Source organism: Streptomyces sp. NPDC050315 (genome assembly GCF_040655775.1).
In the GTDB taxonomy this organism is placed as follows: domain Bacteria; phylum Actinomycetota; class Actinomycetes; order Streptomycetales; family Streptomycetaceae; genus Streptomyces.
Map to the genome: position 1 here is coordinate 281903 of NZ_JBFAKN010000003.1, position 55095 is coordinate 336997.

Genomic DNA, 55095 nt, shown 5'->3' on the forward strand with positions numbered 1-55095 from the left:
CCTCCAGCCCCACCGACAGCCGCAGCAGCTGTTCGGAGATACCGCCGGCCGTGCGGTCGGCGGCGTCGACGACGCGGTGGCTGATCGAGGCCGGGTGCTGGATGAGCGTGTCCACACTGCCGAGGCTGACCGCCGGGGTGATCAGACGCACCCCGGCGGTCACCTCGTGCGGGTCCCCGCACACCTCGAAGGCGACCATCGCGCCGCCGAGCTTCGGGTAGTACACCCGGGACACCTGCGGGTGGCCGGCGAGCCGCCGGGCCAGCTCCGCCGCGGTGGCGGACGCGGCCCGCATCCGTACGGGAAGGGTCGCCAGCCCGCGCAGCAGCAGGTAGCCGGCGAGCGGATGCAGCACGCCGCCCGTGGTGAACCGCACCTGCCGCAGCCGCCGCGCGAACTCCTCGTCGCAGGCCACCACGCCGCCCAGCACGTCGCCGTGACCGCCGAGGTACTTCGTCGCACTGTGCAGCACCAGCCGCGCACCGGCCTCGGCGGGGCGCTGCAGTACGGGGGTGGCGAAGGTGTTGTCGGCCAGCAGCGGCACGGAGCCGCAGGCGTGCGCGACGGCCGCCAGGTCGGTCTCGGCGAGGGTGGGGTTGGCCGGGCTCTCGACCATGACCAGGCCGGTGTCGGGCCGGATCGCGTCGGCGATGCCGGCCGGGTCGGTCCAGGTCACCTCCGTACCGAGCAGTCCGCCGGTCAGCAGGTGGTCGCTGCAGCCGTACAGGGGACGTACGGCGACGACGTGCCGCAGTCCTTCGGCGTGCCGGACGAGGAGGCAGGCGGCGAGGGCCGCCATGCCGCTGGCGAAGGCGACGGCGGACTCGGTGCCTTCGAGGCGGGCGAGCGCCTGCTCGAAGCGGGCGACGGTGGGGTTGCCGAGTCGGCCGTAGACGGGCGGGCCCTCGAACTCGGCGCCGGTGGCGGCGAATTCGTCGAGCCGGGCGGCCTCGGCGCGGCTGTCCGCCGACGGATACGTGGTGGACAGGTCCAGCGGGGCCGCGTGCAGGCCCTGCGCGGCGAGATCCTCGCGGCCCGCGTGCACGGCTTCGGTGGCCAGGGCGCGGTGCGGAGTGTCGGGGGTAGTGACAGCGGCGGTGGCGCGGTCCGGCCGCGCGGCTGATCGGGTCATGCTCCGATGCTGGTCGGGGCCCCTGACCGGATGGTCAACTTCCGTGTTACGTTCGGTACATGGCCGACTCTGCGCGTCTCGATCCGGTGGACCTGGAGATATTACGCCTGCTGCAGAACGACGCCCGGACCACGTACCGCGACCTGGCCGCGGCGGTCGGCGTCGCGCCGTCGACCTGTCTGGACCGGGTGACCCGACTGCGCCGCAGCGGCGTGATCCTGGGACACGAACTGCGCCTGGACCCCGCGAAACTGGGCCGCGGGCTGCAGGCGCTGCTCTCGGTGCAGGTGCGGCCGCACCGCCGCGAACTGGTCGGCCCCTTCGTCGAGCGCATCCGCTCGCTGCCCGAGGCGCTCTCCCTCTTCCACCTCACCGGGCCCGAGGACTACCTCGTCCATGTCGCCGTGCCGGACGCGGCGGCCCTGCAGCGGCTGGTGCTGGACGAGTTCACCGCGCGGCGCGAGGTGGCCAGGGTCGAGACCCGGCTGGTCTTCCAGCGCTGGGCATGCGGCCCGCTGCTGCCGCCGGCGGACGCGGTCGGCTGAGGCTCCAGAAGGTGGCTACATCAGCGAGCCAGGCGGCGCGATGACCAGCCGCAGATGCAGGCGGGCGGCCCTGAGGCCGGCGTGCACGGAGATGCTGGGGCGGAGCAGTACCAGGCTGCCGCCCATGGAGCGCAGCGCGCTCTGCACGCCGAGGAGGGTGTAGAGGCCGGCGGTGTCGCAGGACGTGACGCCGGAGAGGTCCAGCCGGAGATGCCGCTTGCCGCCCGCCATGACCGCCGCGGTGGCGTCGCACAGCCGTGACACGCTGTCACCGTCGAGGACGCCCACCACGGCCAGCTTCGCCAGGGTGGGCGAGCCGGCCGGTACCGGCCACCGCTCGATCCGTACGCGCCTGTCGGTCGGGGTCTTCACGAGCATCCCGGCCGCCTCCCTTCAACCGACTCACCGGTCCGCACCGGCTCACGGCCCCCATGATGGCGCGGTGAGGCCCCCGTCAGGCCGTCTCGATCGAAACCGACCGAAGAATTCCGTCACAGACCGTGACCGTGGCCGTGGCATGTGCCGGAGCCACGGCCACGGGGCGGATGCCGTGCTGTCAGCCTCTGAGCCGCGCGTTGAACGCCTCGAAGATCTTGTACAGGTCGAGGGCGCGTCGGCCGTATTCGACGGCGTCCAGGTTCGTGCCGTTGTACCTGGCGAGGATGTTCCAGATGTCGGCCTCGTTGTACAGGAGCGGTTCGGGCCGGCGGATGTTGAGGTCCTCGGCGCTCTTGAGGTGCACCAGCGGCACGGTACCGACGTTGTGGTTCTCGAAATGGTGCAGCCGTTGCCACTCCGCCCACACGTCGTGCCAGTCGTTCTCGTCCAGCTTCGGGTCGGGCAGCAGCCCCTTGGAGTGGGCGAAGTTACGGGCCCGGATGGAGGTCCTTGAGAAGATCTGGGCGATGCCGGTGGAGGCGTCGTCCTTGGGGTAGGGGACGGTGGGCTCCCGGCCCGACGGGTGCTCCTGCCATTCCTTGTAGTGGTAGTAGGACATGACCATGCCGTCCGCGATCCAGTCCGCGCCGTCCGCGCGGTACTCCCAGAAGACGGGGGCCTGGATGAGCGCCTTGCGCATCCGGTACCGGTGGCTCAGTGACGTGATGAGCGGGTCCAGGGCGAGGACCTTCTCCAGCGACGCCTCGCTGCGGCGGCGGCCGAAGGGGTCCGGTACCCAGCCGGGCAGCGCGAAGTCGTGCCCGTTGGTCACCATGTAGAGCTGCAGGCCGGCGAAGAGCTCGTCACGCAGCTTCATGTCGAACAGCACGTCCTGCCGCGGCTGCTCCGGAGCCGGCGGCAGCGGCGGCGGGCCCGGCGGCGGTGGCGCGGCCTCGTTCAGCGCCTCGCGCGTCGTCTCGATGAGCTGCCGGGCCTCGCCCTCCCGCTGGTCGTACCGTTCCGGATACGCGGACACCTGCACCTTCTGGGCCAGTTGGCCCGCGGTGAAGTCCGGGTTGTCGCGGTCGGCCACGACCGCCCGCTCGAAGAACTTGTGCGCCGCGTAGTTGACGTTCATGCACTGCGCCGGGGTGCCCCAGTCCTGGCTGGGCCGCTGCTGGAACACGCCGACCGAGTCCCGGTCGCCGTAGTTCAGGTTCTCCATGCCCGACTCGACGAGAGCCGCTTCGAAGGCGGCGAGCATGGCCTTGTCCGAGGCGGTCAGCTCCTTGCCGACCAGGTAGACCACCTTGGCCACCTCGGGATCGGGGCGCCCCTTGGCGGGGCCGGGCGGCGGTCCTTGCGGTGCCGGCTGTGGCACGTTCCCCTCCTGCCGTTGCTGTGGTGCCTTCTTGCCGGGCGCCTTGGCGCCGTCGTTCTCGTCGTCGAATACATCGCGCACGTTGTCGGCGATGCGCTGCATGAAGCCCTCACGTTCGGGCATCGTGGCGTCCCCCAGTTCAGCCTCGGGCCGCGGAGGGTCCGGGGCAAGACGTCACGGGGTTCGGTAGTGGGCTGCCGGCGCCCGGTCGGCACGGGCCCGGCTCGGCCAACGCGACGGCCCCGTTCCGGCGCGTTGGCGCTGATCACGACGCTACCGGCTCAACTGTCGCAGGAGAGACGTCGGTTGATTCGATTTGGGCGTTGGTCGATAGGGGTTTGCTTATGGCCCTGGGCAGGGCCCCTCCCTCTCCCCCGACCAGAGTGAGTGGGACCCCCTCCCCCGCCACCACCGCACACCCCCAAACTAGCCCCGCCCACCCCCACTCCCCCGGTTATCCACAGCCCCCCTCCCCCTCCCACCCGCCCCGGTTATCCACAACCCCACCCACCTGACCGCCGCCGCTCACCACCTGACCCCCGCCGCTCACCCACGTGACCAACACCGCTTATGCAACATGTTGCAAAAGAGCCTCCGCTCACCTACAAAAGAAGCTCGTCGGCACTGTGCGCGCGAGGAGACTTCGGATGAGCCCGTACCCCCACCTGCTGAGCCCGCTCGACCTGGGGTTCACCACCCTGCCCAACCGGGTCCTGATGGGCTCGATGCACCTCGGCCTGGAGGAGGCGCCCGGCGGCTTCGCGCGGATGGCCGCCTTCTACGCGGAGCGGGCGCGCGGCGGTGTCGGCCTCATCGTGACCGGCGGCGTCTCCCCCAATGAGGCGGGCTGCACGATGGACGGCGGCGCCAAGCTCACCACCGAAGCGGAGGCCGCCGAGCACGCGCAGGTGACCGAGGCGGTGCACCGCGAAGGCGGGAAGATCGCCATGCAGATCCTGCACACCGGGCGGTACGCCTTCAGCGAGAAGCTGGTGGCGCCCAGCGCGATACAGGCGCCCATCAACCCCTTCACCCCGCACGAGCTCACCGACGACGAGGTCGAGCAGACCATCGAGGACTACGTACGGGCTGCCGCGCTCGCCCAGCAGGCCGGGTACGACGGCGTGGAGATCATGGGCTCGGAGGGCTACCTCATCAACGAGTTCATCGCCGCGCCGACCAACCAGCGCACCGACCGCTGGGGCGGCAGTTACGAGAACCGCATCCGCTTCCCCGTCGAGATCGTGCGGCGCACGCGCGAGCGGGTCGGCCCGGACTTCATCCTCATCTACCGGCTGTCGATGCTCGACCTGGTGCCCGGCGGCTCGACCTACGACGAGGTCGTACAGCTCGCCAAGGAGATCGAGGCGGCCGGCGCCACGCTCCTCAACACCGGCATCGGCTGGCACGAGGCCCGCATCCCGACCATCGCGACCTCGGTACCGCGCGGCGCGTTCTCCTGGGTGACCGAGAAGGTCATGGGCGCGGTGAAGATCCCGCTGATCACCACCAACCGCATCAACACCCCGGAGGTGGCCGAGCGGCTGCTCGCCGAGGGGCGGGCCGACATGGTGTCGATGGCCCGGCCGTTCCTCGCCGACCCCGGCTTCGTCGCCAAGGCCCGCGAGGGCCGCGCCGACGCGATCAACACCTGCATCGGCTGCAACCAGGCGTGCCTGGACCACATCTTCTCCGGGCAGCTCACCTCCTGCCTGGTCAACCCGCGGGCCTGCCACGAGACCGAGCTGAGCCTCTCCCCCACCCGACGCCGCAAGGAACTGGCCGTGGTCGGCGCGGGCCCGGCGGGCCTGGCGTTCGCGGTCTCCGCCGCCGAGCGCGGGCACGGCGTGACGCTGTTCGACGCCGCCGCCGAGATCGGCGGGCAGCTGAACGTCGCCCGCCGGATCCCCGGCAAGGAGGAGTTCAACGAGACGTTGCGGTACTTCCGTACGCGGCTGGAGGAGCTGAAGGTCGACGTACGGCTGGGGACCGCCGTGACCGCCGAGGACCTGGGCGCGGGCGGGTACGACGAGATCGTGATCGCGGCCGGCGTCACCCCGCGCACCCCGGACATCCCCGGCATCGACCACCCCAGCGTCGTCAGCTACCTCGACGTGCTGACCGGCCGGGTCGAGGCCGGGCGGACGGTGGCGGTCATCGGCGCGGGCGGCATCGGCTTCGACGTGGCGGAGTTCCTGACCGACGGCGGGGAGCAGGCGAGCCTGGACCCGGCGGCGTTCTTCGCACAGTGGGGCGTGGACACCTCGTACGGGGACCGCGGCGGCCTCAAGGCGCCGGTGCGGGCGCCCGCGGCGCGCGCGGTCCATCTCCTGCAGCGCAAGACCGGCAAGGTCGGCGCGGGGCTGGGCAAGACGACCGGCTGGATCCACCGTACGGAGCTGCGGCACCGCGGCGTGACGATGACGCCGGGCGCCACGTACGAGCGCATCGACGACGAGGGGCTGCACGTCACCGTCGACGGCGAGAAGTCCGTCCTCGCGGCCGACACGATCGTGCTGTGCGCGGGCCAGGAGCCGCGCCGCGAGCTGTACGACGCGCTGGTGGCGGCCGGGCACACCGCGCATGTCATCGGCGGCGCCGACGTGGCCGCGGAGCTGGACGCCAAGCGCGCGATTCTGCAGGGCACGCGACTGGCTGCGGACATCTGAGGGCGGCCTAGGATGCGTGGGTACCGGTAGTAGTGCCCGCCATCGGTACCCACGCATCCGCCGCACACCACCGCACTCTGGAAGGCTCCCATGTCCCTCCCGCACGCGATCCTCACGGCCCTGCTGGAGAAGCCGTCGTCGGGGCTGGAGCTGACGCGGCGGTTCGACCGGTCCATCCGGTACTTCTGGTCCGCCACCCACCAGCAGATCTACCGGGAGCTGCGCAAGCTGGAGGAGTCGGGGCTGATCCACGCCCTGCCGCAGGCGCAGCCCTCGCGCGGCCAGAAGCGGGAGTACGAGGTGCTGCCGGCCGGCCGGGAGGCGCTCACCGCGTGGGTGGCGGAGCGGCAGGACCCCCGGGCCATGCGCGATCCGCTGCTGCTGCGGCTGCGGGCCGCGGCCGTGGTCGGCGCGACCGGTCTGACAGCGGAGTTCCGCCGTCATCTCGCGCTGCACGAGGGGCAGTTGGCGGAGTACCACGAGATCGAGGCGCGCGACTTTCCGCCGGAGAAGACGGCGGAGGCGGACCGGCTGCAGCATCTCGTGCTGCGTGCCGGCATCGCCCAGGAGAGTTTCTGGGTCCAGTGGCTGACCGAGTCGCTCACCGAACTGGAAGCGCTGGAGAGCCGGCCCGAAACACCTGATCAGTCCTGATCAGTCCAGTCCGCCGCGCTTGACGAGCTGTGCCGCGATGACGTTCCGCTGGATCTCGTTGGTGCCCTCGCCGACGATCATCAGCGGTGCGTCACGGAAGTACCGCTCGACGTCGTACTCCGTGGAGTAGCCGTAACCGCCGTGAATCCGTACGGCGTTGAGGGCGATCTCCATCGCCGTCTCGGAGGCGAAGAGCTTGGCCATGCCGGCTTCCATGTCGACCCGGCGGTCCGCGTCCGCCTCGCGCGCGGCGTGCAGGGTGAGCTGGCGGGCCGCGGTCAGCTTGGTGGCCATGTCGGCGAGGTAGTTGCCGACGGACTGGTGCTTCCAGATCGGTTTGCCGAAGGATTCGCGCTCCTGGGCGTAGGCGAGGGAGTCCTCGAGCGCGGCCCGGCCGACGCCCAGCGCGCGGGCGGCCACCTGGAGGCGGCCGGTCTCCAGGCCCTTCATCATCTGGGCGAAGCCCTTGCCCTCGACGCCGCCGAGGACGGCGTCGGGCGCGGCACGGTAGTTGTCGAAGGACAGTTCGCAGCTCTCGACGCCCTTGTAGCCGAGCTTGGGGAGGTCGCGGGAGACGGTGAGGCCCGGGCCGTGCTCGACGAGGAGGATGGAGATGCCCTGGTGGGCGGGGGTGGCGTCCGGGTCGGTCTTGCAGAGCAGGGCGATCAGCCCGGAGCGGCGGGAGTTGGTGATCCAGGTCTTGGCGCCGTTGACGAGGTACCCCTCGGCGTCCTTGCGTGCGGTGGTGCGCATGGCCTGGAGGTCGGAGCCGCCGCCGGGTTCGGTGAGCGCCATGGTGGCGCGGAGTTCGCCGGTGGCCATCTTCGGGAGGTACCGCTGCTTCTGTTCCTCCGTGCCGAAGTGCAGCAGCAGCTTGGCGACGACGGTGTGGCCGCCCATCGCGCCGGCCAGGCTCATCCAGCCGCGCGCCAGCTCCTCGGTGATCAGGACGTAGCAGGGTGTGGAGACCTTGGTACCGCCGTACTCCTCGGGGATGGCGAGCCCGTAGATGCCGAGCTCCTTCATCTTCTCGATGAGGGCTTCGGGGTAGGTGTTGGCGTGCTCCAGTTCCTGGACGACGGGCTTGACGTCCTTGTTGACGAAGTCGTGCACGGTCTCGACGACGAACCGCTCGTCCTCGGGGAGGGTGTCCAGGGTGCTCATGAGGAATTCCTTCGTCTGAGAGCCTGTGTCCGGTCAGATCACGGAGTCGGCGCGGAGGGCCGCGAGGTCGGCGGGCGTGCGGCCGAGTGCGGTGAGGATGGCGTCGGTGTGTTCGCCGACGGCCGGCACGGGGTCCATTCGGGCGGTGAGTCCGGCGAGGTCGGCGGGTGGGAGGAGGGCCTGTACGGTGGCGCCGGGGACGGCGACCTCGCGCCAGCGGTCGCGGCCTTCGAGGACCGGGTGGTCCAGGAACTCGGCGACGGAGTTGACTCCGGCGTTGGCGACGCCGATCTCCTCCAGGACCTTCATGATGTCCGCGGCATCGGAGCGGGCGAAGCGCTCGGTGACGATCGCGTTGAGCGCGTCGCGGTGCGCGACCCGGTCCGAACCGGTCGCGAAGCGCGGGTCGTCGATCAGCTCGGGCCGGCCGAGGAACTCCTGGCACAGCGCGGCCCATTCGCGCTCGTTCTGGATGGAGAAGAGCACGTCCTTGCCGTCTGATGCGGTGTAGGCGCCGTACGGGGCGATGGTGGCGTGCTGGGTGCCGACGCGCGGCGGCTGGCTGCCGCTGTGTTGGGTGTAGTACGCGGGCTGGCTCATCCACTCCGCGAGCGCCTCGAAGAGGGAGACCTCCACGGGCCGGGCGACACCGGTCGTGGCGCGCGCGAAGAGCGCCGTCAGAATGCCGCTGTAGGCGTACATCCCCGCCGAGATGTCGGCGACGGAGACACCGACCCGGGCGGCCTCGTCCGCGCTGCCGGTGAGCGAGACCAGCCCGGTCTGGCACTGGACGAGCAGGTCGTACGCCTTGCGGTCGGCCCACGGGCCGCTGGTGCCGTAGCCGGAGACCGTGCAGGGGATCAGCCGCGGGTAGCGGGCGGTGAGCGCGTCGGCGCCGAGACCGAGGCGGTCGGCGGCGCCGGGGGCGAGATTCTGTACGAACACGTCGGCGTCGGCGAGGAGTTGGTGCAGTATCTCCTGCCCTCGTTCGTCTTTGAGGTCCAGGGTGAGGCTTTCCTTGGAGCGGTTGAGCCAGACGAAATAGCTGGAGTGGCCGTGCACGGTGGTGTCGTAGCGGCGGGCGAAGTCGCCGTCGCCGGGGCGCTCGATCTTGATGACGCGGGCGCCGAGGTCGGCGAGCTGACGGGTGGCGAAGGGGGCCGCGACCGCCTGCTCGATGCTGACGACGGTGATGCCTTCGAGGGGGCGCTGCTGATGTTCGCGTTGCTGATGCTGCATCAGGACTCCTTGTCCGTACGGCCGGTGGCGGCGGGGAACGCCGTCCGCATCAGCTGCGCCGCTCCCTCCCACGTGATGCCCGCGAGCAGGTCCGGTACGTCGGCGCCACACGCGGTGAACTTGGCGCGCAGTTCGTCGTCCGTGGGCGGGCGCTGCGGTGAGCCGGGCGGCAGGGCCAGCGCGGAGTGCAGGGCCGTGCCGTCGGCGAAGTCGAGGCGGAGGGCGACCTCGCCGTCGAGGAGGGTGGTGGTCTCGCCGGGCCGCCGGTCGACGGTGACCCGGTCGACGATCTGCTGGGCCTCGGGGCGGTTGACGGCCTCGTCGGTGAAGCTGTCGAAGCCGGGGTAGGCGTCGAGGAGCGCGGTGGCGACCGCGTACGGCATGGAGAACTTGCCCTCCAGTCCGGTGGCGGGCCGGTCGTGGAGCAGGGGGTGGACGGTGCCCGCCGGGGTGGTGACGGTGACGCCCGTGGGCTCGCCGGCCACCTTGTCGCGGATCTCCCGGAGCGCGGCGATCGGCCGCTGCATGGCGTAGCAGCAGGGGTACATCTTGATCGCGAGGCCGCCGGGGACGGCCGGGGCCGCGGGGAATTCGGTGGCCGGGGTGCCGCCGACGCGCTCCAGCCAGGCGTCCAGGGCGCGCGGGTCGGCGGTGGCGCCCGCCTGCGCGAGCCGCGCGGCCCGTACGCCGGCGTCCGCGGCGAAGCCCACCTGCAGGGATTTGCTGTGCGTACCGAACGCCTCCTGGACGCCGCCGGCCGCGGGCACGGCGAGCGCCATGGCGGTGGCGAGCCGCTCGGGGCCGAGCCCGAGGGCGATGCCGGCCGCGACGGCGGCGGCCGGGGCGCCCGCGGTGCAGGTCGCGTGCCAGCCGCTCGCGTAGTGGCCCCAGCCGAGCAGCGCGCCGAGCCGGGCCATGACGCCGGCGCCCGCGAGGTAGGCGCGCGCGTCGCCGCCGACGGCGAGCACGGCCGGGACGGTGACCACGGAGATGTGCGTGGTCGTCCCGATGTGCAGATCGTCAAAGTCCAGTACGTGTGCCATGGCCGCCCAGCGGGCCGCGTCCGGGAGCGGCGCCGCGATCGGCTGCAGCGGGTGCGCGCGGGCGGCCAGCGCGACGGCGACGGTGTCGGCCAGCGCGCGGTCGGCGAGCGCCAGGTCGTCGGGGTCTGCACGGTGGTCGTGGGCCCACTGGGCGAGGGCTCGGGCGGCGGTCATGCGGTCCCCTCCGGTGAGACGGCGGCCGCCGGCGGTCCGGCAGGCGGCTCCTCTGCCGCAGATTTGTACGGCCAAATGATCGCCGTGTCAACGGTGCCGGACGCGGGCCCCAGGTCCTCTGAAAGCAGGCCCTTGACGCCTCCGTGAGCCCGGCCACAGAATGCCGACGCCGTGCGTTGAAGCTGATTTGTACATAGCGATTACGTAGCGATGCTGTACATGACCGCGCTAAATGGCCGCCCGTTCTGTGACGACAGGAGCCCCCATGACCGGCGCCCCCGCCGACTTCAGCGTCCTCGAAGAGACCGCCCGCGGCTGGCACCCGGCCGACACCAGCGCCACCGACCCCCTCGGCCCGGCCCCGGTCGCCGCGCTCTCCGCCGTACTGGACCTGCCGGAGCCGGTGGCCGCCGCCGGACAGCCGCTGCCGCCGCTCTGGCACTGGCTGCACTTCCTGACCTGGCCCCGGCAGAGCGAGCTGGGCCCGGACGGACACCTGCGAGACGGCCACTTCCTGCCGCCGCTGCCCGAGCGGCGCCGGATGTTCGCGGGCGGCCGCCTGGAGGTCCGTACGCCGCTGACCGTCGGCCGCCCCGCCGAGCAGACCAGCCGGGTCGCGAAGGTGGAGGCCAAGCGGGGCCGTACCGGCGGGCTGCTGTTCGTCACCGTACGCAGCGAGTTCCGGCAGGACGGCGAGGTGCGGGTGGCCGAGGAGCAGGACATCGTCTACCGCAGCGGCGGCGACGCGCCCGTACCGGACCGGATCGCTCTCGACCCCGGCGCCGAGCCGCGCAGCGACGCGCCCTGGCAGCTGCCGTGGACCACCGACCCGGCCGTCCTCTTCCGCGTCAGCGCGCTGACCGCCAACGCGCACCGCATCCACTACGACGAGCCGTATGTCACCGGCGTCGAGGGCTACCCGGGCCTGGTCGTGCACGGCCCGCTGCTCGTCCTGCACATGCTGGAGCTGGTCCGCCGCCGCGCCCCCGAGCGCACCGTCCGCACCCTCTCCTACCGGCTGCGCACCCCGGCGTTCTGCGGCGAGCGGCTGCTGTCCTGCGGCACGCCCTACGAGGCGGACAACGGGGAGGGCGTGCGCCTGTCGGTCGCCGGGCCGCGCGCGGCGGAGCACGCCACGGCGGAGGTGACCTTCGCATGACGGGCACCGAGGCGGCCTCGTACGCGCCGACGACCGAGGCACCGTCGTACGCGCAGGCGCTCGCCGCGGCGCGCAGCCTGCTCTTCGTCCCCGGTCACCGCGCCGACCGGTTCGCGAAGGCGGCTGCCGCGGGTGCGGACGGGGTGATCGTGGATCTGGAGGACGCCGTCGCGCCGGACGCCAAGGACGCCGCACGCGACGACGTGGCCATGTGGCTGGCGGGCGGAGCGCGGGCGGTGGTACGGGTGAACGCCCCCGGCACCGAGTGGTTCGAGGCCGATCTGGCGATGGCGGCGGCACACGGCGCGCCCGTCATGCTGCCGAAGGCCGAGGACCCGGCCGTACTGGAAGCGGTCACCGGCGCGGCGGGCGGCCGCAGCCCGGTACTGGCACTGATCGAGACCGCGGCCGGGGTGGAGAACGCCGCCGCACTGTGCCGCGTACCGGGCGTCGTACGGGCCGCCTTCGGCAGTATCGACCTCGCGGCGCAGCTCGGGGTGGACCCCGACGACCACCTGGCACTGGCGTACGCGCGCTCGCGGCTGGTCTGCGCCTCGGCGGCGGCCGGGCTCGCGCCGCCGCTGGACGGTGTCACCACGGATCTCACGGCCGACGGGCCGCTGCCCTCGGACGTGGCGCACGCCCGCCGGCTGGGCTTCGGCGGCAAGCTGTGCATCCACCCGCGTCAACTCGCCGCCGTACACGAAGGGTTCACTCCGTCACCGGCCGAACAAAAGTGGGCGCGACGCGTACTCGCGGCGGGCGAGGCGGTCACCGTCGTCGACGGGCGGATGGTGGACCGCCCGGTCCTGGAGCGGGCGCGCCGCATCCTGCGCGCGGGCGGCGACTGAGAGCCGGTGCCCCATCCCTGGCTCCCAGCGGCCGTCCCCGCAGCTGCCCCGCCCGTTCCACGGCCGATAAGCTGGCCGTTCCCTTACTGACCCGACGGCGACGAGGATGTGATGGCGGCCAACAAGCCGGCCCGTGGGCGGTCCGCGTATCAGCAGCTCGCGGACGACCTGCGCACGGATCTCGCGGGCGACCGGTACCCCAAGGGGGTGCGGCTGCCGACGGAGGCCGAGCTGGCCGAGACGTACCAGGTCAGCCGCCAGACGGTGCGCCGCGCCTTCCACGATCTGGTCGCCGAGGGCCTGGTGTACCGCGTCCCCGGGCGCGGCACGTTCGCGGCGCCGCGCGACGGCCGGTACCTCCGCAGGTTCGGCTCGGTGGACGACCTGATGGGGCTGTCCCTGGACACCACCATGCAGCTGTCCAGCCCGCTGCGGCGGCGGGTGGACATCGACGCGGCCGGGCGGCTGCGGCTGGACAGCGACATGGTGCACACCCTCGCCTTCCGCCGGTTCCACGACGACGTGCCGTTCTGCCACACCACGGTGTGGCTGCCGCCGGACGTCGGCGAGACGCTGACCGGCGTGGCGCAGCTCACCGAGACCGGCGCGCGGTCCACGTTCACCATCATCGGGCTGCTGGACGACCGGCTGGATTCGCCGATCACCGAGGCCGAGCAGTCCATCACGGTCGCGCCGGCCCCGGTCGCCGTCGCGGAGGAGCTGGCGTGCGAGCCGCACCATCCGCTGCTGCGCATCGACCGCCTCTACACGACCTCCGAGGGCCGCCGCGTCGAGCTGGCCATCAGCTACTTCCTGCCCGAGCAGTACTCCTACCGGGTGCGGCTGCGCCGCTGATCCGCCTGCCGCCGGCGGTCAAGTCCCGGCGGGCGGGCGGTCGTTGAGGATCCGCTGGAAGAGCCGGATGTCCTGCCACTCGCCGTTGATGTGGAGGTACCGCGGCGCGACGCCGTACGGCTCGAAGCCGCACTTCTCCAGGACGCGCTGCGAGCCGATGTTGTGCAGCAGCGTGCCCGCTTCGAGGCGGTGCAGCCCGGCCGCCTCGTCGGCGTACCGGGCGACCGCCTCGACGGCCGCGCTCGCCAGCCCCTTCCCGAGGTGGTCGACGTCGATCCAGTAACCCAATTTCCCGCTGCAGGAGGGGCCGTGGCTGATGCCGGACAGGGTGATCACGCCGACGATCACCTGACCATTGGTCGTGGTCGTCGGGGAGCCGTCCGTCAGCACCCACAGCAGCAGCCGGCCCGCGTCCCGCTCCGCCAACTGGTCCAGCAGCCGGTCGCGTTGGCCCTCGAAGGTGTAGAAGTCCGGGTCCCGCCGCGGGTCCCAGGGGCGCAGGTGCTCGCGGTTGTGCAGATACGCCGCGAGCAGTGCCTCGGCATCGGCGGCGTCGGCCGGCCGCAGCACGACGCCACCCGGCAGCACACTCGTCTCAGTGACCATGCCGGTCACAGTAGCCCCGCTGTCCGTCATGCGGGATCGTGCGGTGCAGGACCGCCGAGGACCCTGGCGGTGAACCCCGCCAGTTGCGACCGCATCGCCTCGCGCGGCACTCGCTCGCCGCGGGCCAGGTGCTCGACGAGGTCGGCCCGGGTGGCGGCGAGCAGCGCGTGGGCAGTGAAATCGCTGTCGGGCAGGCCGGGCAGCTCCTCCAGCATGGTCCGCAGCAGGGTGTGCCAGCGCTCGTAGTGCGCTGCCTGGTATGGGCTGTCGCTACCGGATCCCTCCAGGGCCAGAGCGAGGTGGCGGTTGTCGAGCTTGAAGCAGAGGAGGGCGTCGAGCAGGGCGGGTACGCGCTGGAGCGGCGGGGTGCCGGGCCCCAGCGGCAGCGGGCCCGCTGCGACGGCCTCCTCGACCGGTTCGAGCCGTGCCGCGTACAGCGCTCTGATCAGGCCCGCACGGTCGCCGTAGGCCCGGAAGAGCGTGCCCTTGCCGACGCCGGCCGCTGCCGCGATATCGGCCATGGTGACCTCGTCGGGGCTCGCGCAGTCGGTGAACAGGGTGTCGGCGGCGGCGAAGACGGCCGCCCGGTTGCGGACGGCGTCCTTACGGGCTCTGCGCTCGGGCACGCGGTTCCTCCTTTACAAAGCGGACCGCGGGTCCGTATCTTACAGAAGCGGACCCGGAGTCCGCATTCTAGGGGACGAGGGACAGGACGAGAGGACACCCATGCCCGCACACACCTCACCGACCGAGCTGTACCGCCACAGCCTGCGCCTACTGCTCGACAAGAACATCCCCGCCTGGACCGGTCTGTGGGCCGAGGACGGCGTCATGGAATTCCCCTTCGCTCCCGAGGGCCGGCCCCGGCGCCTGGAGGGGAAGGCGGCCGTCGCCGACTACATGCGCCACTACCCCGACCACATCGATCTGCACGACTTCCCCGACCTGCGGATCCACCGGACCGAGGCCCCGGAGACCATCGTGGTCGAAATGCGCGGCGTGGGCCGCCTGGTGGAGACCGGCAGGCCCTTCGACATGACGTACATCGCCGTCGTGACGGTGCGGGAGGGACGCATCACCTTCTACCGCGACTACTGGAACCCGCTCGCCATGCTCGAACCCGGCACCGAATTCGCCGGGAGCGCCCGATGACCGCCACCGGCACCACCCTGGCCATCGGCACCACCCTGGACACCGGCGCCACCCTGGTAACCGGCGCCACCGGCACCACCGGCGGCCGCACCGCCGCGCAGCTGATCGCCGCGGGCCACCGTGTCAAGGCCGCGAGCCGTCGTGGCACCCCGGTCCTGGGCGCGGCGCCGGCGCGCTTCGACTGGTACGACCCCGCCACACACGGTGCGGCGCTCGACGGCGTCGACCGCCTCTACCTCGTACCGCCCGTGGGCGACTCCGACCCGGCCGCGGTCATGCTGCCCTTTCTCCAGCAGGCCCGTGCCGCCGGCGTTCGCCGCGCGGTGCTGCTCAGCTCCTCGGCGATCCCGGAGGGCGGCCCGGCGGTGGGCGTCGTCCACCAGGCGTTGCCCGGCCTGTTCGACGAGTGGGCAGTGCTGCGGCCCTCGTGGTTCATGCAGAACTTCACCGGCTCGCACGCTCACGCCGTCAGCATCCGGGAGAGCGGCACCCTCCTGACCGCCACTGGGAACGGCCGGGTCGGCTTCGTCGACGCCGACGACATCGCCGCCGTCGCCGTACGCGCCCTGACCGACGACCGCGCGCCCGACACCGACCTGATCCTCACCGGGCCGGAGGCGCTCAGCTATGACGACATCTCCGCGATCATGACCGAGGTCAGCGGCCGGCAGGTGGTCCACCGCGCGCTGACCTACGACCAAATGTGCGCTCACCTCGCGGCGCAGGTGCCGCCGGAGTTCGCCGCGATGCTGGCCGGCATGGACCGCGCCATCGCGCAGGGCACGGAGGACCGCACCACCGACGCCGTCCAGCGCCTCACCGGCCGCCCGCCCCACAGCTTCCGCCTGGTCGCCGAGCGGGAGCGGACATCCGCCCAGTGACGCACCGTCAGACCAGCGGTACGTCCAGCATCGCCTTCCGGTGGCTGAACGTGGCGATGGAGTGCGGGCCGTGGTACGCGCCCATGCCGCTCTCGCCGACGCCGCCGAAGGGCAGGTCGGGGACGCGGAGGTGGGCCATGGGCATGCCGAAGCCGAGGCCGCCCGAGGAGGTTTCCGTGGCGAGCCGGCGGCGGGTGATCTCGTTCTCGGTGAAGCCGTAGAGGGCCAGCGGCTTGTCGCGGTCGTTGATGAACGCGATCGCCTCGTCCAGGTCCGCGACCTCGACGATCGGCAGGATCGGGCCGAAGATCTCCTCCTGCATGACCGGGGATTGCGGGCTCACGTCGGCCAGTACGGTCGGCGCGATGTATTTCTGTGCCCGGTCGTGGGCGCCGCCGGTGACGGTACGGCCGGAGTCGAGCAGGCCGGTCAGGCGGTCGAAGTGGCGGTGGTTGATGATCCGGCCGTACGCGGGCGAGGCAGCCGGGTCGGTGCCGTACAGCTCCTCGACGGCCTCGGCGAGCGCGGCCTGGAGGGCCTTGGAGGTCTCCGGGTCGGTCAGGACGTAGTCGGGCGCGACGCAGGTCTGGCCGGCGTTCTGGAACTTGGCGCGGGCCAGCCGCTGTGCCGTGCGCGTCACGTCCGCGTCCCGGTCCACGAACGCCGGTGACTTGCCGCCCAGTTCGAGCGTCACGGGTGTGAGGTGCTCGGCGGCGGCGCGCATGACGATCCGGCCGACCGTGCCGTTGCCGGTGTAGAAGATGTGGTCGAAGCGCTGGGCGAGGAGTGCGGTGGTCTCCGGTACGCCGCCCTCGACGACGGCGACCGCGTCGGTGTCCAGGTACTCCGGCAGCAGCCGGGCGAGCAGCGCCGAGGTGGCCGGGGCCAGCTCGCTGGGCTTGGCGACGACGGTGTTGCCCGCCGCTAGCGCGCCCGCGAGGGGCACGAGCAGCAGCTGCGCGGGGTAGTTCCAGGGCGCGATGACCAGGACGACGCCGAGCGGGTCGTACCGGGTGCCTGCCGTGCTGCCGGCCGGGAATCCCTCGGCGGACAGGGCGACCGGCGTGGGCCGCAGCCACTCCTCCAGGTGCTCCAGCGTGTGGTCGATCTCCCGGATCGGGAAGTCGACCTCGGCGCCGAACGCCTCCGCCTCGCTCTTGCCCAGGTCCGCGTGGAGGGCGGCGGCGAGGTCCGCGCGGTGTTCGGTGAGCAGCGTACGGAGCTTCCAGAGCTGCTGCGCGCGCCAGTCCAGGGAACGGGTGCGGCCGCTGCGGAAGGTGGCACGCAGCCGGGCGACGAGGTCGGCGGGGGCCTCGGCGGTCCCGGCGGCGGCCGCGGGGGCTTCGGCGGAGGTGACGGGTGAGCCGGTCATGCGGTGCTCGATTCGTTCAGGGTGATGCGTGCGAGCGGCAGTGCACAGCGTCTGCCGACAGTGCACAGCGTCTGCGCGGAACGATTCATTCCGCGCTCGTGGCGGCCGATGGTCGATCAGCCCAGCGCGTTGAGCATCTCCGCGGCGAGCGGGCCGGAGGAGGCCGGGTTCTGGCCGGTGAAGAGGTTGCGGTCGGTACGGAGGTACGGCGCCCACGGCTCGCCCTCGTCGAAGTCCGTACCGAGCTCCACCAACCGGTCCTGGAGCAGCCACGGCGCCTTGTCGGCGAAGCCGGCCTGCGCCTCCTCGGCGTTGGTGAAGGCGGTGAGGCGGTATCCGGCGAACGGCGAGGTGCCGTCGGGGCCGCGGGTGGCCAGCAGCGCGGCCGGGCCGTGGCAGACGAGGCCCAGCGGCCGGCCCGAGGCCAGCGCGTCGGTCAGCACCCGGCCCGAGTCCTCGTTCGTCGCGAGGTCCTCCATCGGGCCGTGACCGCCGGGGTAGAAGACGGCCGCGTAACCGGCCGTGTCGACCTGTTCCAGCTTGACCGGGCGGCGCAGCGGGTCCATCGACTGGAGCGTGGCGGCGACCGCGTCCGCGCCTTCCTGGCCGCCGTTGACCTCCGGGGCCAGGCTGGCCGGGTCCAGGGTGGGCAGCACGCCGCCGGGCGTGGCGACCACGACCTCGTGGCCGGCCTCGGTGAACACTTCGTAGGGGGCCGTCACCTCTTCGCCCCAGAAGCCGGTGGGGTGCCGGGTGCCGTCGGCCAGTGTCCAGTGGTCGGCGCCGGTCAGCACGAAAAGGATCTTCGCCATGTCGGTCCTCCGGGTCGTTCGGTACGGCGGGGTTCACGTGGTGCCCCGAACGTAACGGCTGTACGCGTCCGAGGCCGCCTACCGCGCCGGGTGCGGCACGGGTGGACCGTCCGGACAGGGCGCGGGCGGCCCGGCCGGGGGTTCGTGAGGCGGCGGCCCGGTCCCCGTCTCCCGGTCCAGCTCCCGCCACTCGTGGCGCAGCGCCGCCAGGTTGGTGGCGAGGAAGTACGCCGCGCCGCTCACCGCGAGGACCGGTACCAGGCCCGCCCAGACCACCGCCGCGCCGGCCAGCAGGCCGCCGAGCGGGATGCCCGCCCAGGCCAGCGAGTCGCCCAGCGCGCCGACCCGGCCGAGGAGGCGGCGCGGTATCCGCTCCCAGATGACCGCGCCCAGGATCGGGTTGAGGAAGCCGGAGCCGAAGCCGGAGAGCGCGTACACCGCCACGACCGCCCACACCGGTACGTCCACCGCGAGGATCAGGAACTGGGGCGCGCCGGCGATCAGGAAGCCGGCGAAGAAGACCGGGCGGCGGCGCAGCCGGTGGGCGACGACCGCGGCGACCAGGCTGCCGGCCACCGCGGTGAGGCCCGCCGCGCTCGCCATCAGGCCGATCGCGGACGGCCCGTGGCCGGATTCCCTGGCCCAGATCGGCATCAGTACCGAGGTGCGGGCCGCGTCGAGGAAGTTGGTGAAGCCGACGGTGCAGATGATGGCGAGCAGCAGCGGCTGGCCGCGCAGGTAGCTGAAGCCCTCGGCGAACCGTTGCCAGTAGCCCGCTTCGGGCCCGGCGGTCACGGCTCCGGGGGCGGCCGGGTCCGCGCCGTACGCCGTCCCCGTACCGTCGTCCGTACCGTCGTCCGCGCCGCCCATCCCGCGCGGCAGGGCGAGGCCGACGAGGACCGAGCCGAGGGCGAAGGTCGCCGCGTTGACGAGCAGGCCGGCCAGTGGGCCGAGTACGGCGACGAGTACTCCGCCCAGGCCGGGGCCCACCGTGGCGGCGAGCCGTTCGACCACGCCGAGCAGGCCGGTGGCCCGCTCGATGGGCATCGCGGAGCGTGCGGCGGCCTCCGGGATCATGACCTCTTTGGCCAGGTCACCGGGGCCGCGGGCGCCGCCGGTCACGGCGACCAGGACGAGCAGCAGCCAGAAGTCCAGCAGGCCCAGGGCGTGCAGGGCCGGTACCGCGGCGACCACCGCCGCGCTGACCACGTCCGCCGTCCAGGAGATCACCCGGGCGCCCGCCCGGTCGACCAGCGGCCCGGTCAGCGCCTTGATCAGGACGTACGGCGCCATCTCGCAGAAGGCGACCAGGCCGGTCTGTGCCGCGCTGCCCGTGGTGACCAGGACGAACCAGGGCAGCGCGATCGCCGACACCCGGGTGCCGGCCTGCGAGACGGCCGCGGCCGCCAGCAGCCCGGCCAGCGGCCGCAGCCGCGTCCAGCCGCCCGACCGTCTGCCGCCCCGGCCGCCCCCGGTCGGTCTGCTCCCGTCGGCCTGCTCGCCCATGGGTCTGCTCACGCCGTCCGCCCCCGATCCGTTCCGTTCCGCGCGCCGTCGCGCGCGCCCGCGCCAGTTACTGGATGTATGTCGTTCCTATACCGCCCGTTGTGCTCGCGCGGCAGTGCTCGCTCCCCGCGTAATCCCTCGCGCGGGCCGGTACGGCAGACTCGCCCCATGACCGAGACCACACCGCCCGCCCCCACCGCCCTGCCGGCCCCGCTGCTCGTCCGCACCGGCGGCGAACGCGAGGTCCTGGAGGCCTTCCTGGACTTCCACCGCTCGACGCTCCGGGGGAAGGTGCGGGGCCTTGCCGACGACGCGGCGCGCCGCCGCCTCGTCCCTTCGGAGACCACCCTCGCGGGGCTGGTCAAGCACCTGACCCTGGTGGAGCGGTCCTGGTTCCCCGGCCTGCTGACCGGTGCGGAGGCGCCCGAAAAGGACGCGGACGGGCACGACGGCGGCTGGGAGGTGGGGCCCGAGGAGTCGCTCGACGGGCTGCTGGCGGCGTACGAGGAGGCGTGCGCGCGGTCGCGTGCGGTGGCCGCCCCGCTCCCCCTGGACCACGTCGTGCCGCATCCGGAGATCGGTGAGATGTCGTTGCGCTGGATCTATGTCCACGTCATCGAGGAGACCGCCCGGCACGTCGGCCACGCCGACATCCTCCGCGAGCAGACGGACGGCGCGACGGGCGTCACCGCTTGAGCGCGGGCCTGGCTCGGCGCCGGCCGGCCGCCGTCCGGTAGCCTGAAATTGCTTGCATAACCCATATACGTACGTGCCGTACGGGCGGCGCGCCGGTACGGACACGTGCCGTGCGGGGCGGCGCCCGTGTCCCGACCGGAAGTTCTCCCATGCGCCTGCTGCTGATCCGTCACGGTCAGACCCCGTCCAACGTCGGCCGCCTGCTGGACACCACCGCGCCGGGGCCCGGCCTGACCGAGCTGGGCGAGCAGCAGGCGGCCGCGCTCCCGGAGCGGCTGGCCGACGAGAAGATCGGCGCGCTCTACGTCTCCACTCTCGTGCGCACGCAGCTGACCGCGGCGCCGCTCGCCGAGGCCCGCGGCCTGGACGTGGTGATCCGCGACGGCGTCCGCGAGATCGCCGCGGGCGACCTGGAGATGCGCGGCGACGCGGCCTCGAACGACCAGTACCAGCGCGTGGCGTTCTCCTGGCCGGCCGGGAAGCCGGAGCTGCGGATGCCCGGCGGCGAGAACGGCGTGGAGATGCTGGCGCGTTACGACGCGGTGATCGAGGAGATCGCCGCTTCCGGCGTCGAGGCGGCCGCTGTGGTGAGCCACGGCGCGGCGATCCGCACCTGGTCCGCGGCGCGCGCCCACAACCTGGACGCCGACTTCGCCATCGCCCACCCCCTCCCGAACACCGCGGTCGTCGTCCTGGAGGGCACCCCGGCCACCGGCTGGACGGCCGTGTCCTGGTCGGACATCGACATCCCGGCGACGGGCCTGTCCGTCAGCTGAAGAGGCTGCTGAACAGCCACATCACCAGCGCCCAGCCGCCGATGACGGCCGCGGCGAAGAGAATGAAGGCGACCCACACGGAGGCGGGCAGGGGCTTCGGGACGGTCGGCTTCGGGGGCACGACCGGGCAGCACTTCGAGCAGTGCGGAGGCGCGAGGACGGCCATGGCGCCCACATTCCTGCGCGCCGAAGTGCCGCACAAGGGGCGCGACCGGCATCTACGGCGCTTGTAGGCACACTCCGGGGCAGATTGCGCTACGACAGGGCCCGATTGGGCGGTTTCAACGATAAATCACCCATTTGCGGCTTTGCCGGGCTTGATACGGGCTGTGAGGCTGGAAGAACTCATGGTGACCGTCCCCGTCCCACCACCCAGGAGAGAACCCCCATGGTCCTGTCCATCTCCGGCGTTGTCCTGCTCGGCGTCATCATGTTCCTGTTCTTCCGCAAGGACGGACTGAAGGTCTCCCACGCCATCGTCTGCGCGCTGTTCGGCTTCTACCTCGCGGGCACCGCCATCGCCCCGGGCATCAAGGCCGGCGGCGCGAGCCTCGCGGGTCTGCTCAAGGGGCTCTCGCTCTGAGAGTCCTGCCGAGTCGTCACGCACCCCCAGGAGACCTTCCGTGCCCCGGCGTCCACTGCCCAGCATCCTGAGCAACAGCGCTCCCCTCACCCGCGGCCGCGACTTCGCGCGGACCGCGGCCGACAGCGCCTCCGACGTGTTCCACCCGCTGCTCGTCATCGGCCGCGGCCTGGGCCGGCTGTGCGCGGCCGGCCGGCAGCGGTGGTCGGCGACGCCACGGGAGCGCCGCGGCCCGCTGCTGGCCACGACGGCCGTCTGCCTGGTGTCCCTGGCGCTCGTGCCGTACGGACCACTGCTCGGCCTCATCTCGGTGATGGCGGCGGCCGCTTGGGCGGGCCGGGAGCGGACGCCCGCCGACGCCGGGCCGACCGAGGCCGAGACCGGCCGGCTGCGCGCCCTGTACGAGGCGCTGGTGCCGTACTTGAGCTTCGAGGGCGACCCGAACCCGCTGTATGTGCACGACGGCGACTGGACCGCGGCCTTCCCCGAGTACGAATTCGACGAGGACGGGCGGCTCGCGCGGCTGCGCCTGAAGTACCCGGTGTACTTCACCGATGCCGAGCCCCAGTCCCGGGCCCGCATCGAACAGGTGCTGCTCGCCAAGTCGGGGCGCGGCCGGGAGTACCACTTCGCGTGGGACCAGGAGGGCAACCAGCTCGTCCTGACCGTACTGCCCGCGCTGCCGACCGACATCGCGGCCCAGCGGTTCGTGACCACGCCGGGCGAGACCGTGCTGGGCTTCACCGACGCGGGCGCGGTGCAGCGCACCGTACCGGTGGCGGGCGCGGCCGAGGAGACGGAGCCGCGAGACGTGCCGCCGGTGGTCTGGCGGACCGGACCGCGCTCCACCGAGTCGCATCTGCTGGCGCTGGGGCGCCCCGGAAGCGGCACCACGACCCTGCTGCGGTCCGTCGCCCTCCAGGCGCTCTGCCACGGTGATGTGCTGGTCATCGACGGCAGCGGGACCGGCGAGTTCGCCTTCCTGCTGGGGCGGCCCGGCGTGCTCGGCGTGGAGTGCGGACTGACCAGCGCGCTGGCCACGCTGGAGTGGGCGGCCCACGAGACGGAGCGGCGGCTGATCGCCGCGAACCGCGCGCGACAGGCCGGGCTGCCCGTCCCCGACGACATCCGGCAGCCGCTGTGGCTCCTCGTCGACCGGCCGAGCGCGCTGACCCACCTCGCCACCGCCGAGGGCCGCGACGACCCGCAGCGCCTCCTCCAAGTACCGCTGCGCCACGGGCGCGCCGCGAGCGTCACCGTGGCCGTCGCCGACCAGTTCGAGAGCGCGGAGCTGCTGAGCGAGCCGGTGCGCGCCCACACCCGGGCGCGCGTCGTACTCGGGCCCACCGGCCCGGAGGACGTACGTGCGGTCCTGGGCGCGCTCCCGGAGACCACGCCCGCCGACCAGGTCCCCCCGGGGCGCGGCTACGCCCGGCTCGGTTCGGGCCCGGTCCTGCGCCTCCAAGTGCCCGCCACACCCGACCCGTTCGACGACGCGACGAGCGAGTACCACCGGCAGGCGGTACTGGCGCTGCTCCCGGAGCGCACGGCGCTCGGCTCCGTGCCTGCGGCCGCAGCGCCGCCCGCCGACGGCGCGGCCTTCGGGTACCGCGCCGGCACCGCCTCCGGGGTGGTGTGACCGACCGCCCTTACGGGCCCTGTTCTCCGGGCGGCCACCGGTGACGCGCTCCACCGGCGGCCGCCCGGATCATTGTTTCGGGACCGGTGTCAGGAACCGGCGTCAGGCCACGAACGAGTGCAGTGTGTCGGTGTCCTGGGAGCGGCCGGTGGCGACCAGGTGGGCGGCGCCTGCCAGCCGGGAGGCCGCCTGGTCCGCGACCGCGCCGCTGACCGTGAACGGGAGGCGTACAAAGCCCTCGAAGGCGCCGTCCACGCCGAAGCGCGGGCCCGACGGCACGCGTACGCCCAGCCGCTCCCCCGCCTCCGCGATGCGCGAGCCGGACAGGCCGCCCGTGCGCGCCCAGAGGGTGAGGCCGCCGCTGGGGACGCTGAACTCCCAGTCGGGCAGGTGGCGGCGGACAGCGTCGACGATCGCGTCCCTGTTCTCGCGCGCCTGCTCGCGCCGGATGGCGACCGCCTCCTCCCAGCCGCCGCCGTCCAGCAGCGACGTGATGGCGAGCTGTTCGAGGACCGGGGAGCCGAGGTCCGCGTAGGCACGGGCGGCCACCAGGCTGCGGATGATGTCCGGGGCCGCGCGCACCCATCCGATGCGCATACCGGCCCAGAACGCCTTGCTCGCCGAGCCCACGGTGATCACCGAGCTGCCCGACGGGTCGAACGAGCAGACCGAGGGCGGCACTTCGACATCCGGGTCGAGACCCAGCTCGGCCATCGTCTCGTCGACGACCAGGACCGTGCCGGCCGAGCGGGCCGCCGCGACCAGTCCGCGCCGCTGCTCCTCGGTGGCGAGCGTGCCGGTGGGGTTGTGGAAGTCGGCGACGACGTACGCCATACGGGGCGCGGCGTCCCGCATCACCTGGCGCCAGGCCGGGATGTCCCAGCCGCCGAGCCGCTCGGCGAGCGCCACGGGGACGAGCCGGGCCCCGGCGTCCCGCATCAGCTGCAGGATGTTCGCGTACGAGGGCGAGTCCACGGCCACCCGCTCCCCGGGGCGGGTGATCAGGCGGCAGATCGCGGCCACCGCGCCCATCGCGCCGGTGGTCACCATGATCTGCTCGGGCATGGTGGGGATGCCGCGGGCCGAGTAGCGGTCGGCGAGGGCCTGGCGCAGCGCGGGCAGCCCGGCCGGGTAGTCGCCGTGCGTGTGGGCGTACAGCGGCAGGTCCGCCATGACGCCCTGTACGGAGCGGGTGAGCCAGGGCTCGGGCGCGGGCAGCGCGGCACAGCCCAGGTCGATCATCGAGCCGGCGGCCTCCGGGGGCAGCGGCTCCAGGCCCCGGGTGGGCAGCGGGTTGCCGGCCGGTACGGCGGTCCAGCTGCCCGAGCCGCGCCGCGACTCCAGGAAGCCCTCGGCGCGCAGCGCTTCGTAGGCGGCGGCGACGGTGGTCCTGCTGACCGACAGCGCGGCGGCCAGCTCGCGCTCGGCAGGCAGCCGCGCGGCCACCGGGACGCGCCCTTCGAGCACCAGGAGGCGGACGCCGTCGGCGAGGGTCCGGTACGCGGGGATGCGGCGGCCGCCGACCGCCGCCGATGCGGCACGGTCGTCCTGCGACCGCACCAGGCGGGCGAGTTGGGCCGCACCCACCGCTGAAGTCCACTGCGCCATCTCGACCAGTCCACCTTTCTGCGATTGGCCATGGATCCCGGCTGTCGGCCCGCCACAGGCTGACCTTCTACAGTCCAATCTTGCCAGGAGGGGAACCCGTTGTCTGCGAAGGGGTCTGCAAAGGGGTCCGGGGAGGAACCCGCTGAGGGGTCCGCGAAAGAGCGCCACCTGCCGCGCCGGCTGATCCAGCTCTACGTGGGGCTCGTGCTGTACGGCGTGAGCATGGGGCTGATGGTACGCGCGGACCTCGGCCTGGAGCCGTGGAGCGTGCTGAACCAGGGCATCGCGGAACACACCGGCCTGACCATCGGCACCGTCACGATCGTCTCCGGCGCACTGATCCTGCTGCTGTGGATCCCGCTGCGGCAGCGCGTGGGCCTGGGCACGGTCTCGAACGTGATCGTGCTGGGCCTGGTGATGGACGCGACGATGGCCCTGGTGCCCGCGTCCTCGTCGTTCTGGGTGCGCATCCCGGTACTGGCCGCCGCGGTGGCCCTGAACGGCGCGGCGACCGGCCTGTACATCTCCGCGCGCTTCGGCCCCGGGCCGCGGGACGGGCTGATGACCGGGCTGCATCTGCGCACCGGCCGCCCCATTCGCCTCGTCCGTACCTGCATCGAGGTCACCGTCCTGGCCGCGGGCTTTGCGCTCGGCGGCTCGGTCGGCGTGGGCACCGTCGTGTACGCGCTGGCCATCGGCCCGATGGCGCAGTTCTTCCTGCGGCTCTTCGCCATCAAGGGCCTGGACGAGCCGTCCCGGGTGGTCACCGGGAAGTCCGCACCGGTCGCCGAGACGTGCGCACCAGAGGAGCAGCGAGCGACGGCTCCTGAGGCGGCCACGGGCGCGGGTTCCTGAGGGCCGTGTAGGCGCGGGCCCCCGCTCACCCGCGCTGCGGGGCGCGCGCCATACTGCCCGCGTGACCGTCCTGCGCCCGCGCCCCCGCCACCCGTACCTCGACCACCCGGCGCCGCTCGCCTTCGCCCACCGGGGCGGCGCGGCGGACGGCCTGGAGAACACCGCGCTCGCCTTCCGCCGCGCCGTCGAGCGCGGCTACCGCTATCTGGAGACCGATGTGCACGCCACCTCGGACGGCCGCCTGGTGGCGTTCCACGACGCCACCCTGGACCGGGTCACCGACCGCGGCGGCCGGATCGCGGCGCTGCCCTGGCGGGCCGTGCGGCAGGCCAAAGTGGCGGGCCGGGAGCCGCTGCCGCTCTTCGAGGAACTGCTGGAGGAGTTCCCGGAGGCGCGCTGGAACGTGGACGTGAAGGCCGAGCCGGCGCTGCGCCCGTTGCTGGCGCTGCTGCGCCGTACGGGCGCGTGGGACCGAGTGTGCGTCGGCTCGTTCTCGGAGGCGCGGGCCGGCCGGGCGCAGCGGCTCGCGGGCGGCCGGCTGGCCACCTCACTGGGCACCCGTGGAGTGGCGGGGCTGCGGCTGCGCTCCTACGGGCGGAGCCTGCCGCTGGACCGGTTGCTGGGCGCCGCGGTACGGCGCAGCGCGGTGTGCGTACAGGTACCGGAGCGGCACGCGGGCCTACGGGTGGTGGACCGGCTCTTCTTGCGCGCGGCCCGGCAGCTCGGCCTCCAGGTGCACGTCTGGACCGTGAACGACGCCGCGCGGATGGCGGATCTCCTGGATCTAGGTGTAGATGGCATCATGACCGATCACATAGACACGCTGCGGGACGTGCTGACCGCGCGGGGCGCCTGGACCTGACCTGACCCACGGGTCCCTCCCCCGCGAGCGCTCCCGCCGCCGTGACGGGGAGCGCAAGGGGGAACCTGTGGGTGTGGACATCGCTGTCGAACCGGCCGAGCCGAAGGACGTGGCCGGCCGGCGACGCGAGCAGCGCGGCTGGTACTGGTACGACTGGGCCAACAGCGTCTACTCGACGACCGTCCTGACGGTGTTCCTCGGGCCGTATCTGACGTCCGTGGCGAAGGCGGCGGCCGACGCGCACGGCTTCGTCCACCCGCTGGGCATCCCGGTACGGGCCGGATCGTTCTACGCGTACTCGGTGTCGGCCTCGCTGCTGCTGTCGGTACTGGCGATGCCGCTGGCGGCGGCCGTCGCCGACCGCACAGGCCGCAAGAAGCCGCTGCTGGGCACCTGCGCGTACACGGGCGCCGCGGCGACAGCGGCGATGCTCTTCCTGGGCGGCGACCGCTATCTGCTCGGCGGTGCGCTGCTGATCGTCGCGAACGTGTCGTTCGTCGTCTCGATGATGCTCTACAACTCCTACCTGCCGCAGATCGCGGCCCCCGAGGAGCGGGACGCGGTGTCCTCACGGGGCTGGGCGTTCGGTTACGCGGCGGGCGCGCTGGTCCTGGTGGCCAACCTGGTCCTGTACGCGGGCCACGCCTCCTTCGGGGTCTCGCAGGAGGACGCCATCCGGATCTGTCTGGCGTCGGCGGGCCTGTGGTGGGCGGTGTTCACCCTCGTACCGCTGCGCCGGCTCCGGGACCGCCGCCCGCTCCGTACAGCCGCGTCCCCGGCCCCCGGAGGCGGCCTGCGGCAGCTCCGGGAGACGCTGCGCGACCTGCGCCGGTACCCGCTGACGCTGTCCTTCCTGCTCGCGTACCTGGTGTACAACGACGGCGTACAGACCGTGATCACCCAGGCGTCGGTGTACGGCTCGGAGGAGCTGGGCCTGGACCAGACGACGCTGATCATCGCGGTACTGCTGGTGCAGGCGCTGGCCGCGGCGGGCGCGGTGCTGATGGGCCGGCTGGCCCGGCGGCACGGCGCCAAACGGACGATTCTGGCGTCGCTGGTGGCGTGGACGGCGGTGATCGTGGCGGGGTACTTCCTGCCCGCGCACGCGCCCGTGTGGTTCTTCTGCCTGGCCGTGGCGATCGGACTGGTACTGGGCGGCAGCCAGGCCCTGTCGCGGTCGCTGTATTCGCATCTCATCCCGCGCGGGAAAGAGGCCGAATACTTCGCCGCGTACGAGATCAGCGACCGGGGCGTGAGCTGGCTGGGGCCGCTGGTCTTCGGGATCGCCTACCAAGTGACGGGCAGCTACCGCGATGCGATCGCCTCGCTGGCGGCGTTCTTCTTGATCGGATTTGTCCTGCTCATCCGCGTGCCCGTGCGGCGCGCGGCGACGGCGGCCGGAAATCGTGTCCCCGACCTGATTTAGGCAAGTGGGACGCGGCCCGGTAGTGTACGCCTTTGGCTCACCAGGCGGACCGTTACTGCGCGCTGAACTTCGTACAGCGTCGGGTGACATCTGCTGCCAGATGTGACAAACCGGGCGCTGGTGGGTACAAGAAGGGGCGGCACGACGGGCGACCTGGGTCCCCATTACGGGAATCTTCACCGCCGACCGGACGTTGACCGGATGACGACGACAGCGACACCTGTCCTGTGGGCGACAAAGCCCGGGAGGCACGATTCATGAGTGAGCGAGCTCTTCGCGGCACGCGACTTGTGGTGACCAGCTACGAGACCGACCGCGGCATCGACCTGGCCCCGCGCCAGGCGGTGGAGTACGCATGCGAGAAGGGACATCGCTTTGAGATGCCCTTCTCGGTAGAGGCCGAGATTCCGTCGGAGTGGGAGTGCAAGGTTTGCGGCGCTCCCGCACTTCTGGTGGATGGCGATGGCCCTGAGGAGAAGAAGGGCAAGCCCGCGCGTACGCACTGGGACATGCTCATGGAGCGGCGCACCCGCGAGGAGCTCGAGGAGGTGCTGGCCGAGAGGCTGGCCGTCCTGCGCTCCGGCACCATGAACATCGCTGTGCACCCGCGCGACAGCAACAAGAAGTCCGCCTGACGGCGGACCTCACGTCGAGGGCCGGTACCCCTGCTGCGGCAGGGATACCGGCCCTCGCGGCGTTTGTCAGCGCGGCAGCGGCGGGTCCTGGCGGGGCGGGGCCGGCGGCTCGTCGTCGCGGACGACCTCGCCCGGGACGACCTTGCCGTCGGGAGCGTGCATACGCGCCTGCTGGAAGGCGTCGCCGAAGGAGCCGGGGGTGTGGGCGACCTGGCGGGCCAGCAGGCGCTCCACGCGCCGCTGAAGGAGTTTTCCGGTGGGCGGGAAGAGGCACAGCAGCCCCGCCGCGTCCGAGACCAGCCCGGGGCACATCAGCAGCAGCCCGCCGAGCATCGGCAGCATATTGCCGCCGCCGGCCTCCGGGGCCTTCGCGGGGTCGGCGCCGGGCTGCTGGAAGGCGCCCGCCAGGTTCTGCCAGGCGCGCCGGCCCGCGCGCTTGATGACGTAACCGCCGAGCACCACCCCGGCCACCAGCAGGAGAAAGACCGTCAGTCCGCCCGCTGCCCGCCCGACCAGGGTGAGCAGCCAGACCTCCAGGACGACCCACACGGCGATGCCGAGCGGCACCAGACGGCGGGCGCGGGAGCGCCGGGGTGGATGGGAACGCGGGGGCGTGGTGGCGGACGTCATGGTTCAAGTGTGCCTGGTCCGGCGGCGTTCGCGCGCCGTGGGCAGGGCCCCTCCCTCTCCCCCTACCAGAGTGAGTGGGACCCCCTCCCCCGCCACCACCGCACACCCCCAACCTAGCCCCGCCCCCACCCCTCCCCCGAGTTATCCACAGCCCCGATTCACCCGCCCCGCTTCCCCCGCAGCCTCTCCAGCCGAGACCCGACCCCCCACGCCGTCACGCGCCACAGCGCCTCCACGACGATGTCGCGGTTCATCTTGCTGTCGCCCCGCTCCCGTTCGACGAAGGTGATGGGCACCTCGACGACGTGGTAGCCGGCCTCGACGGCCCGCCGGGCCAGGTCGACCTGGAAGCAGTACCCCTGCGAGGCGACCTCCTCCAGGCCCAGCCCCCGCAGCGTCTCCTTGCGGAAGGCCCGGAAGCCGCCGGTGACGTCCCGGATCGGCACGTCCAGCAGCAGCCGGGAGTACGTGCTGCCGCCGCGGGAGAGGAACTCGCGGTACTTGGGCCAGTTCACCACCCGGCCGCCGGGCATCCAGCGCGAGCCGAGCACGAGGTCGGCGCCCTTCAGGGCGGTCAGCAGGCGAGGCAGTTCCTCGGGCTGGTGGGAGCCGTCGGCGTCCATCTCCACCAGGACGTCGTAGCCGTGCTCGATGCCCCACTGGAAGCCCGCGAGGTAGGCGGCGCCCAGGCCCTCTTTGCCCTGCCGGTGCAGGACGTGTACGTGGTCATCGGCGGCGGCCAGTTCGTCGGCGAGCTTGCCCGTGCCGTCCGGGCTGTTGTCATCGGCGACCAGTACGTGCGCGTCGGGCACTCCGGCGCGCACCCGATCGACGACGGGCTTGATGTTCTCCGCCTCGTTGTAGGTCGGGATGATCACCAAGATGTCGCCCAGCGGTCCGTACTGCCGCCGTCCGCCGTCCTGTCCGCCGTCTGTCACTGCTGCCCCTTCTCGTCCTTCGTACGCCCGCGCCGGCCGAGCACGAAGGCGGCAGCGCAGGACAGAAGGCCCACCATAGCGATCACCCATTCCGGAGACGCGCCGACGCGGTCGGCGACGGTCTTTTCCTCCCGCAGCGGAAGGCTCGCGCTGACCACGCCCCGGGTGAATTCGGGGATGCGGTGGGTGACTTCGCCGTCCGGGGCGACGACGGCGCTGACGCCGCTGGTGGCGGCGGTGACCACGGCGCGGCCGTGCTCGACGGCGCGCAGCCGGGACATCGCGAGCTGCTGCTCGGGCTGGCCGGTGCGCCCGTAGGTGGCGTTGTTGGTCTGCACGATGAGGGCGCGGGCCCCGGCGTTCACGGTGTCGTGCACGATCTCGTCGTACGCCACCTCGAAGCAGATGACGTCGCCGAGCTTGGCGCCCGCCATGTTCATCACGCCGGTGTGGTCGCCGGGGTAGAAGTCGCGCGGCACGCGCTGGAGGCGCGTGATGACCTTGCTGAGCTCCTTGCGGAAGGGCACGTACTCGCCGAACGGCACCGGGTGCTGCTTGGTGTACGAGGCGCCGGGGCCGGTCTTCGGGTCCCAGAGGATGCCCTGGTTGTAGACGTAGCCGGCCTTGGTCGGGTGGTCCACGAGGGCGCCGACGAGCACGGGGACGCCGATCGCCCGTACGGCCTCGTTGATCCGGTCGTATGCCTCGGGGTACTGGAAGGGGTCCAGGTCGGAGGAGTTCTCCGGCCAGATGACGAGGTCAGGCTTCTTGGCGCGGCCGGCCTTCACGTCGGCGGCCAGCTTCTCGGTGGCCGTGGCGTGGTTGTCCAGGATCTGCATGGGGCGGCCGAGGAAGTCCATGCCGGGCTGCTGCACGTTGCCCTGTACGACGGCGATGTCCAGGTGGTCGGTGGCCTTGGTCGGTACGGGGACGGCGTAGCCGGCGACGGTGAGGGCCGCGGCCAGCCCGAAGGCTTCCAGGGCCGGGACGGCCCGGCGCAGCCGTGTGCCGGCCGCGCTGTCCGGCCGGCGCAGTTGCCAGAGCGTCACGGCGAGCGCGGCGATGAGTGTGCCGGTGAGCGCGACGGCAAAGGTCACCAGGGGTGCGCCGCCGAGCGCGGCGAACGGGGTGTAGGGCGTACCGGTGTTGGCGAAGGCGAGCCGGCCCCAGGGGAAGCCTCCGAAGGGCACCCGGTCGCGGGCCCACTCCTGGGCCACCCAGAGGCAGGCGGCCCACAGGGGCCATGCCTTCAGGCGCGAGGTGACCGCCAGTCCGGCGCCGAGCAGCGCTACGAAGACGGCCTCGGCGAAGGCGAGGCCGATGACGGCGTCCCAGCCGACGACGTGCAGCCACTTCAGCAGCAGGAGGAAGAAGGGCCAGCCGAACACGAGGCCGGTCCAGGCCCCCTGACGTGCCGTACGGCCGCGGGTGAGCAGGCTGAGCGCGGCCACCGACAGGAGCGACAGGGGCCACAGGTCGTACGGCGGGAAGGCAAGCCCGAGGGCGAGTCCGGCGAGGACCGCGAGTACCGTGCGCGGCGTTTCGCGGCGCACGAGGGCGGCGAGGCGGCGCGGGAGTCCGGGGCGGCGGTCTGTGGCGTCGGGCGCCTGGGTGGCCACGGGGCCGCCGTCGGCGGCGGGGCCCTGGGCAGGGCCTGGCACGGTTTCGGCGGTGGTTTCGGAGCCCGATGGCACAGTCGCGGCCTTCCTGCAGGTCGTGCGGTGGTGAGCCGACGGTACAACGGGGCGCGGGCGGCCGGGGCGCGGGTGGCCGGTACGGGTACGCGCGGTCGCTCTCGGTGAGGGGGAGGGCGGCGCTGCGTATGAAGAGAGCGCCTCGGTACGAGGCGGTGCCGCGTACGGGGAGAGCGCCTCGGTACGGGGCGGGGTGCGAGTGCGGGTGGGGCGGTGATCCGCGGGGTGCGGATCGGGGCCCGGCGCCCTTCGGGCCGACCTGGGGCCCGCTGGCTGCGGGTCGACCGAGAGCCGTTGTCTACTGAGCGTCCGGGCCCCACCCGGGTCGCACCCGCCGACCTGCCGAAACCTGAACCGTCGCTTCCGTGCCGCAGGGGTGGACCTGGCTCCCAGTTGTGGTGTGCCGTGCGGCGCACCACCCCATGGCCCAGCTGCGTTCGACGACTGCGCGGCGGTCTGCCGGTCGGACGTCCTTGTGGTGGACTCGGCCGAACCTACCGGCCGCCGACGGGCTCCTGTCAACATCCGTTCTACCTGCGTCGTTTTTGCGTTCAACCAGGTCAGTGCCGAACTGCCGCAGGTAGGGCGAGTACGCGCCGGGCACGTCGCCCGGCGGCACCCGCCGCGGGAGGTTCACTCGTTCGGCCGCTGGAAGACCGTCCGGCCGCCGACGACCGTCCGCAGGCAGCGCGGAAGCTCCTGGCCGGGGGTGAGGTCGGGCAGGCCGGGGGTGCCGGAGCGGGGGTCGGTGGACCAGCGTTCGACGCGCTCGTCGGGGGCCTGGACGAGCAGTTCGCCGGTGTGCCAGACCGCGTAGTCGGCGGGCGCGCCGGGCACGAGGATGCCCGCGTCGTCGCGGCCGACGGCCCGCCAGCCGCCGCGGGTGTGGGCGGTGAACGCGGCGCGCGCGGAGATGCCGTGGCCGGGGGTGCGGTGGAAGACGGCGGCGCGGACGGTGCCCCAGGGGTCGAGCGGGGTGACGGGGCTGTCGGAGCCGAGGGCGAGCGGGACGCCGGCCTTGAGGAGCGCTGCGTACGGGTTGAGGGTGCGGGCGCGTTCGGCGCCGAGGCGGGTGGCGTACATGCCGTGCTCGCCGCCCCAGAGGGCGTCGAAGGCGGGCTGTACGGAGGCGGTCAGGGCGAGTTCGGCGAAGCCGGCGATGGTGGCGGGGGTGAGCATCTCGCAGTGTTCGATGCGGTGCCGGGCGGCGCGTACGCGGTCCAGGCCGACCCGGTCGGCGGCCGCCCGTACGCCGTCGACGACGGCGGTGAGTCCGGCGTCGCCGATGGCGTGGAAGCCCGCTTGGAGGCCGGCTTCGGTGCAGGCGGCGACGTGTGCGGCGACGGTGTCGGCGTCGAGCAGCGCGTTGCCGGTGTGTGCGGCGTCGGCGTACGGGGTGCACAGGTGGGCGGTGTGCGAGCCGAGCGAGCCGTCGGCGAACAGGTCGCCGGCCGCGCCGACGGCGCCGAGCTCCCTGATCCGCTCCGCGTCCTTTGCGGTCGTGATGAGTTCGCCCCAGTAGCCGACGACGCGCGGGCCGTCGCCGGTGGCGGCGCGGGCGAGCAGCGCGGTGAGGTCGTCCTCGCCGGAGATCTCCGGGCCGGCGCATTCGTGGACAGTGCCGATGCCGAGGGACGCGGCGTGCGCGAGCGCGGCGGCCTGCGCGTCGGCGCGCTGGGCCGGGGTGACGGTGTCGTACGCGGCCTGCCGGACGGCGTGGTGGGCGTCGCCGGTGAGCGGTCCCGCGGGGTCGAATCCGGGGCGTTCCCGCAGGCCGGGGACGAGGTCCTGGAGGGCGGTGGTGACGGCGGCGGAGTGCACGTCGATGCGGCTGAGGTAGAGCGGGCGGCCGCCGGTGGCCTCGTCCAGTTCGGTACGGGAGGGTGCGCGGCCCTCGGGCCAGGCGGCGGCGTCCCAGCCGTGGCCGAGCAGTACGCGGTCGGTGGGGCGGGCCGCGGCGAAGGAGCGGATGCGGTCCAGGGCGCCGGAGAGGGAGCGGGTGTCGCTGAGGTCGAGGCCGGTCAGCGCGAGCCCGGTGGCGGTGGTGTGCACATGTGCGTCAGTGAACGCGGGGGTCACGAGCGCGCCGTCGAGGTCGATGACCTCGTCGACCCCGTCGGCGAAGGAGTCGGCGGCGCCCTCCGAGCCGACCCAGGCGACCGAGCCGCCCTCGACGACCATGGCGGTGGCGAAGGGGTCGGCCGGGCTGTGGACCTCGCCGCGGCGCAGCAGGACGGTGCGGTCGGGGGCCGGTGCGGGGGTGCGTTCACTCATACCGGACAGTTTCGCCCCTGCGCGTGGCCGGCCGTCACGCGGGGTGGCCACGGCGTGGCCGCATCCGTACGGTGTCCCGCCCCGCGTCCTCGCCCACGTGGGCCGACGGGTCAGATGCGGGGCGGCCGGGCCTCGTACGGCGTGGAGAGCACCACGGTCGTCCGCGTCGAGACGCCCGCGAGCGTACGGATGCGGGTCAGCAGGTGCTCCAGCTCCAGCGGCGCGGCCACCCGGACCTTGAGGATGTAGTTCTCGTCGCCCGCGACGCTGTGGCAGGCCTCCAGTTCGGGAACCTCGGCCAGCCGCTCGGCGATGTCGTCCGGGGCGCTGGGGTCGAAGGGTTTGACCGAGATGAAGGCGGTCAGCGGCAGCCCCACCGCCTCGGGGTCGACGATGGCGGCATAGCCGCGAATCACGCCGCGCTGCTCCAGTCTGCGCACGCGCTGATGCACCGCCGAGGTGGACAGGCCAGTGGCCTTGCCCAGGTCGGTGTAGCTCATCCGCCCGTCCTTGACGAGCAGATCCACGATTTGTCGGTCCAGCTCCTCCACGAGATCAACCTACTGTGCCGGGGCGCTGCGGCGCAGCTCGCGCCGGATCGTGGACACCGTGCGCCCCCTGTGTGACGAACACCACACCCCTCACTCCGTGTCCGGCCGGAAGCCGAGATTATGCAGCGGAGAGGCAGGGAAATGCTCGTGGTGGTCGAGGCCGCCCAACACAGGAAGATGGCGGTACTCGCAGCCCACCCGAGGGGGATGGACATCATGCGACGCCCGAAGCAGGAATCCACGCTGGAGAACACCGCCGCCCAGGAGGGCGACAGTTTCCGCGACGACTTCCGCGACGACGACTTCGACGCCTTCGACACCGTCGAGCTCTACCGCGTCAGCTGCCCGGACTGCGGGCAGCCCATCGCGCTGCTCGCCGACGAGGACACGCTGCCCGAGCACGCGGTCTGCTCCTCGCCCTGGAACCCCTTCGGCCTGACGGTCTGCCAGGGGTCCGGCCGGAGCGTGGCCGAGACGGCCTCCGCCGATGAGGCACGGGAGCCCCAGGAGCAGGACAGCGGCATGCTGCTGACGCTCCCGGCGGGTCTGGACTGGCGCACCCAGCCGTTCTCCCACGTGGGCGGTCCCGGCTCCCGTCCGGTGCGCGTCCCCCTGATGCGCCGTCACCGCTGACGCGCCGCGGACCGGCAACCGCGAAATCACCGTGCGAGTGAGCCGCCCGACTCACTCGCACCCTCTTGCCGCTCGATGAGCGCCCGCCTTCCGCAGTCCCGCCTTTGACGTGCCGTCAGCGGGACTGTGCAGTCAGCGGGACTCCGGGCCCGCCAGTTGCCGGGCGATGACCATCCGCTGGATCTGGTTGGTGCCCTCGACGATCTGCAGGACCTTGGCCTCGCGCATATAGCGCTCGGCCGGGAAGTCCGCGGTGTAGCCGTACCCTCCGAGCAGCTGGACCGCGTCGGTCGTGATGCGCATCGCCGCGTCCGAGCAGAAGAGCTTGGCCATGGCCGCTTCCTTGGTGAAGGGGCGGCCCTCGTCCCGCAGCCGGGCCGCGGTCAGGTAGAGCGACCGGCCGGCCGTCACCTGCGTGGCCATGTCGGCGAGCATGAAGCGCAGCCCTTGGTAGTCGGCGATGGGGCGGCCGAACTGACGGCGCGTCGCGACGTACGCCAGCGCCTCGTCCAGGGCCGCCTGCGCCACGCCCACGGCGCACGCGGCGATGCCCAGTCGGCCCGAGTCCAGCGAGTCCAGCGCGATGGCGAAGCCCTGGCCCTCCTCGCCGAGCCGGCGCGCGTCCCCGATCCGTACGCCGTCGAAGTGCAGTTGCGCGGTGGGCGAGCCCTTCATGCCCATCTTGCGCTCGGGTGCGGCGGCGCTCAGTCCCTCGGCGTCGCCGGGGACCAGGAAGGCCGTGATGCCGTGCGCGCCCGCTCCCCCGGTGCGGGCGAGGACGGTGTAGAAGTCGGCGATGCCGCCGTGCGTGGTCCACGCCTTGGTGCCGTTCAGGATCCAGCTGTCTCCGTCGCGCGTGGCGCGGGTGGTCAGGGACGCGGCGTCCGATCCGGCGGCGGGCTCGGAGAGGCAGTACGCGCCGAGCAGCCCGCCGCCGAGCATCGCGGGCAGGTGCTCGGCGCGCTGCTCCTTCGTGCCGTACGCGGCGAGCGCGTGGCAGGCCAGGGTGTGGACGCTGACGCCGAGGCCGACGGTGAGCCGGGCGGCGGCCAGCTCTTCGAGGACCTGGAGGTAGACCTCGTACGGCTGGCCGCCCCCGCCGAACTCCTCGGCGTACGGGAGCGCGAGCAGCCCGGATTCGGAGAGCAGGGTGAAGGTCTCGCGGGGGAAGCGCCCGGCGTCCTCCTCCTCGGCGGCGCGCGGGGCGATCTCCCGGGCGGCCAAGTCCCGTACGAGTGACATCAGCTGGCGTGCCTCGTCGGTGGGCAGCCTGCGGTCCACGGGCCGGGGGCCGTACTCGGTCATGGCGGCGCTCTCCTCCCTGTCGGGCGTTGCGGCGGCGCGCGCCTGGGGGTGTGGCCCGTACCACCGTTTTGTTCACTGTGCCGCTGATGATCGCCCTCCGGGTCGCGGAAGGCGGTGACCTGCGGCTGTGGCGCTTGGAGTATGCCCGATCGGACGGCTGCCATCACCGGTTGATCGGCTTCTTCTCCGGCGGGAAATTGGTCCAAACCATTGACCAGTTGGTCTAGTCCTTCTACCTTCTCCTCCGTCAGGTCAAGCACGCCCTCGCCGACCCCCCTCCGAGGAGACACCATGCTCAGACCGCACTTCCGCCGGCGGCTCGGTGCCGTCGCCGCCGCCCTCTGTACGGCAGCACTGGGCGCCACCGCACTCGTCCCGGCGACCGCGACCGCCGCACCCACCTCACTGAACGCGGCCGCCGCCACCACGGCCGACGCGAAGACCACCGCGGCCGGCAGCAAGGTCGTCGGATACTTCACCAACTGGGGCGTCTACCAGCGCAATTACCACGTCAAGAACATCGAGACCTCCGGCTCGGCGAACAAGCTCACCCACATCAACTACGCCTTCGGCAACGTCACCGGCGGCAAGTGCGCGATAGGCGACGCGTACGCCGACTACGACAAGGCGTACACCGCCGAGCAGAGCGTCGACGGCAAGGCCGACACCTGGGAGAACGGGGCGCTGCGCGGCAACTTCAACCAGCTGCGCAAGCTCAAGGCACTGCACCCGAACCTCAAGGTGATCTGGTCCTTCGGCGGCTGGACCTGGTCCGGCGGATTCGCCGAGGCCGCCAAGAACCCGGCGGCGTTCGCGCAGTCCTGTTACGACCTGGTCGAGGACAAGCGCTGGGCGGACGTCTTCGACGGCATCGACATCGACTGGGAGTACCCCAACGCCTGCGGCCTCACCTGCGACACCAGCGGCCGGACCGCCTTCACGAACGTGATGAAGGCGATGCGCGCGAAGTTCGGCAGCAGCAATCTGGTGACCGCGGCGATCACCGCCGACGCCTCCGCCGGCGGCAAGATCGACGCCGCCGACTACGCGGGCGCCGCGCAGTACGTCGACTGGTACAACCCCATGACGTACGACTACTTCGGCGCCTGGGACGCCAAGGGTCCGACGGCCCCGCACTCGCCGCTGACCTCGTACAACGGCATCCCGAAGGCCGGCTTCAACACCGCCGACACGACCAAGAAGCTCAAGGGCCTGGGCATCCCGGCGAACAAGCTGCTGCTCGGCATCGGCTTCTACGGGCGCGGCTGGAGCGGCGTCACGCAGGACGCGCCGGGCGGCACGGCGACCGGCGCCGCGCCGGCCAAGTACGAGGCGGGCATCGAGGACTACAAGGACATCAAGGGCCGCTGCCCGGCGACCGGCAAGGTCGGCGGCACCGCATACGCCAAGTGCGGTGACCAGTGGTGGAGTTACGACACCCCGGAGACCATCGGCACGAAGATGAACTTCAAGAACGAGCAGGGCATGGGCGGCACGTTCTTCTGGGAGCTCAGCGGGGACACCGCGAACGGGGAGCTGATCAAGGCGATCAACTAACCGGCGGTCTGGGGCGGGTGGCTTCGGCCGCCCGCCCCTTCGTCGTGCCGCACTGTTGACGCACCGTCAACAACGGCCCTAACCTCTCGTCAGCTACCTTCGTTACCGCAAGTAACCGCACGTCAGCGCTGTGACCGTACCGCCATGACCGAGCGCTCCCCCGGGAGGAAGCAGTGGGCAGGAATCAGCGGGCCGTACCGGAAGAAGGCCGCACGTCCTGGAGGAAGAGCGCGGCCGTGGCCGTGCCGGCGGTACTGGCCGTCGGGGCGCTGGCGACCGTGATGGCGCAGGGCGTGCTCGCCGCGTCGTTCGCCGTCTCCGGCACCAACTTCCAGGTGGCTTCAGGCAAGTTGACCAGCGAGGGGCTGGCCTCGTACGTGCACACCGACCGCTCCGCCGACGGCACCGGGCACCCCGTGGCCCTGCTCGGCATCGGTAAGGCACAGCTCTCCGACATCTGCCAGTCGGCGCAGGTCAGTACGCCGATGGGGCCGGTCGTCTTCAAGCTCACCGCGGGCGGGAAGGCGGGGCCCGTCACCGCGGACAGTCTCGTCATCGACGGGGAGGACCTGGTCGGTGACGCGCGCTTCGGCACGGCGCAGATCGGCCGGGACGCCTCGACGCTGGACGAAGTACCGGGCATCCGCGGCCCGAAGGGGAAGTTCGGGCTGCAGGCCGGTGACATCGAGGTCGCGGGCGTGCGGTCGCACGCCTGGTCGGCCACGGGCGGCAACTTCCGCCTCAAGGGCTTGAAGCTGGGCGTCAGCCTGGACGGCGAGAAGTGCTTCTGAGGCGCCCCCGGCCGCCGGCCGCACTCACGGCACTCACGGCACGGCTGACGGCGCCGGCAGCGCGGCTGCCCTGGCCCGAGGCGCGGGCACGGTTCCGCCGGTGGCGGCGGACGCGACCGTTCTGGGCCGGGCTGCTGCTCGTCCTCGGCGGCGCCGAGCTGCTGCTCGTCCCGCTCTCCCCGCTCGGCGTGCTGGTCAGCCTGGGGCTCGGCGGGCTCGCGGCGCTCGGCATCGGGCTGGCCCTGATCGTGGCCGGGCTGTTCCTGTGGTACGCCCCGTCCGCGCGGCACTACGTGAGCATCAACGCCCTCATTCTGTCCGTGATTTCGTTCGCGGCGACCAATCTCGGCGGCTTCCTGGTCGGCATGGGGCTGGGGATCGCGGGCGCGGCGATGGGCTTCGGCTGGACGCCGGTACGGGACGAGGCGGTACGGGACGAGGCGGTGGCGGCCCCGGCGACCGGCGGTACGGGCCGTACGGGCGGTAGGGGCGGTACGGGCCGTACGGGCGCGTCCACCACCCTCGCCGTGGCCCTGCCCGCCGCCCTTCTCGCCGCGCTGGGGACGCCCGCCACCGAGGCTCGCGCCGCCGGCCCCGGTATTCCCGCTCCCGCCGCCGTCCCCACCGTCACGACCAGCCGTTTCGCGCCCAAGGGCTTCACCCTCGCCGGGGTCGCGAATGTGCCCACCGCGCGCGGCCCCGTCCGGGCGATGGTGCTGAAGATGAAGGCCGCCTCGCTGACCGACTACCGCCTCCTCACCCGCGACGGCAGCGACGAACTGGGGCTGGGCGCCACGTCGTTGGAGCTGAGCGGCGACGTCACGCTGTACCTGACGAAATTCCGCGGCTGCGTGCAAGGGGTGCTCTGTCTGACCTTCACCCCGGACCGGCTGCCCGTGCCCCCGCTGGTGCCGCCCTTCGTGTACATGACCGATGTCTCCGCCGAGCAGGCGCTGGTCACCTCGGATCTGATCGTCGCCGACGGTCTGCGGCTGCGCGCGGACGGACCGGTGCCGCCGGCCGCCTGATTCCTGGCCGAGGGCGGTCCGACCAGTACAAATGTCATGGGTGAGTCGTGCGTTTTTACCGTGGATCGCGTGACGGACGGTGCTGTTCCGCGCGGGGCAACTCTGCGATGGTCGCAAATAGAGGCCGCAGGGATGTCCCGCGGCACCGACCCGCCGGGAGGGTCAGTGGACAAGCGCTACGAGGTCTACTGCCTGATGGACCCGCACTTCTACGACGCGCCGGCGCGCGCCCAGGGCGGCGAGACCGCCTTCGCGCAGGCCCGGCGTCCGGCCCCGCACGGCTGGCGGCGCGCCGAGCTGGACGACTGGATCGTGTTCCGCCCCGCCGGTGGCACGCTCCCCCTCCAGGGTTGGAAGATCCACGTCTCGGCGTGTCTCGACAACGCCGCGGACATCCTCACCACAGTCTGGGAATACTGTCTCCCGCGCCGGATCGCCTTCAAGTTCCTGCCGGGCAAGGACACGCTGCTCATCGCCAATGCCAAGTACGCGCACCGCGGTTCGAGCGGCAAATTCATGACCCTCTACCCGGCCGACGAAGCGGAGCTGGAGCGGGTACTGACCGAGCTGGGTGCCATCCTCGATGGCCAGGTCGGGCCGTACATCCTCAGCGATCTGCGCTGGGGCGAGGGCCCGCTGTACGTCCGGTACGGCGCTTTCGCCGAGCGGTACTGCGTCTCCGCGGACGGCGAGGTGGAGCCCGCGATGGAGGACGGCGAGGGCCGGCTGGTGCCGGATGTCCGGACGCCGACCTTCCAGGTGCCCGACTGGGCTCCGCTGCCCGGTTTTCTCGCCCCGCACCTCGCGGCGCGCGGCAGCGGCGCCGCCCTGGCCGACCTGCCCTACCGCTTCGAGAGCGCGTTGCACTTCTCGAACGGCGGCGGCATCTACGCGGGCGAAGACGTGCGCACCGGTGACCGTGTGGTGCTCAAGGAGGCGCGCCCGCACGCGGGACTCACGCCGGACGGCCGGGACGCGGTCGCCCGTCAGGAGCGCGAGCGGGAGATGCTGGAGCGGCTGCGCGGCTTGGACTGCGTGCCGGCGCTGCACGACCACTTCGTACGGGGTGAGCACCACTTCCTGGTCGAGGAGTTCGTCGAAGGGACGGAGCTCAACGACGAGTTCGTCGACCGTTACCCGCTCACTCTGGTGCGAGCGGACGAGGCAGAGACGGCCGCGTACACCGCCTGGGCCCTGGACGTGTACGAGCGCGTGGCGCGGGCCGTCGGCGCGGTGCATGCGCGCGGGGTGGTCCTCGGTGATCTCCAGCCGTCGAACATCATGGTGCGCCCGGACGGCGGCGTGGTGCTGATCGACCTCGAAGGGGCGGCGGACGCCGCGGCGGGGCAGCGGCAGGCCCTCGGCGCCCAGGGGTTCACGGCGCCGCGCGAGCTGCACGGCCCGGCCGTCGACGACTACGCCCTGGCCTGCCTGAAACTCTTCCTCTTCCTGCCGCTGACGGGCCTGCTCGCGCTGGCGCCCGGCAAGGCGGCACAGCTCGCCCGGGAGGCGGCCCGCACGTTCCCGGTTCCCGACGGCTTCTTCGACGCGGCGGTACGCACCCTCACCGGCGACGGCGGGGCGCCCGCCGGAGCGGCGGCCGAACCGCGGCTGCGCCCGGACCGCGAGGGCTGGGCCGCGGCCCGCGACGAGCTGGCGGGCGCCATCCTCGCGTCGGCCACGCCCGAGCGGGACGACCGGCTCTTCCCCGGCGACATCGAGCAGTTCACCTCGCCCGGCGGCGGGCTGGGCATGGCGTACGGCGCTGCCGGAGTCCTGTACGCGCTGGACGTGACGGGCGCCGGCCGGCACCCCGGCCACGAGGACTGGCTGATCCGGCGCGCCCTGCGCCCGGAGCCGGGCTCCCTGCTCGGTTTCTACGACGGGCTGCACGGCGTCGCGTACGCCCTGGACCACCTCGGGCACCGGCACGAGGCGCTGAAGATCCTCGACCAGTGCGCGGGCGAGCAGTGGCTCCGGCTCGGCCTCGACCTCCATGGCGGGCTGTCCGGCATCGGCCTGAATCTCCTGCACTTCGCGTCGGTCACCGGCGAGCCGGTCCTGCAGGACGCGGCCAGGGAAGCGGTGGACGCCGTGGCCGCCCGACTGGGCCCGGCCGACGCCGTACCGGAGGTGAGCGGCGGCGGACAGCCGTACGCCGGTCTGCTGCGCGGCTCGTCCGGCCCGGCGCTGCTGTTCCTCCGGTGGTACGAGCACACGGGCGATCCGGAGTTCCTCGATCTCGCCGCGACGGCGCTGCGGCAGGACCTGCGCCGGTGCCTGATCCGCGACGAGGACGGGGTAATGGAAGTCAATGAGGGCTGGCGGACGATGCCGTACCTCGCGGACGGCAGCGTGGGCATCGGCCTCGTCCTGGACGACTTCCTGGCCCATCGGAGGAACGAGGGCTTCGTGGCGGCCGCCGCGGCGATCCGCCGCGCCGCCGAGGGACGGTTCTACGTCGAGCCCGGCCTCTTCGACGGCCTGGCCGGGATGATCCTCCACCTCAGCCGCGCGCACCCCGCCGGGACCGCGGCCGAGCGGGACCCGGTCGTCGCCGAGCAGATACGCCGGCTGGCCCGGTACGCCGTGGTGCACGACGGCCGGCTCGCCTTCCCCGGCGAGCAGCTGCTGCGGCTCTCCATGGACCTGGGCACCGGCAGCGCCGGAGTACTGCTGGCGCTCGGCGCCGCCCTCCACGACTCCCCCGTGCGGCTGCCCTTCCTCGCCGCGCCGCGCGACGCCCGGCACCCCGGGCCCACAAGCCAATCCGACCCCGTCCCCATGGAGAAGAAGTGCGGAGGTGAAACGACATGACGATCCTGGATCTGCAAGGCATGGAAACCGCTCACCACGGTGGCAGGCCGCGTAGGAGTGGCGCCAGCAAGTACTGCGGCGGCACCAGCCAGCTGAGTCTGCTGCTCTGCTGAAAGCAATAAGGGGCGAGGGCGTGCAAGGCGTCCCCGCCCCTTCGCGTCTGCGTACAGGGAGAAGGCCATGGACCGACGCGCCGCGGACCGGCTGCTGCTGGCGGCAGCGCGGCGGGGCGGGCCCTGGGTGCCCGCCATGCTGGCCACCTCACTGCTGCTCGCCGGTGTCTACACCGTGCTGCCGGCCCTCATGGGCCGCACCGTCGACGCCGTACTCGCGGGCGGGGACACCGCCGTCTGGCTGACGCTCAGCATCGCGGCGATCGTCGTCCTCATGGTGTGCGACCTGCTGGACGACCTGGTGGGAAAGCTGGCCGAGGCGCGTTCCACCGCATGGCTGCGCCACACCCTCCTGCGGCACGTACTGGACCTGGGCATTCGTGCCACGCGCCGCTTCACGGCCGGGGACCTGGTCGGCCGGCTGGTCGGCAACTCCGCCCGGACCGGGCAGGTGGCGTCGACCCTGGTGTGGGCCGTGATGGACCTGGTGCCCCCGGTGGGCGCGGTCGTCGCGCTGGCCCTCATCGATCCCTGGCTGTGCCTCACCTTCCTGGTGGGGCTGCCCGTCGTGCTGTCCCTGGTGCGGACGTTCGTCCGCGACGCCTCCGACATCAACGAGCGCTACTACGACGCGCAGGGTCGGTTGGCCGCCCGGCTCGTCGACGCGCTGGCCGGGATCCGTACGATCGCCGCGGCCGGCACCGTGGACCGCGAGGTGCGCCGCGTCCTCGGCCCGCTGCCGGAGCTGCGCCGGCACGGGGCCGGCATGTGGCAGGTCCTGGCGCGGGTCTCGGGGCGGGAGGCGCTGGTCATCCCGCTGCTGGAGGTCGCCGTCCTCGCGGTCGCCGGTCTGCAGCTCGCGCACGGCCGCATCACACCGGGCCAGGTCCTCGCGGCCGGCGAGTACGTCGTACTGGCCACCGGCATCAGCTCCCTGGTGTCGTCGGCGAGCCGGCTCGCCCTGGCCCGGGCGACGGCGGGCCGGGTCGCCGAGGTGCTCGCCGAACCCCCGGTGGCGTACGGCGGCGAGCGCCTGCCCGACGGCCCCGGGACGCTGGAGTTCCGCGGCGTCACCGTACGGGGACCGAACGGCACCGTCCTGGAGGATCTGCGGCTGACCGTCCCCGGCGGAGCCCTGGTCGCGGTCGTGGGCCGGTCCGGGTCCGGCAAGTCCGTACTGGCCGCGCTGGCCGGGCGGCTCACCGACCCGGACGCGGGCGAGGTGCTGCTGGACGGCGTGCCACTGCGTCATCTCGGCAGGCCGGCGCTGCGCGAGGCGGTGGCGTACGGCTTCGAGCGTCCGGTGCTGCTCGGCGAGACGTTCGCCGACGTGATCGGTTTCGGGCCGCGGCCGAGCGGTGACGGCGAGGTGGTGCGGGCGGCCGCGGCGGCCCGGGCCGACGGCTTCATCCGGCGGCTGCCCCAGGGGTACGCGACCCGGCCGGCCGATGCCCCGATCTCCGGCGGTGAGGCCCAGCGGGTCGGGCTGGCGCGGGCGTTCGTGCAGGCCGGGCGGGTGCTGGTGCTGGACGACGTCGCCGCCAGCCTCGACACCGTGACCGAGCACCACATCAGCCAGGTCCTCACCGGCGCCCTGGCGGGGCGCACCCGGCTCGTCGTGACCCACCGGGCGTCCACCGCCGCGCGGGCCGACCACGTCGTCTGGCTGGACGGCGGCGGCGTCCGTGGGCAGGGCACCCACCGTGAACTCTGGTCGCAGCCGGGGTATCGGGCAGCGTTCCAGCCGGATCCGCCCGGCGCGGGCCCCGGCGCGCAGGCCGCCGCGAGCGCCGGAGACGTGGCGTGACGGGCCCGGCCGCGGGGCTGTTGCGGTCCTCGCTGCGCCGACGGCGCCGGGAGTTCGTACGGCTCGCGGGGTGGTCGCTGGTGCAGGCCGTGCCGGCGTTCCTCACCGGATGGGTGATCGCCCGCGCCGTGGACGACGGCTTCCTCGCCGGGCGGGCCGGGACGGGCTTCGCCTGGCTGGGGGTGCTGGCGGTCGCGGTGGGGATCGGGGCGTGGGCGACGCACCACGCGACGCTGGGGCTCGCGGCGGTCGTCGAACCTCTCCGGGACGAACTGGTCACCCTGGTGGCGTCCGGCACGCTGCGCCGTTCGGCGGGCGCCGACCGGCCGAGCGACACCGGCGGCGTGGCGCGGCTGACCGAACAGGTGGAGATCGCCCGGGAGGCGTACGCGGCTGTCGTGATGTTCGTGCAGAGTTTCACCGCCTCCGCGGTGGGGGCGCTGCTCGGCCTGGCCACCCTGGACCCCGCCCTCCTGTTGTTCGTACTGCCGCCCCTCCTGGCGGGGCTCGCGCTGTTCGTCGGGGCGCTGCGGGCGATGGCCGCGCGCCAGCGGGACGTGATGCTGGCCGACGAGCGCGTCGCGGAGACCGCGAGCGAGGTGACCGGCGGGCTGCGGGACGTGGTGGCGTGCGGCGGGGAGGACGTCGTACGGGAGCGGGCGGGCGAACGGATCGACGCGGCGGCGCGGGCCACCCGGGCGCTGGCGCGGATGACGGCCGTACGGACCGCGTCCCTGGCCGTCGGCGGCTGGCTGCCGCTCGTTCTCGTCCTGGCCGGGGCCCCGTGGCTGGTGCAGCGGGGGGTGACGGCGGGTGCGGTGCTGGGCGCGGTGACGTATGTGTCGCAGGGGCTCCAGCCCGCGCTGCAGAGCCTCGTCCGGGGGATCGCGGACAGCGGGCTGTGGCTGCTGGTGACGCTGGGACGGATCGCGGGGGTGGCCGGGGGGCGGTCGGCGGAGCCCGCGGCCGGCGGCGGTCCATCGGTGGAGCCCACGACCGGTGGTCCGTCCCACCGCCCCCAGCACTCCGGCGTCGAGCTGCGCGGTGTCACCTTCGGTTACGCGCGTTCCGCCGAGCCGGTGATCGACGCGCTCGACCTCGTACTGCGGCCGGACGAGCATCTGGCCGTCGTGGGGCCGAGCGGGGCGGGGAAGTCGACCTTCGCCGCGCTGGTGGCCGGCGTGCTCGCGCCGGGGGCCGGCGGCGTCCGGCTGGGCGGCGTACCGATCGGGTGCCTGGACGGCGAGGCGGCCCGGCACCGGGTGCTGATCCCGCAGGAGGCGTATGTGTTCGCGGGGTCGCTGTGGGAGAACCTGACCTATCTGACGCCGGGTGTCTCGACGGCCGTGGTGGACGCGGCGGTGGACGAGGTCGGCGCCCGGCCGCTGGTGGACCGGCTGGGCGGCTATGACGCGGCCGTGGACCAGCAGGAACTGTCGGCCGGGGAACGACAGCTGGTGGCTCTCGTCCGCTCCTACCTCCCGCCGGCCGAGCTGTTCCTGCTGGACGAGGCGACCTGTCATCTCGACCCGGCCGCCGAGGCGCGCGCGGAGGAGGCGTTCGCCCGCCGCCCGGGCACGCTGATCGTGTGTGCGCACCGGATCAGCTCGGCGCTGCGGGCCGACCGGATCATGGTGCTGGACGGCGCACGGGCCGCCCTGGGGACGCATGCGGAGCTGATGGCGGACTCGGCTCTCTACCGGGACCTCGTCGGGCACTGGGAGGACGGGGCGGATGCCGGTTCGACAGACGGGAAATCCGGTTCCGCGGCCGGGAAACCGGGGCTCACAGCCAGCCCGACTCCCGGGCGATCCGGATCGCGTCGATCCGGTTCCGCGCCCCGATCTTCCGAGTGATCGCGCAGAGGTGGTTGCGGACCGTGCCCACGGACAGCGACAGCCGGTCGGCGATCTCCTGTCCGGGGTGGCCGTCGGCGGCGAGCCGCAGTACTTCCCGCTCCCGCGGCGTCAGCGGGTCCGCCGCCGCGTCGAGCACCAGCATCGCCAGCCCGGGGTCGACGTAGCGCTGTCCGCCGACCACCTTGCGGATGCCCTCGACGAGCCGGTCCGAGGGCGCGTCCTTCCCGATGAGGCCCGGCGGCCGCAGGGCCAGTACGCTGCGCAGCCGCTCCAGCGCCGGTGACCCCGCCACCAGCAGCGTGCGGCATTCGGGGAGCCGCTGGCACAGCTCGCCCGCCGTGGCGAGCGCCTCGTCCTGGTGGGCGTCGACGTCGATGACGACCACATCGGGGCGGTAGGAGAGCGCCCGCGCGAGGACCTGGCCGTCTCCCCCGCCCTGCGCGACGACCTCGAAGTCCGCTTCGCGGGTCAGGAGAGCGGCGAGCGCTCCGCGCAGCAGCCCGTTTTCCTCGACGAGAAGAACACGGATCACTGTCGCTCCCTGGTCTCGGCACCGTTCTCCGGACCCCCTCAAGAATTATGTCCAGCTCTGCCCGCAGATGCCCGGCCAGCGCGCCACCCGTAGCGCCACCCTTAGATTTATTCGCGGAATTCTTCGGCAGGACGGAACCTCTTGGCGGGTCCGGCCGTTGTACTGAGTGAGGCCCCGCATCATCCCCCGTGTGCGGGGCCTCACCAATGCCGTCGGACGCCCTGCCGGGACCCGGACCCGGGCCCCCTACGCCTCGTCCTGGACCAGCCGTTCCAGCATGGTCTGGAAGTCCTCGTCGACGACGACCCGCAGCCCGTCCCCGTCCGGCTCGCTCAGCCGGGTCATCGTGCCCTGGCGCCACCAGAAGACGTTCGGCGTGATCGCGCCGGCCGAGTCCTCGTGCCCGGCGGCGGCGAACTGCGCCATCGCCTGCAGCGCCGGTACGACCTGGGCGTCGTGGATGCAGTGGAAGGCCAGCTGGTGCCGGAAGGGCAGCGCGACCAGCGCCCCGTCGGGCGTCAGCGGCGCGCCGGTCAGCCGCTCGACCAGCTCGTCGAGGACCAGCACCCGGCTGGCGGTGAAGAAGGAGTCGCCCAGTACGACGTCGAAGGCCGAGCCGTCGCCGCGGCGGACCGTCTCGTGCCCCTCCACCGGCAGCGCCCGGAGGTTGTTCAGCGCCCGGATGCGCAGCTCGGCGACGTCCCCGATGTCCAGCAGCGAGTCCTCGCCGAGTATCTGCACGGCTTCGGGCAGGTCGAGTGCGAGGACCTCGCGCAGGCCGGGGGCGAGCGGACGCGCGTACCGGAAGGAGTCGGAGGCGGGGAGGGAGTCCTCGGCGACGACGCGGGGGTAGAGCCGGGCCCGGATCTCGTCCTCGGGCATCGTCTCCATGGGCTGCGGGCCGTCCATCGTACGGAGGACCTTGCCGACGTGGTCCCGGACGAGCGCGGGCCAGGCGCGCTCGCCGCGGCGGTCGCGGTGGCAGACGGCGGCGAGGTTGCCGAGGCCGAACTGCCGGCCCGCCGAGTCGGCGACCATGCCGGCGTACACCGTGACCTCCAGGCCCTGCTCGGCGAAGGCCGCCCGCACCTGGCCCCGGAAGATACCGCCCTCCCGGTCGGAGAAGAACGCGAACTCCTCATCGCGCGGGGTGTCGCGCGGATCCCGCTTCGGTCCGCGGCGGAACAGGCCCATCTCTCGCTCTTCCTCCCGGCGACAGCCACGAATGCGCCGATCGTAGCCGTTGGCCGGGGCACCTTCGACCGTGCGTGCCCGCCGTCCGGAGCACGTTCGACGGTACGTCCCGGAGTACGTCCGGGACGCACCGGCGGGCATCGGTACCGGCGGATTCGGGGCTTCGGGATGCGCGGCGGGCGGCGGCGAGACAGCCTGGGGGTATGACCACACATCCGCCGGTGATCGTGTATCCGCCCACCGCCGGGGGGCGGCGGGTGACCATTCACGGCCAGATCGTCGGCCTCGCCCACGGCCGCGGGGACGTCGCGGAGTTCCTGCGCCGGGCCGGGCTGTCCGACGCCGACGAGATCCCGCTGGCCGATCCCACGCTCATCGAGTGGCGGGGCGGCGATCTGGACTACTGGCCGCGGGACGTCTGAGTACGGCGCACCGGGCCGTACTTCTCAGCGCTCCGGCCGCTCTCTGAGCGGGTCGAGGCGTTCGCGTACCCACAGCTCCACGTCACCCACATGGCGGCCGGCCGCCGTGAAGGCCGCCAGGCTGTCGCGGGCGCGCAGCGCGGCGTAGATGTCCATGTGCTGCTGGTGGGTCCAGGAGAGCACGTCGGACTTGACCAGCGCCCGCCAGATGCGGGCCCGGGCGGTCCGCTGGGTGACGGAGGAGACCAGGGACGACAGGGTGCGGTTGCCGGCCGCGGCGACGATGTCCGCGTGGAAGGCGAGGTCCTCGCGTACCAGTTCCTCGGGGTCCTGCAGGGTCCGCATCCGTTCGATGCGCTCCAGCAGGCCGTCCAGCGCGGCGTCGTCGATGCGGGTGGCCGCGAGCGCGGTGGCGCCGGGTTCCAGTACCTTGCGGCACTCCAGCATCTCCTCCAGGCCGGTGTCCTGGGCCAGGTCCAGGAAGCTGCCGAGGGCGCTGAGCAGTCGCTCGGGGTGCAGGTCGGTGACGAACGTGCCGTCTCCGCGCCGTACGTCCAGCACCCCTGCCATGGCCAGCGCGCGGACCGCCTCGCGGAGCGAGGGGCGGGACAGCTCCAGTTCGGCGGCGAGCACCGCCTCCGGGGGGAGGCGGTGGCCGGGCGCGAACTCGCCGCTCTCGATGCGCTTGCGCAGCCGGCCGATCGCCTCGTCGACGACGCTGCCGCCGGCGCCGGTCCCGTCGCCGCGGCCCGGCCGTTCTCTCTTGGTGGGCATGGACGTCAGGATGCCACCCGGCCGCGGCCGCTCCAGACCGGGCCGTCCGGGTAGCGGTACGCCGCCAGCGTCTCCCGGCGGATCTGCGCGCTGTAGCCGGGGGCTTCGGGGACGAGGTAGCGCGAGCCGCGGACGCGGACCGGGTCGTGGAAGTGCTCGTGGAGGTGGTCGACGTACTCGATGACGCGGTTCTCCATCGAGCCGCTGACGGCGATGTAGTCGAAGAGCGAGAGGTGCTGGACGAGTTCGCACAGGCCGACGCCGCCGGCGTGCGGGCAGACCGGTACGCCGTGCGCGGCGGCCAGCAGCAGGGCGGCGACGGCCTCGTTGACGCCGCCGAGCCGGCAGGCGTCGATCTGGCAGATGCCGATCGCGTCGGCCTGCAGGAACTGTTTGAACATCACGGCGTTGTGGGCGTGTTCGCCGGTGGCGACGTGGGTGGGGCCGATCTGCCGGGCGATGGCGGCGTGGCCGAGGATGTCGTCGGGGCTGGTGGGCTCCTCGAACCACCAGATGTCGAACTCCTCCAGCGCCTTGGCCCAGGCGATGGCCTCGTCGACGCCGAGGGTCTGATTGGCGTCGATCATCAGGCGGCGGTCCGGGCCGATGATGGAGCGGGCGATGCGGCAGCGCCGGATGTCGTCCTTCAGGTCCGCGCCGACCTTGAGCTTGACGGAGTCCCAGCCCGCGTCGACGGCCTCCTGGCAGAGCCGGGCGAGCTTGTCGTCGTCGTAGCCGAGCCAGCCGGCGCTGGTGGTGTAGGCGGGGTAGCCGTGTTCCCGTACGTACGCCTCGCGCTCGGCCCGGCCTGGCGCGCGTTCCTGAAGCATCGTCAGCGCGTCCTCGGGGGTGAGCGCGTCCTTGAGGTAGCGCCAGTCGACCAGGCCGACGATCTGTTGGGGCGTCATGTCGGCGAGCAGCTTCCAGACCGGCTTGCCGGCCTGCTTGGCGGCCAGGTCCCAGGCGGCGTTGACGACGGCGGCGGTGCCGAGGTGGATGGCGCCCTTGTCCGGGCCCAGCCAGCGCAGTTGGCTGTCGCCGAGCAGATGGCGGGAGAACGCGCCGAGGTCGCCGGTGATCTCCTCGACGGTCATGCCGAGCGTGCGCTCGCCGATCGCGCGGGCGGCCTGGACGGCGAGGTCGTTGCCGCGCCCGATGGTGAAGGTGAAGCCGTGGCCTTCGGGGGCGTCGGGCCCGTCGGCCTTCAGTACGACGTACGCGGCCGAGTAGTCGGGGGCCTCGTTCATGGCGTCGGAGCCGTCGAGGTCCTGGGAGGTGGGAAAGCGGACATCGATGGTCTCGACGTCGACGATACGGGCGGGCGTCATCGGCGCTCACTCCTTGTCCGTGGGTAGCGGCGCGGCCCAAGATGTCAGATGTCTGCGGCAGCGGCCAGATGTTTCGCCGAGAAAAATTCCCGGTGTTCGGAGTATTGCCCGTCCGATGCGTGCCCTCTACGGTCCAGCGGTCAGATGTCTCTCCCTGTACCGGAGGTCCGATGACCGCGGAGACCGTACGCCGCAAAGTAGCCAGGCGGCTACTCCCACCCCTCTTCCTGATGTTCGTGCTCAGCTTCCTCGACCGCACGAACGTCGCGCTCGTCAAGACACACCTCGCCACCGACGCCGGGATCGACGCGGCCGCGTACGGCTTCGGCGCCGGCGTCTTCTTCGTCGGATACGCGCTGCTCGGCGTGCCCTCGAATCTCGTACTGCACCGCTGGGGCGCCCGCCGCTGGCTCGCCGCGCTGATGTTCGTCTGGGGCCTGCTGTCCTGCGCGATGGCGCTGACCTCCAGCCCCACCGGCTTCTACGTGCTGCGCTTCCTGCTCGGCGCCGCCGAGGCCGGCTTCTTCCCCGGCGTGATCCTCTATCTCACCTACTGGTTCCCCGCCGCCGACCGCGGGAAGGCGACCGGCATGTTCCAGTCCGCCGTGGCCATTGCGAGCATCATCGGCAACCCGGTCGGCGGCTGGCTCATCGGGCTGCACGGCATGGCCGGACTGGACGGCTGGCAGTGGATGTTCCTGCTGGAGGGCGCGCCCACCGTCCTGCTGGCGCTCGCCGTGCCGTGGCTGCTCACCGACCGCCCCGCGGACGCGCGCTGGCTGACCGCCGAGGAGAAGGCGCTGCTGATCGCGCGCATCGAGGCGGACCGCCCGACGGAGGACGCGCGTCCGCCGCGCCGCATCCGCGAGATCGTCGGCGACAGCCGCGTACTGCGCCTGATGTTCGTGTACTTCGCGATCCAGATCGGTGTGTACGGGGTGACGTTCTGGCTGCCCGCGCTGGTCGGCCGGATCGGCGGCCTGGACGATGTCGGCATCGGCTTCGTCTCGGCGCTGCCCTGGGTCTTCGCGCTGCTCGGCGTGCTGATCCTGCCGTGGCTCTCGGACCGCAGCGGCAACCGGCGCGGCCCGCTCCGGCTCGCCCTGATTCTCACCGCGGCCGGCCTGGTCGGCGGGGCGCTGCTGCCGCCGGTCTGGGCGGTCGCCGCGCTGTGCGTCGCCGCGTTCGGATTCCTGGGCGCCCAGCCGGTCTTCTGGACCGTGCCGCCGACGATCCTCACCGGCGTCCAGATGGCCGGCACGATCGCGCTGATCTCCGGCTTCGGCAACCTCGGCGGCTTCCTCGGCCCGTACGTCATGGGCGTCGTCGAGTCGTCCACCGGCTCCGGCGCCACCGGCCTGTACGCCGTCGCCCTGATCGTCGCCGCCGGCGCCGCGGTCGTCACCGGCTTCCGCTGGGCCGGCCTCCGCAAACCCGAACACGAAGAGAGGACTCTCGATGACCCGCATCGTGCGCTTCGCTGACACCACAGGCATGGTCCGCACCGGACTCGCGGACGACGCCGGCGCCCTCCGCGTCTTCCCCGGCGCGCCGCGCCTCGCCGAGCTGCTGCACCGCACCGTCGCCGAACTGCGGGCGCTCGCCGAGGAGACGGCGGCGCGCGAGCCGGCTGCCGACACGTCCGAGGCCCTGCTGCTGCCGCCGGTGGACGGGCTGACGGAGGTGTGGGCGGCCGGGGTGACGTACGAGCGCTCGCGGGAGGCGCGGATCGCCGAGAGCACCGAGCAGTCGGTGTACGAGCGGATCTACGACGCCGAGCGGCCCGAGCTGTTCTTCAAGTCCGTGCCCTGGCGCGTGGTGACCGACGGCGAGCCGATCGCCGTACGGGACGACTCCGCGCTGAACGTCCCCGAGCCGGAGCTGGCGCTCGTCCTGAACCGGCACGCCGAGACCGTCGGTTACCTCGTCGCCGACGATGTCAGCTCCCGCTCCATCGAGGGCGAGAACCCGCTGTACCTGCCGCAGGCCAAGATCTACGCAGGCAGTACGGCCCTCTCGGCGGGCATCGTGCCCGCGTGGGAGATCGGCGACCCGTCGGCCCTGAAGATCGCCATGACCGTGCACCGGGACGGCGCGCCCGCCTACGAGGCCACCACCTCCACCGCCGCCTTCCACCGCACCCCGCAGGGCCTGGTACGCCATCTCTTCCACGGCCAGCCTTTCCCGGACGGCGCGGTGCTCTCGACCGGCACCGGCATCGTGCCGGAGCTGGACTTCACGCTGGCGGACGGCGATGTGGTGGAGATCGTCATCGACGGCGTGGGGCGGCTGGCCAACCCGGTCCGCACCGGGCGGGCGGCGCTGGACTGGCTGGGCGACGCGCTCGCCGACCCGTGGGCCCGGCTCGCGCACCGGAGGGGGTGAGCGGCGGTTCTCAGTCCCGCGGCCGGGCCGGGAGCACCGCCTGGGTCTGGGTGGTCTGGGCGAGGTGCCGGCCGCGGTCGTCGTGCAGGTCGGTCTGTACGACGATGCTGGTCCGGCCGGTGTGCAGCGGGCGCGCCGTCGCCCGGACCGTGCCCTCGCGGACGGCGCGCAGGAAGTTGGTCTTGGATTCCAGGGTCGTGGTGGTGGCGTCCGGCGGCAGGTTGAGGAAGGCGCAGACCGCGCCGACGGAGTCGGCCAGGGTCATCAGCGCGCCGCCGTGCAGGGCGCCGCCGAGCGTCGTCAGCGCGGCCGAGTGGTCCAGGTGTCCCACCACCTCGGCCGGTTCGGCGGCGTCGAGCCGGACGCCCAGGGTGACGGCGAGCGGCATGGATTCCAGCAGCTGGTCGGTGGTGTACGCGGGCCGGACGGTCATGGCGTCGGACTCCATTCTCCCGGGCGTCGCCTTCGAGCATTGAGCCGAGTGGGCCTCAGATCGTAACGGGTGCCGGGCACAACCGCCCCTGTACCGAGGTGAATTCGAGCTCTTCGGTCACCGCGTCCCGCCCGCCCAGCCACATGCCGAGCGCTTCGGCCGTGCCCCGCACCTCGGGGCCGCGGCCGAGTGCGGGCAGACCCGCGGTGGTGGGCACCACCCGATAACGCAGCAGGCGCCGGTTGTGTTCGAAGCTGAGCAGGACGCCTTCCTGGAAGACGGCGCGTTCGACGGTGCGCGGCAGCGTCCGGGTGCGGCCGAGCCCGCGCAGTACGTCCTGGTGGTGGACGGCGGTGTCGCCGAGGAGGAAGGCGGCGGCGCAGCGGCCGAAGAGCGAGGGGCGGGCGGCCCAGCGTCGCCCGGCGGCCGTCAGCTCCGCGCGGCTCATGGCCCGGCCCCTGCGTACCTGCGCGGCGTTCGCCCGGTCGATCCACATGCCCTTGGCGAGGTAGTCGCCGAGCCGGTCCGTGCCGATCAGATGGGCGAGGATGTCGCGCGGCGCCCAGCCGGCGCACAGGGTACTGGCGCCGTCGAACTCGGCGTCGGTCAGGCTTTCCAGGGTTTCGAGCAAGTGGGCGCGCTCCTGGCGCAGTTCCTGTTCGACGGGCAGCCGCACCATGGTCCTCGCTTTCCGGCCGGTCCTGTGGCCGCGGTCATTGTGCGGGCCGCCGCTGACCGCGCGCTGACACCCCGCTGACAGCGCGCCTGCGGGTCGGGCCCCCTAACCTCGGTACCGCGGTTGGCTTATGTTGTCCTGTACCGAATCGACCGTCTTGAGCCGGAATTGGCGAAGCGTCTAGCGTGCGCATGGTCCAGAAACACGGCATCCCCACGCACTCATGCCACGGAGAAGGTCCATGTCCCGTTCCGTCCCTTGCCCCCGACACACCGACCAGCCGCACTTCCGTCTCCTCGGGCCACTGGAGGTGGGAACGGGACCATCCCCGCTGCCGCTGCGGGCGATCCGGCAGAAACTGATCCTGGCCACCTTGCTGCTCAGCGCGGACCGGGTCGTCCCGGTGCCGGGACTGATCGAAGCGGTCTGGGGCCAGCAGCCGCCGCCCACCGCGCGCGGCCAGGTCCACATCTGCATCTCGCAGCTGCGGCACCGGCTGGCCGACGCGGTGCGCGACGGCTGCCGGATCGAGACCCGGGCGCACGGCTACGTACTGCACACCGAGCCCGGCGACCTGGACGTCGCGGTCTTCCGGCAGCAGGTGGCGGCCGCCGGCCGGGCGGCGGCACGCGGACACACCGAGCAGGCCACCGTGCTGTACCGGGCCGCGCTCGACCTGTGGCGCGGGCGCGCGCTGGAAG

54 protein-coding genes (2 of these 54 only partly in view) are annotated in these 55095 nt (G+C 72.7%); 29 read left to right on the plus strand and 25 right to left on the minus strand.

What is annotated here, in order from left to right; translation table 11 throughout:
* On the minus strand, positions 1–1132 hold the 5' portion of the coding sequence (locus tag AB0I82_RS12515; RefSeq protein ID WP_363257178.1) for a PLP-dependent transferase. The gene continues 110 nt to the left of window position 1, outside the view; only the first 1132 of its 1242 coding nucleotides appear in the window; its start codon is at positions 1130–1132; the stop codon falls past the left edge of the window.
* Between the two features lie 59 nt (positions 1133–1191).
* On the opposite strand from AB0I82_RS12515, the gene AB0I82_RS12520 reads away from it, so the two are divergent.
* Complete coding sequence (locus tag AB0I82_RS12520) at positions 1192–1677, plus strand: Lrp/AsnC family transcriptional regulator (RefSeq protein WP_363257179.1); 486 nt, start codon at positions 1192–1194, stop codon at positions 1675–1677.
* A 15-nt stretch (positions 1678–1692) separates the two neighbouring features.
* On the opposite strand, the gene AB0I82_RS12525 is transcribed toward AB0I82_RS12520, so the two are convergent.
* Both AB0I82_RS12525 and AB0I82_RS12530 read right to left on the minus strand, forming a co-directional pair.
* Positions 1693–2055, minus strand: a complete 363-nt coding sequence (locus AB0I82_RS12525; protein ID WP_363257180.1) for an STAS domain-containing protein — start codon at positions 2053–2055, stop codon at positions 1693–1695.
* Positions 2056–2233: 178 nt separating this feature from the next.
* Positions 2234–3559, minus strand: a complete 1326-nt coding sequence (locus tag AB0I82_RS12530; protein WP_363257181.1) for a hypothetical protein — start codon at positions 3557–3559, stop codon at positions 2234–2236.
* A 524-nt stretch (positions 3560–4083) separates the two neighbouring features.
* Between AB0I82_RS12530 and AB0I82_RS12535 the strand changes: the two genes are divergently transcribed.
* Both AB0I82_RS12535 and AB0I82_RS12540 read left to right on the plus strand, forming a co-directional pair.
* Positions 4084–6105 (plus strand): NADPH-dependent 2,4-dienoyl-CoA reductase, encoded by a 2022-nt coding sequence (locus AB0I82_RS12535; RefSeq protein ID WP_363257182.1) that lies wholly within the window; start codon positions 4084–4086, stop codon positions 6103–6105.
* Positions 6106–6195: 90 nt separating this feature from the next.
* Entirely contained in the window at positions 6196–6759 is a 564-nt protein-coding gene (locus tag AB0I82_RS12540; RefSeq protein WP_363257183.1) for a PadR family transcriptional regulator, read from the plus strand.
* On the opposite strand, the gene AB0I82_RS12545 is transcribed toward AB0I82_RS12540, so the two are convergent.
* Genes AB0I82_RS12545 through AB0I82_RS12555 form a run of 3 tightly spaced genes read right to left on the minus strand, consistent with a single transcriptional unit; the run spans position 6760 to position 10379 of the window.
* A complete protein-coding gene (locus tag AB0I82_RS12545; RefSeq protein ID WP_363257184.1) occupies positions 6760–7923 on the minus strand; it encodes an acyl-CoA dehydrogenase family protein in 1164 nt (387 codons plus the stop codon).
* 33 nt (positions 7924–7956) lie between these two features.
* Complete coding sequence (locus tag AB0I82_RS12550; protein ID WP_363257185.1) at positions 7957–9162, minus strand: CaiB/BaiF CoA-transferase family protein; 1206 nt, start codon at positions 9160–9162, stop codon at positions 7957–7959.
* On the minus strand, positions 9162–10379 hold the full coding sequence (locus AB0I82_RS12555; protein ID WP_363257186.1) for an MmgE/PrpD family protein: 1218 nt from the start codon (positions 10377–10379) through the stop codon (positions 9162–9164). The genes AB0I82_RS12550 and AB0I82_RS12555 overlap by 1 nt, the downstream gene beginning before the upstream one ends.
* A 265-nt stretch (positions 10380–10644) precedes the next feature.
* Here AB0I82_RS12555 and AB0I82_RS12560 point away from each other — a divergent pair, with 265 nt between their 5' ends.
* From AB0I82_RS12560 to AB0I82_RS12570, 3 genes are all read left to right on the plus strand, one after another.
* Complete coding sequence (locus AB0I82_RS12560; protein ID WP_363257187.1) at positions 10645–11538, plus strand: hypothetical protein; 894 nt, start codon at positions 10645–10647, stop codon at positions 11536–11538.
* Entirely contained in the window at positions 11535–12389 is an 855-nt protein-coding gene (locus AB0I82_RS12565) for a CoA ester lyase (protein ID WP_363257188.1), read from the plus strand. The genes AB0I82_RS12560 and AB0I82_RS12565 overlap by 4 nt, the downstream gene beginning before the upstream one ends.
* 111 nt (positions 12390–12500) lie before the next feature.
* The gene (locus tag AB0I82_RS12570) at positions 12501–13244 is read left to right on the plus strand and encodes a GntR family transcriptional regulator (RefSeq protein ID WP_363257189.1); all 744 of its coding nucleotides are present in this window, start codon (positions 12501–12503) and stop codon (positions 13242–13244) included.
* A gap of 18 nt (positions 13245–13262) precedes the next feature.
* Here AB0I82_RS12570 and AB0I82_RS12575 read toward each other — a convergent pair whose 3' ends face one another.
* A complete protein-coding gene (locus AB0I82_RS12575) occupies positions 13263–13850 on the minus strand; it encodes a GNAT family protein (protein WP_363257190.1) in 588 nt (195 codons plus the stop codon).
* A gap of 26 nt (positions 13851–13876) precedes the next feature.
* Positions 13877–14476, minus strand: a complete 600-nt coding sequence (locus tag AB0I82_RS12580) for a helix-turn-helix domain-containing protein (protein WP_363257191.1) — start codon at positions 14474–14476, stop codon at positions 13877–13879.
* Between the two features lie 100 nt (positions 14477–14576).
* Between AB0I82_RS12580 and AB0I82_RS12585 the strand changes: the two genes are divergently transcribed.
* The gene (locus tag AB0I82_RS12585; protein WP_363257192.1) at positions 14577–15002 is read left to right on the plus strand and encodes a nuclear transport factor 2 family protein; all 426 of its coding nucleotides are present in this window, start codon (positions 14577–14579) and stop codon (positions 15000–15002) included.
* Positions 14999–15883 (plus strand): NmrA family NAD(P)-binding protein, encoded by an 885-nt coding sequence (locus tag AB0I82_RS12590; RefSeq protein WP_363257193.1) that lies wholly within the window; start codon positions 14999–15001, stop codon positions 15881–15883. Before AB0I82_RS12585 ends, AB0I82_RS12590 begins: the two co-directional genes overlap by 4 nt.
* A 7-nt stretch (positions 15884–15890) precedes the next feature.
* Here the strand turns inward: AB0I82_RS12590 and AB0I82_RS12595 are convergent, their stop codons facing one another.
* From AB0I82_RS12595 to AB0I82_RS12605, 3 genes are all read right to left on the minus strand, one after another.
* Positions 15891–17255: an aldehyde dehydrogenase family protein gene (locus AB0I82_RS12595; protein WP_363257195.1), complete on the minus strand. Its 1365-nt coding sequence runs from the start codon at positions 17253–17255 to the stop codon at positions 15891–15893.
* Between the two features lie 116 nt (positions 17256–17371).
* Positions 17372–18067: a type 1 glutamine amidotransferase domain-containing protein gene (locus AB0I82_RS12600; protein ID WP_363257196.1), complete on the minus strand. Its 696-nt coding sequence runs from the start codon at positions 18065–18067 to the stop codon at positions 17372–17374.
* A 78-nt stretch (positions 18068–18145) separates the two neighbouring features.
* Positions 18146–19585, minus strand: a complete 1440-nt coding sequence (locus tag AB0I82_RS12605) for an MFS transporter (RefSeq protein ID WP_363257197.1) — start codon at positions 19583–19585, stop codon at positions 18146–18148.
* Positions 19586–19741: 156 nt separating this feature from the next.
* On the opposite strand from AB0I82_RS12605, the gene AB0I82_RS12610 reads away from it, so the two are divergent.
* The gene (locus AB0I82_RS12610) at positions 19742–20269 is read left to right on the plus strand and encodes a DinB family protein (protein ID WP_363257198.1); all 528 of its coding nucleotides are present in this window, start codon (positions 19742–19744) and stop codon (positions 20267–20269) included.
* A gap of 149 nt (positions 20270–20418) precedes the next feature.
* The gene (locus AB0I82_RS12615) at positions 20419–21045 is read left to right on the plus strand and encodes a histidine phosphatase family protein (protein WP_363257199.1); all 627 of its coding nucleotides are present in this window, start codon (positions 20419–20421) and stop codon (positions 21043–21045) included.
* Here AB0I82_RS12615 and AB0I82_RS12620 read toward each other — a convergent pair.
* A complete protein-coding gene (locus AB0I82_RS12620; RefSeq protein WP_363257200.1) occupies positions 21038–21211 on the minus strand; it encodes a hypothetical protein in 174 nt (57 codons plus the stop codon). The two genes, AB0I82_RS12615 and AB0I82_RS12620, sit on opposite strands and share 8 nt — an antisense overlap.
* Before the next feature lie 222 nt (positions 21212–21433).
* On the opposite strand from AB0I82_RS12620, the gene AB0I82_RS12625 reads away from it, so the two are divergent.
* Positions 21434–21628 carry a hypothetical protein gene (locus AB0I82_RS12625; protein ID WP_030261424.1) on the plus strand — a complete coding sequence of 65 codons (195 nt, stop codon included), beginning with the start codon at positions 21434–21436 and terminating at the stop codon, positions 21626–21628.
* A gap of 40 nt (positions 21629–21668) precedes the next feature.
* Positions 21669–23267: a hypothetical protein gene (locus tag AB0I82_RS12630; RefSeq protein ID WP_363257201.1), complete on the plus strand. Its 1599-nt coding sequence runs from the start codon at positions 21669–21671 to the stop codon at positions 23265–23267.
* Positions 23268–23369: 102 nt separating this feature from the next.
* On the opposite strand, the gene AB0I82_RS12635 is transcribed toward AB0I82_RS12630, so the two are convergent.
* The gene (locus AB0I82_RS12635; protein WP_363257203.1) at positions 23370–24875 is read right to left on the minus strand and encodes a PLP-dependent aminotransferase family protein; all 1506 of its coding nucleotides are present in this window, start codon (positions 24873–24875) and stop codon (positions 23370–23372) included.
* A 222-nt stretch (positions 24876–25097) separates the two neighbouring features.
* Here AB0I82_RS12635 and AB0I82_RS12640 point away from each other — a divergent pair, with 222 nt between their 5' ends.
* The 4 genes from AB0I82_RS12640 (at position 25098) to AB0I82_RS12655 (ending at position 28653) form a co-directional block, all read left to right on the plus strand.
* Positions 25098–25730, plus strand: a complete 633-nt coding sequence (locus AB0I82_RS12640) for a hypothetical protein (protein WP_363257205.1) — start codon at positions 25098–25100, stop codon at positions 25728–25730.
* A gap of 70 nt (positions 25731–25800) precedes the next feature.
* Positions 25801–26592, plus strand: coding sequence for a glycerophosphodiester phosphodiesterase family protein (locus tag AB0I82_RS12645; RefSeq protein ID WP_363257721.1), 792 nt, complete (start codon positions 25801–25803; stop codon positions 26590–26592).
* 79 nt (positions 26593–26671) lie between these two features.
* Positions 26672–28018 (plus strand): MFS transporter, encoded by a 1347-nt coding sequence (locus AB0I82_RS12650; RefSeq protein ID WP_363257722.1) that lies wholly within the window; start codon positions 26672–26674, stop codon positions 28016–28018.
* Positions 28019–28275: 257 nt separating this feature from the next.
* A complete protein-coding gene (locus AB0I82_RS12655; RefSeq protein ID WP_030261439.1) occupies positions 28276–28653 on the plus strand; it encodes an RNA polymerase-binding protein RbpA in 378 nt (125 codons plus the stop codon).
* Between the two features lie 66 nt (positions 28654–28719).
* Here AB0I82_RS12655 and fxsA read toward each other — a convergent pair whose 3' ends face one another.
* From fxsA to AB0I82_RS12680, 5 genes are all read right to left on the minus strand, one after another.
* On the minus strand, positions 28720–29283 hold the full coding sequence (fxsA, locus tag AB0I82_RS12660) for an FxsA family membrane protein (protein ID WP_363257206.1): 564 nt from the start codon (positions 29281–29283) through the stop codon (positions 28720–28722).
* Between the two features lie 158 nt (positions 29284–29441).
* Positions 29442–30221, minus strand: coding sequence for a polyprenol monophosphomannose synthase (locus AB0I82_RS12665; RefSeq protein ID WP_363257207.1), 780 nt, complete (start codon positions 30219–30221; stop codon positions 29442–29444).
* The gene (gene lnt, locus AB0I82_RS12670; RefSeq protein WP_363257208.1) at positions 30218–31882 is read right to left on the minus strand and encodes an apolipoprotein N-acyltransferase; all 1665 of its coding nucleotides are present in this window, start codon (positions 31880–31882) and stop codon (positions 30218–30220) included. The genes AB0I82_RS12665 and lnt overlap by 4 nt, the downstream gene beginning before the upstream one ends.
* Positions 31883–32548: 666 nt before the next feature.
* A complete protein-coding gene (locus AB0I82_RS12675) occupies positions 32549–34189 on the minus strand; it encodes an amidohydrolase (protein ID WP_363257209.1) in 1641 nt (546 codons plus the stop codon).
* Positions 34190–34299: 110 nt separating this feature from the next.
* Positions 34300–34740, minus strand: coding sequence for an Lrp/AsnC family transcriptional regulator (locus AB0I82_RS12680; RefSeq protein WP_030261445.1), 441 nt, complete (start codon positions 34738–34740; stop codon positions 34300–34302).
* 207 nt (positions 34741–34947) lie between these two features.
* On the opposite strand from AB0I82_RS12680, the gene AB0I82_RS12685 reads away from it, so the two are divergent.
* Positions 34948–35373 (plus strand): hypothetical protein, encoded by a 426-nt coding sequence (locus tag AB0I82_RS12685; protein WP_363257210.1) that lies wholly within the window; start codon positions 34948–34950, stop codon positions 35371–35373.
* A gap of 132 nt (positions 35374–35505) precedes the next feature.
* Here AB0I82_RS12685 and AB0I82_RS12690 read toward each other — a convergent pair whose 3' ends face one another.
* On the minus strand, positions 35506–36678 hold the full coding sequence (locus AB0I82_RS12690) for an acyl-CoA dehydrogenase family protein (RefSeq protein WP_363257211.1): 1173 nt from the start codon (positions 36676–36678) through the stop codon (positions 35506–35508).
* Between the two features lie 50 nt (positions 36679–36728).
* On the opposite strand from AB0I82_RS12690, the gene AB0I82_RS12695 reads away from it, so the two are divergent.
* The 8 genes from AB0I82_RS12695 (at position 36729) to AB0I82_RS12730 (ending at position 46647) form a co-directional block, all read left to right on the plus strand.
* Positions 36729–36905: a hypothetical protein gene (locus AB0I82_RS12695; RefSeq protein WP_363257212.1), complete on the plus strand. Its 177-nt coding sequence runs from the start codon at positions 36729–36731 to the stop codon at positions 36903–36905.
* 64 nt (positions 36906–36969) lie between these two features.
* Positions 36970–38235: a glycoside hydrolase family 18 protein gene (locus tag AB0I82_RS12700; protein ID WP_363257213.1), complete on the plus strand. Its 1266-nt coding sequence runs from the start codon at positions 36970–36972 to the stop codon at positions 38233–38235.
* A gap of 173 nt (positions 38236–38408) precedes the next feature.
* Entirely contained in the window at positions 38409–39026 is a 618-nt protein-coding gene (locus AB0I82_RS12705; RefSeq protein WP_363257214.1) for a DUF6230 family protein, read from the plus strand.
* A 44-nt stretch (positions 39027–39070) separates the two neighbouring features.
* Positions 39071–40054: a DUF6114 domain-containing protein gene (locus AB0I82_RS12710; protein ID WP_363257723.1), complete on the plus strand. Its 984-nt coding sequence runs from the start codon at positions 39071–39073 to the stop codon at positions 40052–40054.
* Positions 40055–40219: 165 nt separating this feature from the next.
* On the plus strand, positions 40220–42871 hold the full coding sequence (gene lanKC, locus AB0I82_RS12715; protein ID WP_363257215.1) for a class III lanthionine synthetase LanKC: 2652 nt from the start codon (positions 40220–40222) through the stop codon (positions 42869–42871).
* Positions 42868–42984: a SapB/AmfS family lanthipeptide gene (locus AB0I82_RS12720; RefSeq protein ID WP_107053937.1), complete on the plus strand. Its 117-nt coding sequence runs from the start codon at positions 42868–42870 to the stop codon at positions 42982–42984. Before lanKC ends, AB0I82_RS12720 begins: the two co-directional genes overlap by 4 nt.
* 67 nt (positions 42985–43051) lie before the next feature.
* Complete coding sequence (locus AB0I82_RS12725) at positions 43052–44791, plus strand: ABC transporter ATP-binding protein (RefSeq protein WP_363257216.1); 1740 nt, start codon at positions 43052–43054, stop codon at positions 44789–44791.
* Complete coding sequence (locus AB0I82_RS12730) at positions 44788–46647, plus strand: ABC transporter ATP-binding protein (protein ID WP_363257217.1); 1860 nt, start codon at positions 44788–44790, stop codon at positions 46645–46647. Before AB0I82_RS12725 ends, AB0I82_RS12730 begins: the two co-directional genes overlap by 4 nt.
* Here AB0I82_RS12730 and AB0I82_RS12735 read toward each other — a convergent pair.
* Both AB0I82_RS12735 and AB0I82_RS12740 read right to left on the minus strand, forming a co-directional pair.
* Positions 46577–47182: a response regulator transcription factor gene (locus tag AB0I82_RS12735; RefSeq protein WP_363257218.1), complete on the minus strand. Its 606-nt coding sequence runs from the start codon at positions 47180–47182 to the stop codon at positions 46577–46579. The genes AB0I82_RS12730 and AB0I82_RS12735 overlap by 71 nt on opposite strands.
* 246 nt (positions 47183–47428) lie before the next feature.
* The gene (locus AB0I82_RS12740) at positions 47429–48376 is read right to left on the minus strand and encodes a hypothetical protein (RefSeq protein ID WP_363257219.1); all 948 of its coding nucleotides are present in this window, start codon (positions 48374–48376) and stop codon (positions 47429–47431) included.
* 203 nt (positions 48377–48579) lie between these two features.
* Between AB0I82_RS12740 and AB0I82_RS12745 the strand changes: the two genes are divergently transcribed.
* A complete protein-coding gene (locus tag AB0I82_RS12745) occupies positions 48580–48798 on the plus strand; it encodes a hypothetical protein (protein ID WP_030261471.1) in 219 nt (72 codons plus the stop codon).
* 24 nt (positions 48799–48822) lie between these two features.
* Here AB0I82_RS12745 and AB0I82_RS12750 read toward each other — a convergent pair whose 3' ends face one another.
* Both AB0I82_RS12750 and AB0I82_RS12755 read right to left on the minus strand, forming a co-directional pair.
* Positions 48823–49572, minus strand: a complete 750-nt coding sequence (locus AB0I82_RS12750; protein WP_363257220.1) for a FadR/GntR family transcriptional regulator — start codon at positions 49570–49572, stop codon at positions 48823–48825.
* 5 nt (positions 49573–49577) lie between these two features.
* Positions 49578–50900 (minus strand): enolase C-terminal domain-like protein, encoded by a 1323-nt coding sequence (locus tag AB0I82_RS12755; RefSeq protein WP_363257221.1) that lies wholly within the window; start codon positions 50898–50900, stop codon positions 49578–49580.
* A gap of 170 nt (positions 50901–51070) precedes the next feature.
* Here AB0I82_RS12755 and AB0I82_RS12760 point away from each other — a divergent pair, with 170 nt between their 5' ends.
* Both AB0I82_RS12760 and AB0I82_RS12765 read left to right on the plus strand, forming a co-directional pair.
* On the plus strand, positions 51071–52384 hold the full coding sequence (locus AB0I82_RS12760) for an MFS transporter (protein WP_363257222.1): 1314 nt from the start codon (positions 51071–51073) through the stop codon (positions 52382–52384).
* Positions 52359–53285, plus strand: a complete 927-nt coding sequence (locus AB0I82_RS12765) for a fumarylacetoacetate hydrolase family protein (protein WP_363257223.1) — start codon at positions 52359–52361, stop codon at positions 53283–53285. Before AB0I82_RS12760 ends, AB0I82_RS12765 begins: the two co-directional genes overlap by 26 nt.
* Before the next feature lie 10 nt (positions 53286–53295).
* On the opposite strand, the gene AB0I82_RS12770 is transcribed toward AB0I82_RS12765, so the two are convergent.
* Positions 53296–53718, minus strand: a complete 423-nt coding sequence (locus AB0I82_RS12770; RefSeq protein WP_363257224.1) for a PaaI family thioesterase — start codon at positions 53716–53718, stop codon at positions 53296–53298.
* A 55-nt stretch (positions 53719–53773) separates the two neighbouring features.
* Positions 53774–54397 (minus strand): maleylpyruvate isomerase family mycothiol-dependent enzyme, encoded by a 624-nt coding sequence (locus AB0I82_RS12775; RefSeq protein WP_363257225.1) that lies wholly within the window; start codon positions 54395–54397, stop codon positions 53774–53776.
* Positions 54398–54635: 238 nt separating this feature from the next.
* Between AB0I82_RS12775 and AB0I82_RS12780 the strand changes: the two genes are divergently transcribed.
* Positions 54636–55095, plus strand: partial view of an AfsR/SARP family transcriptional regulator gene (locus AB0I82_RS12780; protein ID WP_363257226.1) — the 5' portion only. Its footprint extends 335 nt past the window's final position; 460 of the gene's 795 nt are visible here — the first part of the coding sequence; its start codon is at positions 54636–54638; its stop codon lies beyond the right edge, outside the window.

Coding starts and splice junctions, on each gene's coding strand:
- AB0I82_RS12520 (WP_363257179.1), top strand. CDS start 1,192: ATGGCCGACTCTGCGCGTCTCGATCCGGTGGACCTGGAGATATTACGC.
- AB0I82_RS12525 (WP_363257180.1), bottom strand. CDS start 2,055: ATGCTCGTGAAGACCCCGACCGACAGGCGCGTACGGATCGAGCGGTGG.
- AB0I82_RS12530 (WP_363257181.1), bottom strand. CDS start 3,559: ATGCCCGAACGTGAGGGCTTCATGCAGCGCATCGCCGACAACGTGCGC.
- AB0I82_RS12535 (WP_363257182.1), top strand. CDS start 4,084: ATGAGCCCGTACCCCCACCTGCTGAGCCCGCTCGACCTGGGGTTCACC.
- AB0I82_RS12540 (WP_363257183.1), top strand. CDS start 6,196: ATGTCCCTCCCGCACGCGATCCTCACGGCCCTGCTGGAGAAGCCGTCG.
- AB0I82_RS12545 (WP_363257184.1), bottom strand. CDS start 7,923: ATGAGCACCCTGGACACCCTCCCCGAGGACGAGCGGTTCGTCGTCGAG.
- AB0I82_RS12550 (WP_363257185.1), bottom strand. CDS start 9,162: ATGCAGCATCAGCAACGCGAACATCAGCAGCGCCCCCTCGAAGGCATC.
- AB0I82_RS12555 (WP_363257186.1), bottom strand. CDS start 10,379: ATGACCGCCGCCCGAGCCCTCGCCCAGTGGGCCCACGACCACCGTGCA.
- AB0I82_RS12560 (WP_363257187.1), top strand. CDS start 10,645: ATGACCGGCGCCCCCGCCGACTTCAGCGTCCTCGAAGAGACCGCCCGC.
- AB0I82_RS12565 (WP_363257188.1), top strand. CDS start 11,535: ATGACGGGCACCGAGGCGGCCTCGTACGCGCCGACGACCGAGGCACCG.
- AB0I82_RS12570 (WP_363257189.1), top strand. CDS start 12,501: ATGGCGGCCAACAAGCCGGCCCGTGGGCGGTCCGCGTATCAGCAGCTC.
- AB0I82_RS12575 (WP_363257190.1), bottom strand. CDS start 13,850: ATGGTCACTGAGACGAGTGTGCTGCCGGGTGGCGTCGTGCTGCGGCCG.
- AB0I82_RS12585 (WP_363257192.1), top strand. CDS start 14,577: ATGCCCGCACACACCTCACCGACCGAGCTGTACCGCCACAGCCTGCGC.
- AB0I82_RS12590 (WP_363257193.1), top strand. CDS start 14,999: ATGACCGCCACCGGCACCACCCTGGCCATCGGCACCACCCTGGACACC.
- AB0I82_RS12595 (WP_363257195.1), bottom strand. CDS start 17,255: ATGACCGGCTCACCCGTCACCTCCGCCGAAGCCCCCGCGGCCGCCGCC.
- AB0I82_RS12600 (WP_363257196.1), bottom strand. CDS start 18,067: ATGGCGAAGATCCTTTTCGTGCTGACCGGCGCCGACCACTGGACACTG.
- AB0I82_RS12610 (WP_363257198.1), top strand. CDS start 19,742: ATGACCGAGACCACACCGCCCGCCCCCACCGCCCTGCCGGCCCCGCTG.
- AB0I82_RS12615 (WP_363257199.1), top strand. CDS start 20,419: ATGCGCCTGCTGCTGATCCGTCACGGTCAGACCCCGTCCAACGTCGGC.
- AB0I82_RS12620 (WP_363257200.1), bottom strand. CDS start 21,211: ATGGCCGTCCTCGCGCCTCCGCACTGCTCGAAGTGCTGCCCGGTCGTG.
- AB0I82_RS12625 (WP_030261424.1), top strand. CDS start 21,434: ATGGTCCTGTCCATCTCCGGCGTTGTCCTGCTCGGCGTCATCATGTTC.
- AB0I82_RS12635 (WP_363257203.1), bottom strand. CDS start 24,875: ATGGCGCAGTGGACTTCAGCGGTGGGTGCGGCCCAACTCGCCCGCCTG.
- AB0I82_RS12640 (WP_363257205.1), top strand. CDS start 25,098: ATGGGGCTGATGGTACGCGCGGACCTCGGCCTGGAGCCGTGGAGCGTG.
- AB0I82_RS12655 (WP_030261439.1), top strand. CDS start 28,276: ATGAGTGAGCGAGCTCTTCGCGGCACGCGACTTGTGGTGACCAGCTAC.
- fxsA (WP_363257206.1), bottom strand. CDS start 29,283: ATGACGTCCGCCACCACGCCCCCGCGTTCCCATCCACCCCGGCGCTCC.
- AB0I82_RS12675 (WP_363257209.1), bottom strand. CDS start 34,189: ATGAGTGAACGCACCCCCGCACCGGCCCCCGACCGCACCGTCCTGCTG.
- AB0I82_RS12685 (WP_363257210.1), top strand. CDS start 34,948: ATGGACATCATGCGACGCCCGAAGCAGGAATCCACGCTGGAGAACACC.
- AB0I82_RS12690 (WP_363257211.1), bottom strand. CDS start 36,678: ATGACCGAGTACGGCCCCCGGCCCGTGGACCGCAGGCTGCCCACCGAC.
- AB0I82_RS12700 (WP_363257213.1), top strand. CDS start 36,970: ATGCTCAGACCGCACTTCCGCCGGCGGCTCGGTGCCGTCGCCGCCGCC.
- AB0I82_RS12720 (WP_107053937.1), top strand. CDS start 42,868: ATGACGATCCTGGATCTGCAAGGCATGGAAACCGCTCACCACGGTGGC.
- AB0I82_RS12725 (WP_363257216.1), top strand. CDS start 43,052: ATGGACCGACGCGCCGCGGACCGGCTGCTGCTGGCGGCAGCGCGGCGG.
- AB0I82_RS12740 (WP_363257219.1), bottom strand. CDS start 48,376: ATGGGCCTGTTCCGCCGCGGACCGAAGCGGGATCCGCGCGACACCCCG.
- AB0I82_RS12745 (WP_030261471.1), top strand. CDS start 48,580: ATGACCACACATCCGCCGGTGATCGTGTATCCGCCCACCGCCGGGGGG.
- AB0I82_RS12750 (WP_363257220.1), bottom strand. CDS start 49,572: ATGCCCACCAAGAGAGAACGGCCGGGCCGCGGCGACGGGACCGGCGCC.
- AB0I82_RS12755 (WP_363257221.1), bottom strand. CDS start 50,900: ATGACGCCCGCCCGTATCGTCGACGTCGAGACCATCGATGTCCGCTTT.
- AB0I82_RS12760 (WP_363257222.1), top strand. CDS start 51,071: ATGACCGCGGAGACCGTACGCCGCAAAGTAGCCAGGCGGCTACTCCCA.
- AB0I82_RS12765 (WP_363257223.1), top strand. CDS start 52,359: ATGACCCGCATCGTGCGCTTCGCTGACACCACAGGCATGGTCCGCACC.
- AB0I82_RS12770 (WP_363257224.1), bottom strand. CDS start 53,718: ATGACCGTCCGGCCCGCGTACACCACCGACCAGCTGCTGGAATCCATG.
- AB0I82_RS12775 (WP_363257225.1), bottom strand. CDS start 54,397: ATGGTGCGGCTGCCCGTCGAACAGGAACTGCGCCAGGAGCGCGCCCAC.